The following is a 46,101-nucleotide window of genomic DNA, read 5'->3' as shown; positions in this document are numbered from 1 at the left end:
CTGCGCGCCGGACGCACCCTCGGCGCCACCGGCCTCAACGGCGCCCGCCACGTCCTGGTCCCCGCCGCCCTGCCCGGCTACCTCGCCGGCCTCAAGCAGGGCTGGGCCTTCTCCTGGCGCTCCCTGATGGCCGCCGAACTCGTCGCCTCCTCCCCCGACCTCGGCCGCGGCCTCGGCCGGTTCCTGGAGGACCAGCGCGAATTCTCCGACATGTCCGGCGTCCTCCTCGGCATCATCCTCATCCTCTTCGTCGGCATCGCCATCGAACTCCTCGTCTTCACCCCCGTCGAACGCCGCGTCCTGCGCAACCGCGGCCTCCTCACCACCACCAGGTGAGGCGGCACCGAGGTCCTCGACCGGGCGGACGGGCCACCGTCCCCCGGCCACTCGACCAAGGGTCCTCCCCCGGCAATCGCCGAGCGGGCCCGGCGGAGATTCCGCCGGGCCCGCTCCTTCGTTTCCTCGTCAGTTCTCCTCGGCGCCCTCAGAGTTCGTCGAGCGGCTCGTCGAGGACGCCCTGGCGGGCGATGATGTAGCCGAGGTGGCCGCGGCTGCGGCTGCCGAGGAGTTCGCTGGCCTTCTGGATGTGGCTGGAGACCGTCCGGGTGCTCATGCCGAGGCGGGAGGCGATGGCCTCGTCGGTGTAGCCGTTGACCATCAGGCGCAGGACGTTCTGCCGGGTGCGGGCGGTCAGCAGCCGGGGACGGTGGTGGCCCTGCTGGTAGGTGACGGGTTCGGCGCGCTCCCACATCAGCTCGAAGATCTTGAGCAGGTACTCGACCAGCGGCGGGAGCTGGATGAGCATCGCCGCGGCGGCGCGGTCGGCGCCGGCCGGGATGAAGGCGGTGGAGCGGTCGCAGATGATCACCCGGTCGAAGACCTCGTTCAGGGTGCGCACTTGGGCGCCCTGGGCGGTGACCTGCTCGATGTAGGCCAGCGTCGGGCCGTGCGAGCGCACGGTGTGCTGGTAGAGGGTGCGCTGGCGCACGCCGCGGCCGGCCAGGGCGAGGTCGCGCGGGAGCGCGTCGGCCAGTTGCTCGGTGGCGCGGCCGCCGCCCGGCTGGGCGGTGAGCAGTTCCTCGGAGCAGCCGGCGACGGCCTTCTCCAGCGCGGGGCGGATCTCGTCGCCCGCCAGCAGCCGGATCGGCAACTTGGCCCGCCGCATGACGTCCTTGTAGGCGTGCTCGGCGGCGTGGAAGGAGGTGTGCAGCTCGGCGAGCCGTTCCTGGTGGGCCAGTACGGCGAGTTCGAGCGGCCGGGTCAGCCCGGTGACGGCGATGTCGGGCGGGACGGGGGCCAGCCGCCGGCCGGAGCCGGGCAGCGGGCGCAGCAGACCCATCGCGAGCAGGCACTCGGGGACCTCGCCGGTGGCCTCGCCCTCGACCAGTGCCGTGCGGTAGAACTCGATGCCCCGGTCGCAGAGCTGGGGTGTTCCCCTTTCCATGCTCTTGTCCTGGGTTGGGCACATCTGGGCATCCTTCCGGCTTCGGCATTGCGGTTTCACGAATGCCCGAACCGGCTTCCACCAGGCATCAGAACCGGCAAGATGAGAAGTGACTGCCGTTCGGAAGCCGCCCCCCGGGCTCCGACAGCCGTGAGTGTACGCCCAAAGGGCGCGGAAATCATCGGCTGACGGTAGTCGGGCGTGCACGCAAGCGGGGGAGCCGCCGGGCACGAGGACGACCGCACCCGGCAGCGGTGACCGGGGGATTGCCGGCCCATCGCACCTGACGTCCCGTCGGGGCGTTCGGAGCGGGCGGTCGGTGAATGGAACGGCCTACAGACGGAAGGCACCCCCAGTTGCGAGCTGATTCCGATCCGGCGACACCGCCCGCCGCCCTCGCCGGCCTGGTGGACCAGCGCCTGGTGCGACAGTTGGCGGAGGCCGCCGCCGCACAGGTCGGCTCCGGCGCCGTCCGGCTGCTGGGCGACGGCGGGATCCTCCAGGCCTTCGCCAAGCAGTTGATCGAGGGCGCCCTGGAGCTCGAACTCCAGGAGCATCTGCGCGGGTCCGGCACCGGCACCGGCACCAACGGCCGCAACGGCGCCCGGGCCAGACGGCTGCTCACCGAGATCGGTCCGGTCGAGGTGCGGGTGCCCCGGGACCGCGAGGGCAGTTTCGCCCCCAAGTCCGTCCTCCCCCGGGCCCGGCGGCTGCCCGGGCTCGACCGGCTGGTGATCTCGCTGACCGCGCGCGGCCTCAGTTCGGGCGAACTGGTGGCGCACCTGGCCGAGGTGTACGGCGTGGAGCTCAGCCGGGAGACCGTCTCGGCCATCACCGACCAGGTGCTCGACGAGCTCGCCGAGCGGCGCGAGCGGCGGCTCGACCCGGTCTACCCGGTGGTCTTCGTGGACTCGGTGCGCAGCGGCCGCTCGGGCGGTCCGCTGGTGCACCTGGCGCTCGGGATCTCGGTCGAGGGCCGGCGCGAGGTGCTGGGCCTGTGGCCGGCCGCGGACGGGGAGCAGTGGCCCCAGGTGCTGGCCGGGCTGGCCGGGCGCGGGGTGCGGGAGGTCTGGGTGCTGGTCGGCGGCACCGGCGCGGTGCTGGCCGAGGCGGCGGCCGAGCAGTGGCCCCGTACCGTGGTGCACGGTTCGGTGGCCCACCTGCTGCACGGGGCGCTGCGGCACGCGCCCGGCGAGGACTGGAGTGCGCTCTCCCGGGCGCTGCGCGAGACCTGTACGGCGCCGACCGAGGCGGCCGCGCTGGAGCGGCTGTCCCTGGCCGAGCGGGAGTGGGGGCCGAGCCACCGCGAGGTGTTCCGGGCGTGGCGGGCGGCCTGGCCGCTGCTGGCGCCCGGCTTCCGTTTCGGGCCGGAGGCGCGGCGGCTGCTGACGGGCGGGGGCGCGCTGGAGCGGTTGCACGCGCGGCTGCGCCGGATCGAGCAGTCCGCGGGCCGGGTGCAGGACGAACGGGCCGCGCTCAAGCGCGCGTACCTGGCGACGCTCGCCCTGGAGTCGCCGGCCGGGACGGGCCGGCCGTGGGTCGAGGACTGGCCGGCCGTCCAGGAGGAACTGCGCCGGGGCTCGCTGCGGCGCGCCGGGGTGCCCGCCTCCGCGCTGCGATGTCCCCCGCGCCATCGGAGTTCCCACCACTGATCTGACAGTGCCGGGTGTGATTTGGATCATGTCTGTCTGTTTTTGACACGATCTGCCCGGGCTTCCGGTTCCCGCATTGCGTGTTCACGATCACAGTCAGAGCTTCCACGCACGTTTGGGCCTTCGGCAGGATGCGTTTCAGAGCGAAGAGGGCAGACCGCCCTCCTCAGGAAGAGGAATTCGCGATGCCAAGCCTTGCCGTCCGCGTCCACAAGATGCTCGGGACACTCGCCGTTCTGCTGGCCGCCGTGGTGGGCCTCCAACTCCACGCCCAGCCGCACCTGCCCGCCGTCTCCATCGCCGCCGTCGTCGGCCCCAGCGAGGACTCCGGCTGGGGTGCGTGAGCCGCGGCTCCGTTCGACCGCCCCGCTCCTCACCCTCCCGCACAGCTCCGCACCGTTCCGCACAGTTCCGAACAGCTCCAGACAGCTCCGAACAGAGAGGAACCGACGATGGCGAACCCGTTCGAGGATGCCGAGGCCAGCTACCTCGTCCTGGTGAACGACGAGGGCCAGCACTCGCTGTGGCCGGCCTTCAGCCCGGTGCCCGCCGGCTGGCAGCAGGCGTTCGGTGCCGCCGGACGGCAGGACTGCCTCGACTACGTCGAGCAGAACTGGCAGGATCTGCGGCCGAAGAGCCTGATCGCGCACCTGTCCGAGAACTGATCGCGGCCTTCGCGCACCGACCGTCGGACGGCTGAACGACCACACGGCCTCCGCACGGGGATCCACGCCGAGCAGCCGCTCCCCCGGCCGCACCGCCCCGGCGACGAGCACAGAGCACAGCGCGCACCAGCCGCTCACCCGGCGCGGTACCGCGCCCGAGCCGCCGCCCGTCCGGCCGCTCCCCCGGCCGTCGGCCCACCGCCCCGCCGGAACCCGCCGACACCGCCCCGCCCCACCACCGCAGCACCCCACCGCCGCGCGGCGCACCCTCACGCCGCCGGCGCGGTCCCGTGTCCGACGTCTACGCGCGTGCACCGAAACGGCCCCGGCACACTCCCACCCTCCGCACCGCCGCGCCGCACGGCCGTCACACCAAGCACACCGCAGCACCGCGAGACGACCGCAACATCGCTCCGCCGACCCCCGGGCCGACCGCCCCGGGGTCAACCCAGCTCGCCGCTCCCGCCACCGCGGGGGCCAGCCGCACAAGGGAGAGAGTCACATGTCCGGGGTCCAGCAGACGCACAGATCCGAGCAGCGGCCGGAAGCGGCCGAGGTCCTGTGCCGACTGTTCGCGGAGGTGCTCGGCCGGGAGTCGGTCGACCCCGCGGCGGGCTTCTACGACCTGGGCGGCGACCGGCCCGCCGCCGAGCGGCTGCTGGCCCGGGTGCACGCCGAGTTCGGCGTCCGCCTGGCGCTGCCCGTCCTGGCGGACGCCCCCACCCCCACCGCGCTGGCCGCCCGGCTGGCCGAAGGGGCACCCGCCCGCCCGACCCTCACCGAGCTGGTCGACGCCCAGGTCGCCCGCACCCCGGACGCCCCCGCCCTGTACGCCGAGGGCACCACCCTCACCTACGCCGAACTGGACGCCCGCGCCAACCGGCTGGCCCGGGTGCTGACCGCCCGCGGCCTGGGCACCGAGGACGTCGTCGCGCTGGCGCTGCCGAAGTCCCCCGAGGCGGTCGCCGCGATCCTCGCCGTCGCCAAGACCGGCGCCGCCTGGCTGCCCGCCGACCCGGCCTACCCGGCCGAGCGGCTGCGCCACATGCTGACCGACTCCCGCGCCGCCCTGGTGCTCACCACCGCCGGGGCCGCCGGGCAGCTGCCCGCGACCGACGCCCCCCGGCTGCTGCTCGACTCCGCCGAGCACCGGGCCGACCTCGACGCCCGGCCCGGCACTCCGTTCACCGCCGCCGAGCGGGTCCGGCCGGTGAGCGCCCTGAACACCGCGTACGTCATCTACACCTCCGGCTCCACCGGCGTGCCCAAGGGCGTGGCCGTCACCCACACCGGGCTGCCCAGCATGATCGGCACCCAGGTCGCCGCCACCGGGGTCGGCCCCGGCAGCCGGGTGCTCCAGGCGTCCTCGCTCAGCTTCGACGTCTCGGTCTCCGACCTGTCCGTGGCGCTCACCACCGGCGCCGCCCTGGTGCTGCCGCGCGAGCAGAGCCAGCTGGTCGGCGAGCCGCTGGCCGCCCTGATCGACCAGTACGGCGTCACCCACGCCGACATCGCCACCGCGATGATCTCCACCCTGCCCGACCTCCCGATGCCCTCGCTGCGCACCCTGATCGGCGGCGGCGAGGCGGTCTCCCGCGAGCTGGCCGCCCGCTGCGGCCGCGGCCGGCTGATGCTCAACAGCTACGGACCGACCGAGGCCACCGTCATCGTCAGCATGAGCGAGCCGCTGACCGGCGACGAGCTGCCCCCGATCGGCCGGCCCTGCCAGGACGTGCGCATCCACGTGCTGGACGAGCAGCTGCGCCGGGTCGAGCCGGGCACCGTGGGCGAGCTGTACCTCGCCGGCCCGCACCTGGCCCGCGGCTACCTGAACCGCCCCGGCCTGACCGCCGAGCGCTTCGTGGCCGACCCGTACGGCGGGCCCGGCGAGCGGATGTACCGCACCGGCGACCTCGGCAGCTACCGCCCGGACGGCCAGCTGGACTTCCTCGGCCGGGCCGACGACCAGGTGAAGATCCGCGGCTTCCGGGTGGAGCTCGGCGAGATCGAGCAGACCCTCTCCGCCCACCCCGAGGTCCGCCAGGCCGTGGTGCTGGTCCGCGAGGACCGCCCGGGCGAGCGCCGCCTGGTCGGCTACACCGTCGGCGCCGCCGACCCGGCCGAGCTGCGCGCGTACTGCGCCGAGCGGCTGCCCGACCACATGGTGCCCACCGTCGTGGTGCTCGACCGGCTGCCGCTCACGCCCAACGGCAAGGTCGACAAGCGCGCCCTGCCCGCGCCGGTGTTCGGCGCCGGCGAGGAGGAGGGCCGCGCCCCCGCCGGGGAGCTGGAGCACACCCTGGTCCGGCTGTTCGGCGAGGTGCTGGGACTGCCCCGGGTGGGCGTCACCGACTCCTTCTTCGAGCTCGGCGGCGACTCCATCGTGGCCATCCAGCTGGTCTCCCGGGCCCGGCACGCGGGCCTCCAGCTCACCCCGCGCGAGGTGTTCCTCGCCCCGACCGTCGAGGCGCTGGCGCGGATCGCCCGTCCGCTGGAGGGCCCGGTCGTCGTCGAGCCCGCCGGCGCCGGCCTCGGCGAGGTGCCGCCGACGCCCATCGTGCACTGGCTGGCCGCTCAGCACGGCGCGGTCGAGAGCTTCTACCAGTCCACCGTGCTCACCCTGCCCGCCGGCACCCCGCAGGAGCACCTGACCGCCGCCGTCCAGGCCCTGCTCGACCACCACGACCTGTTCCGCGCCCGCACCTCCCCGCTCGCCGAGCGCCCCTGGACCCTGCACGTGCCCGAGGCCGGCGCCGTCCCCGCCGACGCCGTGCTGCGCCGGGTCGAGGGCCCGGCCACCGCCGAGGCGCTGCGCGCCGAGACCGGGGCCGCCCGCGAGCGCCTGTCCCCCGAGGACGGGCGGATGGTCCAGGCCGTGCGCTTCGACGCCGGTCCGCAGGCGCCCTCGCAGCTGCTGCTGGTGATCCACCACCTGGTGGTGGACGGCGTCACCTGGCGCATCGTCGAGGAGGACCTGCTCGGCGCGCTCGCCGCGCTCCGCGAGGGCCGCGCCGTCGAGCTCGCGCCGGTGCCCACCTCCTTCCGCCGCTGGGCCCAGCGGCTCACCGCCGAGGCGAACACCGACCGCCGGGCCGCCGAACTCCCGCTCTGGCAGGCCGCGTTGGCCACCCCGGACCCGCTGCTCGGCGACCGCCCGCTGGACCCGGCCACGGACACCTACGCCACCGAGGGCCTGCTGCGGCTCGTGCTGCCCGCCGAGACCACCCGGGCGCTGCTCACCAAGGTCACCGCCGCCTACCACGCCCAGGTCAACGATGTGCTGCTGACCGGGCTGGCGCTGGCCCTCGGCCACTGGCGCGGCCGGGAGACCACCGGGCCCGACGGCGCCGTGCTGGTCACCGTGGAGGGCCACGGCCGCGAGGAGATCGTCGACGGCGTCGACCTGCACCGCACCGCCGGCTGGTTCACCTCCGTCTACCCCGTCCGGCTCGCCCCCGGGGCGCTGGACTGGTCCGAGGTCACCGCGGCCGGCCCCGGGCTCGGCCGGGCCCTCGGCCGGGTGAAGGAGCAGCTGCGCGCCGTACCGGACAACGGCATCGGCTTCGGCCTGCTGCGCCACCTCAACCCGGACACCGCCGCCGTCCTGGCCGGCTGCGCCGACCCGCAGATCGAGTTCAACTACCTGGGCCGCTTCGCGCCCGAGGGCGTCACCGCCGAGGACGTGCTCGCCGGCACCGAGGCGATGTCCGAGGGCGCCGCGACCGGCCTCGCGCTCGGCCGGGTGCTCGGCCTGGACGCCACCACCGTGGACACCCCGCAGGGACCGCTGCTGGTCGCCCAGTGGTCCTACGCCACCGGGCTGCTCTCCGAGGAGCGGGTGCGCGCCTTCGCCGAGGCCTGGTTCGCCGCGCTGGGCGCGCTCGCCGAGCACGCCGACCGGCCGGACGCGGGCGGGCACACCCCCTCCGACTTCCCGCTGGTCGCCGTCACCCAGAGCGAGGTCGACGAGCTCGCCGCCCACCACGCCCCCGCCCGCCTGGTCGACGTCTGGCCCACCTCGCCGCTCCAGCAGGGCATGGCCTTCCACTCGGCGTACGACGCCGACGGCGCGGACGTCTACACCTCGGTCGTGACCTTCGACCTCACCGGCCCGGTGGACGCCGACCGCCTGCGCACCGCCGCCGAGGCGCTGCTGACCCGCCAGCCGAACCTCAAGGCCGCGTTCCACCAGCGGCACGACGGCCCGCCCGTGCAGGTCGTCCCGGACGGCGTCGAGCTGCCCTTCACCGTCGTCGACCTGAGCGCCCACGCCGACCCGGCGGCGGAGGCCGCCCGGATCGCCGCCGCCGAGTACGGCCGCCGCTTCGACCTCGACCGCCCCCCGCTGCTGCGCTACACCCTGATCCGGCTCGCGCCCGGGCGCCACCAGCTGATCGCCTCCGCCCACCACATCCTGCTGGACGGCTGGTCCACCCCGCTGTTCGCCGAAGAGCTGTGGGCCCTGTACTTCGAGCAGCCGCTCGCCCCGGCCGCCCCGTACCGCGAGTACCTGCGCTGGATCACCCGGCGCGACGGCGCGGCCGCCCGCGCCGCCTGGGCCCAGGCCCTGGCCGGCGCCGACGAGCCCACCCTGCTCGCCCCCGGCCGCTCCGCCGCCACCCCGCAGCTGCCGCTGCGCCTGCACACCGGGCTCACCCCGGAGACCACCGAGGCCCTCGCCCGCACCGCCCGCCGTTACGGCGTCACCCTCAACACCCTGGTCCAGGCGGCCTGGGGCGTGCTGCTGGCCCGGCTCACCGGGCGCGAGGACGTGCTGTTCGGCACCACCGTCTCCGGCCGGCCGCACGACCTGCCGGGCGTGGAGCGGATGATGGGCCTGCTCATCAACACCGTGCCGGTACGGGTGCGCCTGGACCAGGCCGAGAGCTGGGGCCAGCTGCTGCTGCGCCTCCAGCACGAGCAGTCCGCCCTGCTGGACCACCAGCACCTCAGTCTCACCGAGATCCAGCAACTCGCGGGCATGGGCAGCTTGTTCGACACCGTCACGGTGTACGGCAACTACCCGGACCCGTCCGCCCTGGACGACGCCGACCCGAGCGGCGCCACCCGCGTCCACCTGGTCGAGGACGTCGACAGCGCCCACTACCCGCTGGCGCTCGCCCTCACCCCCGGCGACGGCCTGCAGCTGCGGCTGGACCACCAGCCCGACGCCTTCACCTCCGACGAGGCCCGCGCCCTGCTGGACCGCTTCCTCGCCCTGCTCGACCGGATCCTCGCCGACCCGGCCGAACTCGTCGGCACCGTCGAGGTGTTGACCGCGGCCGAGCGCGCCGAGCTGATCACCGGATGGAGTGGCACCAGCACCCCGCTGCCGGAGGGCTCGCTGCCCGAGCTGTTCGAGGCGCGGGTCGCCGCGACCCCGGACGCGATCGCGCTCACCGCCGAGGACGCCGAGCTGACCTACGCCCAGCTCAACGCCCGGGCCAACGGCCTGGCGCTGCGGCTGGTCGAGGCCGGGGTCGTCCGGGAGACGCCGGTCGCGCTGATGATCGACCGCTCGGCCGCCCAGGTGGTGGCGATCCTGGCGGTGCTCAAGGCCGGCGGCCTCTACGTGCCGCTGGACGACGCCCAGCCGACGGACCGGCTGCGGACCGTCCTCGCGGACGCCGGGGCCGGGCTGGTGCTGGCCGACGCCGCGCACCGCGAGCACCCCGCGCTGGCCGGGCTGACGGTGCTCGACCCGCACGCCGGGGAACACCCCGAGAACCTCGGACTGCCGCAGCACGCCGACCAGTTGGTGTACGTGATGCACACCTCCGGCTCGACCGGCGTGCCCAAGGGCATCGCCATCACCCACCGCGCGGTGGTGGACCTCGCGCTCGGCGGGCAGTTCACCGGCGGCGGCCACGAGCGGCTGCCGGTGCACGCCCCCTCCGCCTTCGACGCCTCCACCTACGAGATCTGGACCCCGCTGCTCGCCGGCGGCCAGCTGGTGATCGCCCCGGCCGGCCGGCTCGGCATCGCCGAGCTGGCGGCGGTGATCGGCCACGAGCGGACCACCTCCGCCTGGATCAGCGTCGGCCTGTTCAACGTGCTGGCCGCCGAGGCCCCGGAGACCTTCGCCGGGCTGCACGAGGTGTGGACGGGCGGGGACATCGCCTCGCCGGTCGCCATGCGGCGGGTCCTGGACACCTGCCCCGGGCTGCGGCTGGTCAACGTCTACGGGCCGACCGAGACGACCACCTTCGCGACGCACTTCCCGATGACCTCGGCCGCCGAGGTGCCCGCCGTCGTGCCGATCGGCCGGCCGCTGCCCAACAACCGGCTGTACGTGCTGGACGCCGGGCTGCGCCCGGTGCCGGTCGGCGTGGCCGGCGAGCTGTACATCGGCGGCACCGGTATGGCCCGCGGCTACGTCGGGCGCCCCGGCCTGACTTCCGAGCGCTTCACGGCCTGCCCGTTCGGCGAGCCCGGCAGCCGGATGTACCGCACCGGCGACGTGGTGCGCTGGACCCCCGCCGGCGAACTGGAGTTCGTCGGTCGAGCGGACGACCAGGTCAAGCTGCGCGGCTTCCGGATCGAACTCGGCGAGGTGGAGGCCGCGTTCACCGCCCACCCGGCCGTCGGCCAGGTCTGCGTGGCGGTCCGCCAGGACCAGCCGGGCGACAAGCGCCTGGTCGCCTACGTCACCGGCGAGGTGCGGGCCGACGAGCTGCGCGACTTCGTCACCGAGCGGCTGCCCGGCTACATGCTGCCCGCCGCGATCGTCGTCCTCGACGAGCTGCCGGTGAACCCCAACGGCAAGGTGGACCGCAAGGCCCTGCCCGCGCCCGACTACAACGGCGCCGACGGCGGGCGCGAGCCGCGCAACGCCACCGAGCAGGCCCTGTGCGGGCTGTTCGCCGAGGTCCTCGGGCTGGTCCGGATCAGCATCGACGACAACTTCTTCGACCGCGGCGGCCACTCGCTGCTCGCCACCAAGCTGGTCAGCCGCATCCGCGCCGGCCTCGGCGCCGAACTGCCGATCCGCACGCTCTTCGACAACCCGACGGTGGCCCTGCTGGCCGCCGCGCTGCCCGACGCCGCGACGGCCCGTCCGGCCCTGCGGCCGGCCGAGCGCCCCGAGCGCGTGCCGCTCTCCTCCGCCCAGCAACGCCTGTGGTTCATCGAGCAGTTCGAGGGACCGAGCGCGCTCTACAACACCCCCGTCGCGGTCCGGCTCACCGGCGCCGTCGACCTGCCCGCCCTGGAGCGGACGGTCCGGGACGTGGTGCGGCGGCACGAGATCATGCGCACCGTCCTCCCGACCGTCGACGGCCGCCCGCACCAGCTCGTCACCGAGGCCGCCGAACTCGCCCTGCGGCACGTCACGGTGGCCGACGAGGAGGAGCTGCGGGCCGCGCTGTCCGCGGCCGGCGAGGAGGTCTTCGACCTCGCCCGCGACCTGCCGGTGCGCGCCACCCTGCTGTCGCTGCCGCACGACGAGCACGTCCTGCTGGTGCTGATGCACCACATCGCCAGCGACGGCTGGTCGGTCGGCCCGCTCTTCCGCGACCTCGCCGAGGCGTACCGGGCCCGGCTGGCCGGCACCGAGCCGCAGTGGGAGCCGCTGCCGGTGCAGTACGCCGACTACACCCTCTGGCAGCGCGAACTGCTCGGCACCGACGAGCGGCCCAGTGCCCTGCTGACCGAGCAACTCGCCTACTGGCAGCGGGCCCTGGCCGACACCCCGGAGGAGCTGGCGCTCCCCTACGACCGTCCGCGCCCGGCCGTTCCGGGGCACCGCGGCGGCCTGGTGGAGGTCGCCGTCGACGCCGAACTGCACCGCGCTCTCGGCGAGTTGGCGGCGACGCAGCACGCCAGCCTGTTCATGGCGCTGCAGGCCGTGGTCGCCGTCCTCTACACCCGTCTCGGCGCGGGCACCGACCTGCCGATCGGCACCGTGGTGGCCGGGCGCACCGACGAGGCGCTCGACGACCTGGTCGGGTTCTTCGTCAACACCCTGCTGCTGCGCACCGACACCTCCGGCGACCCGAGCTTCCGGGAGCTGCTGGACCGGGTCCGCCGCACCGACCTGGACGCCTACGACCACCAGGACATCCCCTTCGAGCGGCTGGTCGAACAGCTCAACCCCACCCGCACCCCCGCCCGCCACCCGCTCTTCCAGACCCTGGTGGCGCTGGAGGGCCGGGTCACGGTGCCGGACGCCTTCGGCGACCTGGGCTGCGCGGAGCACCCCTTCGAGCTGGACGTGGCCAAGTTCGACCTGTCCTTCCGCTTCACCGAGCAGGGCCCGCAGGCGGGCCTGACGGTGGCGGTCGAGTACGCCGTCGACCTCTTCGACCACGCCACCGTGGCCGCCCTCGGCGAGCGGCTGCTGCGCGTCCTGCGCGCCGCCGTGGCCGCCCCGGACGCGCCGATCGGCGGCATCGAGATCCTCGACCCGGCCGAGCGCGAGCAGCTGCTCACCGGCTGGAACGACACCGCCGCGCCCGTCCCGGACGCGACCCTGCCGGAACTGTTCGAGGCCCGGGCCGCCGCCACCCCCGACGCTCCGGCCGTGGTCTCGCAGGACGGCACCCTCAGCTACGCCGAGCTGGACTCCCGGGCCGAGCACCTGGCGGCCCGCCTGGCCGACGCCGGGGTCGGCGCCGAGACGCCGGTGGTCCTGCTGATGGACCGCTCCGCCGACCTGCTGACGGCGATCCTCGCGGTGGCCAAGGCGGGCGGCACCTACGTCCCGCTGGACGACCGCCACCCGGCCGAGCGGCTGCGCGGGATCACCGCCGAGACGGCCGCGGCCCTCGTCCTGGTCGACCCGGCCCACCGCGACCACCCGCTCGCCGCCGACGCCCCCTGCCCCGTCCTGCCGCTCACCGCGGGCTGGTTCGACGGTCCGCGCGAGCGGCGCGCCCACCGGGCCGCGCCCCACCCGGAGCAGCTCGCGTACGTGATGTTCACCTCGGGCTCCACCGGGGAGCCCAAGGGCATCGCGATCAGCCACCGGGACGTGGTGCAGCTCGCCACCGACCCGTGCTGGCGGCACGACGAGGGCCTGCGGGTGCTGTTCCACGCGCCGCACGCCTTCGACGCCTCGACCTACGAGATCTGGGTGCCGCTGCTCTCCGGCGGCCAGGTGGTCGTCGCGCCGCAGGGCGACCTGGACGCGGCCGCCATCCGGGAGCTGGTCCGGGTCCACGCGCTCACCCACGTGCACGTCACCGCCGGTCTCTTCCGGGTCATCGCGGAGGAGGACCCGGACATCTTCGCCGGCGTGCGCGAGGTGCTGACCGGCGGGGACGTGGTCTCCGCCCCGGCCGTGCGCCGGGTGCTGGAGGCCGTCCCGGGCATCGCGGTGCGGGCCCTGTACGGGCCGACCGAGACCACCCTGTGCGCCACCCAGTACCCGATGCCCGACGCCGCCGCGGTGCCGAGCACGGTGCCGATCGGGCGTCCGCTGGCCAACACCCGGCTGTACGTGCTGGACGCCGGTCTGCAGCCGGTGCCGGCCGGCGTGGCGGGCGAGCTGTACATCGCCGGGGCCGGCCTGGCCCGCGGCTACGTCGGCCGTCCGGCGCTCAGCGCCGAGCGTTTCGTCGCCTGTCCCTTCGACGGGCCGGGCAGCCGCATGTACCGCACCGGCGACCTCGCCCGGTGGACCGCGGACGGCGTCCTGGAGTTCCTCGGCCGGGCCGACGACCAGGTCAAGATCCGCGGCTTCCGGATCGAACTCGGCGAGGTGGAGGCCGCGTTCACCGCCCACGAGGGCGTCGGCCAGGCGCTCGCGGTGGTCCGCGAGGACCAGCCGGGCGACAAGCGCCTGGTGGTGTACGCCACCGGCAAGGCCACCGACGGCGAACTGCGCGCCTTCGTCGCGGACCGCCTCGCCGGCTACATGCTCCCGGCCGCCGTGGTCGTCCTGGACAGCCTGCCGGTGACGGCCAACGGCAAGGTCGACCGCCGGGCCCTGCCCGCGCCCGAGTACGCCGGGGCGGCCGAGGGCCGCGCCCCGCGCACCGAGCGCGAGCGGGAGCTCTGCGCCCTGTTCGCCGAGGTGCTGGGCGTGCCGACGGTCAGCATCGACGACCGGTTCTTCGACCTCGGCGGCCACTCCCTGCTCGCCACCCGGCTGGTCAGCCGCATCCGCGCCACCCTCGGCGCGGAGCTGCCGATCCGCACGCTGTTCGACGCACCCACGGTGGCCGCCCTCGCCGCCGTCCTGCCCGGCGGCGAAGCGGCGCCGGCACCGAAGAAGGCCCGCCCGGCCCTGCGGCCGATGCGGCGCCCCGGAAGCCAGGCCTGACCGGCGGCGGGACGCGGGCCGCGCCAGTGGCGCGGCCCGCCCCGGCCGCACGACCGCTCCGCCCTACCGGACAGAGCAGCCCCACCAGCCACAACAGCCGTACGTCGCCAGTCGGAGGCAGACCTTGATCCCGTTGTCGTTCGCCCAGCAGCGGCTCTGGTTCATCGAACAGTTCGAGGGACCGAGCGCCCTCTACAACACTCCGTTCGCCCTCCGGCTGACCGGCGGGCTCGACGCCGCCGCCCTCGAAGGGGCGCTCGGCGACGTGGTGGACCGGCACGAGGTGCTGCGCACCGTCTTCCCCACCACCGACGGCCAGCCCCACCAGCACATCCTCACCGAGGGGCGCCCGCCGCTGCACCGGGTTCCGGTCGCCGACGAGGCCGAGCTGCACGCGCTGATGCACGAGGCCGCCGGGCAGGTCTTCGACCTCGCGGCCGACCTGCCCGTCCGGGCCTGGCTGTACGCCCTGCCCGCGCCGGACGAGCACGTCCTGCTGCTGCTGACGCACCACATCGCCAGCGACGGCTGGTCGGTCGGCCCGCTCTTCCGCGACCTCGCCGAGGCGTACCGGGCCCGGCTGGCCGGCACCGAGCCGCAGTGGGAGCCGCTGCCGGTGCAGTACGCCGACTACACCCTCTGGCAGCGCGAACTGCTCGGCGAGGAGGACGACCCGGAGAGCGTCGTCTCCCTGCAACTCGCCCACTGGCAGCAGGAGTTGTCCGGCCTGCCGGAGGAGCTGGCACTCCCGTACGACCGTCCGCGCCCGGGCCGGCCGAGCCGCCGCGGCGGCGCCGCCGACTTCGAGCTCGACGCCGAACTGCACGGCGCGCTCACCGAGTTGGCCTCGGGCCGGCACGCCAGCCTGTTCATGGCACTGCAGGCCGCGGTCGCCACCCTCTACACCCGCCTCGGCGCGGGCACCGACCTGCCGCTCGGCACCCCCGTCGCCGGCCGCACCGACGAAGCGCTCGACGACCTGGTCGGCTTCTTCGTCAACACCCTGCTGCTGCGCACCGACACGTCCGGAGACCCGAGCTTCCACGAGCTGCTGGACCGGGTCCGGCGCGCCAACCTCGACGCCTACGACCACCAGGACATCCCCTTCGAGCGGCTGGTCGAACACCTCAACCCCACCCGCACCCCCGCCCGCCACCCGCTCTTCCAGACCGTCGTCACCCTGAACGCGGAGCGGGCCGACGACCTCGCCTTCGGCGCCGCGACGGGCACCCCGGTCGAGGTCGGCGAGGCGCAGGCCCAGTTCGACCTCAACTTCAACTTCGTCGAGCGGCTCGCCCCCGACGGCACCTGCCTGGGCGTGCGCGCCGCCGTCGACTACGCCGCCGACCTCTTCGACCACGCCACCGCCGTCTCCCTCGCCGAACGGCTGGTGCGCGTCCTGCGCGCCGCCGCGGCCGCCCCGGACGCGCCGATCGGCGGCATCGAGATCCTCGACCCGGCCGAGCGCGAGCAGCTGCTCACCGGCTGGAACGGGCCGGCCGCGCCGGTCGACGAGCGGAGCCTGCCCCGGCTGTTCGAGGCCCGGGCCGCCGCCACCCCCGACGCCCTCGCCCTGGTCTCCGACACCGAGCGGCTCGACTACACCGAGCTGAACGACCGCGCCAACCGGCTCGCCGCCCTGCTGCTGGAGCGCGGCCTGACCACCGAACAGCCGGTCGCGGTCCTGATGGAGCGCTCCGCCGGACTGCTCACCGCCGTCCTCGCCATCGCCAAGGCCGGCGGCACCTACGTCCCGCTGGACGACCGCTACCCGCTGGACCGCCTCCAGCACATCCTCACCGACACCCGTACCGGCCTGCTGCTCGTCGACCCCGCCCACCAGGGCCATCCGGTGCTCGCCACCGAGGGCTTCGCCACCGTCGAGGTCACCGCGGCGCTGCTCGCCGAGGCCCCCGCGGCGGGCAACCCGGCCGTGCCGGTCCTGCCCGGCCAGCTGGTCTACGTGATGTACACCTCGGGCTCCACCGGGGTGCCCAAGGGCGTCGCCGTCACCCACCGCAACGTGGTGGACCTGCTGGGCAACCCGCACTTCCGGGCCGGGCACCACGAGCGCGTGCTGCTGCACTCGCCCACCGCCTTCGACGCCTCCACCACCGAGATCTGGGCGCCGCTGGTCACCGGCGGGGCGATCGTCCTCGCCGACCCCGGCGAGCTGGACATCCGCCGCCTCGCCGAGACCATCACCACCCACGAGGTGACCCTGGTCCAGGCCCCGTCCGGCCTGCTGCGGCTGATGGCCGACGAGAACCCGGCCGCCTTCCGCAACGTCCGGCAGGTGTGGACCGGCGGCGACGTCGTCCCGCCGGAGTCCGTGCGCCGGCTCCACCGGGCCTGCCCGGACACCGACGTGGTCGCGGTGTACGCGCCCACCGAGACCACCGCCATCAAGACCACCTTCACCATGAGCCCGGGCGGGCCCGTCCCCGCCGTGGTCCCGATCGGGAGCCCGCTGAACAACACCCGGCCGTACGTGCTGGACACCGCGCTGCGGCCGGTGCCGGCCGGCGTGGCCGGCGAGCTGTACCTCGCCGGGGCCGGCCTGGCCCGCGGCTACGTCGGGCGCCCCGGCCTGACCTCCGAGCGCTTCACGGCCTGCCCGTTCGGCGAGCCCGGCAGCCGGATGTACCGCAGCGGCGACCTGGTCCGCTGGACCGCCGACGGCGTCCTGGAGTTCCTCGGCCGGGCCGACGACCAGGTCAAGATCCGCGGCTTCCGGATCGAACTCGGCGAGGTGGAGGCCGCGTTCACCGCCCTCCCGGCCGTCGGCCAGGCCTTCGCCGTGGTCCGCGAGGACCAGCCGGGCGACAAGCGCCTGGTGGTGTACGCCACCGGCGAGGGCGATCCCGCCGAGCTGCGCGCCGCCGTCGCCGACAGCCTGCCCAGCTACATGCTCCCGGCCGCCGTGGTCGTCCTCGACGCCCTCCCGGTGACCGCCAACGGCAAGGTCGACCGCCGCGCCCTGCCCGCCCCCGACTGGACCGGGACCGGCGAGGGCCGCGCCCCGCGCACCGACGCCGAGCGGGCGCTGTGCGAACTGTTCACCGACGTCCTCGGGTTGGACCGGATCGGGATCGACGACAGCTTCTTCGACCTGGGCGGCCACTCACTGCTCGCCACCAAGCTGGTCAGCCGCGTCCGTACCGCGCTCGGCGCCGAACTGCCCGTCCGGGCCCTGTTCGACGCCCCCAGCGTGGCCGCGCTGGCCGCCGTCCTGCCCGCCCCGGGCGCCGCCCGTCCGGCCCTGCGGCCGGTCGAGCGGCCCGAGCGCGTCCCGCTCTCCCCGGCGCAGCGACGCCTCTGGTTCATCGACCAGTTCGAGGGCCCGAGCGCGCTCTACAACACCCCGTGCGCGGTCCGGCTGACCGGACCGGTCGACGCCGACGCGCTCCGCACGGCCCTGGCGGACGTGCTCGACCGCCACGAGGTGCTGCGCACCGTCTACCCGACCACCGACGGGCAGCCGCACCAGCTGCTCCTGGAGACCCCCGAACTCCCGCTGCACACCGTGCCGGTGGACAGCGAGGAGGAGCTCGCGCGGGCGCTGGCCGAGGCCGGGTCGCAGGTCTTCGACCTCGCCCGCGACCTGCCGGTGCGCGCCACCCTGCTCTCGCTGCCCGGCGAGGAGCACGTCCTGCTGGTGCTGATGCACCACATCGCCACCGACGGCTGGTCCGTGGTCCCGCTGCTGCGCGACCTCGCCGAGGCGTACGGGGCCCGCCTCGCCGGCGCCGCCCCCGACTGGCGGCCGCTCGCGGTCCAGTACGCCGACTACACCCTGTGGCAGCACGAGCTGCTCGGCACCGACGAGCGGCCCAGCGCCCTGCTGAGCGAGCAACTCGCCTACTGGCAGCGCACGCTGGCCGACCTCCCGGAGGAGCTGACGCTCCCCTTCGACCGCCACCGCCCCGCCGCCCCCAGCCGCCGGGGCGCCGCGGTGGAACTCCGGACGGACGCCGCACTGCACGCCTCCCTGGCCGAGTTGGCGCAGCGGAGCCGGGCCAGCGTGTTCATGGTGATGCAGGCCGCGCTGGCCACCACCCTGAGCCGGATCGGCGCGGGCACCGACCTGCCGATCGGCACCGTGGTGGCCGGGCGCACCGACGAGGCGCTGGAGGACCTGGTCGGGTTCTTCGTCAACACCCTGGTGCTGCGCACCGACACCTCCGGCGACCCGAGCTTCCGGGAACTGGTGGAGCGCGTCCGGGTCGGCACCCTGGACGCCTTCGAACACCAGGACGTGCCCTTCGAGCGGCTGGTCGAGCTGCTCAACCCGGTGCGCTCGACCGCCCGCCACCCGCTGTGCCAGGTGATGCTGACCTCCGGCGGCGAGGCCGGGGGGATCAGCCTCGGCGGCCTGCCCGGCCGGGTCGAGCAACTGGACTCCGACCTCGCCAAGTTCGACCTGACCTTCGCCTTCAGCGAGAGCTTCGACGCGGACGGCGCGCCCGCCGGGCTGGGCCTGACGGTGGAGTACGCCGTCGACCTGTTCGACCGGTCCACCGCCGAGGCGACGGCCGCCCGCTTCGAGCGCGTCCTGCGCGCGGTGCTGGCCGACCCGGACCAGTCCGTGGGCCGCGTCGAGGTGCTGGCGCCCGAGGAGCGCGAGCAGCTGCTCACCGGTTGGAACGACACCCGGGAGGACCTCCCGCCCGGCACCTTCCCGGCGCTCTTCGAGGCGCAGGCCGCCGCCCGCCCGGACGCCGTCGCGCTCTCCTTCGGCACCGAGCAGGTCACCTACGGCGAACTCAACGAGCGCGCCAACCGCTTCGCCCGGCTGCTGATCGAGCACGGCGCGGGCCCCGAGCGGTTCGTCGCGATCGCCCTGGAACGCTCGATCGAGCTGATCGTCGCCCAGCTCGCCGTGCTCAAGGCCGGCGCGGTCTTCCAGCCGCTGGACCCGCGCTACCCGGCCGACCGGATCGCCTACATGCTGGACGACGCCCGGCCCGCGCTGGTCCTCACCAGCAAGGCGCTGGCCGACGGCCTGCTCGCCGACAGCACCGTCCCGCGGCTGCTGATCGAGGACCTGGACGCCTCCGGCCACCCGGCGCACGACCTCACCGGCACCGCGATCACCCCGCACTCGGCCGCGTACGTCATCTACACCTCGGGCTCCACCGGCCGCCCCAAGGGCGTGGTGGTCACCCACACCGGCCTCGCCGCCATGGTGGAGGGCCAGCGCCGGGGCCTGGCCGTCACCCCCGACAGCCGGGTGCTGCTGTTCGCCTCGCCGTCCTTCGACGCGGCCGTCTGGGAGCTGGGCATGGCCCTGCTCACCGGCGCCCGGGCCGTCCTCGGCGACGCCGACCAACTGCTGCCCGGCCCCTCGCTGACCGACCTGATCGCCGAACAGGGCGTCACCCACCTGACCCTGCCGCCGACCGCGCTCGCCGTGCTGGCCCCGGACGCGCTGCCGCAGGGCGGCACCCTGGTGGTCGCCGGCGAGGCCTGCCCGCCCGACCTGGTCGAGCACTGGTCGGCCCGGCTGCGGATGGTCAACGCCTACGGCCCGACCGAGTCGACCGTCTGCGCCAGCATGAGCAGCCCGCTCAGCGGCCGGACCGCCCCGCCGATGGGCCGGCCCGTGCCGGACACCCGGCTCTACGTCCTGGACGCGGCGCTCCAGCCCGTCCCGGCCGGGGTCGAGGGCGAGCTGTACATCGCGGGCGCCGGCCTGGCCCGCGGCTACCTCAACCGGCCGGGCCAGAGCGCCGAGCGCTTCGTCGCCGACCCGTACGGCACCCCCGGCAGCCGGATGTACCGCTCGGGCGACCTGGTCCGCCGCCAGGCCGACGGCACCCTGGAGTACCTGGGCCGCACCGACCACCAGGTCAAGATCCGCGGCTTCCGGATCGAGCCCGGCGAGATCGAGGCCGTGCTCGCCCGGCACCCCTCCCTCGCCCAGGCGTTCGTGCTGGTCCGGGAGGACCGCCCGGGCGACCGCCGGCTGGTCGGCTACGCCGTCGCCCACCCCGGGCACACGGTCGACCCGGCCGCCCTGCGGGCCCACGTCGGCGCGACCCTGCCGGACTACATGGTGCCCTCGGCGATCGTCGCCCTGGACGCCCTGCCGCTGACCGCCAACGGCAAGGTCGACCGCAAGGCCCTGCCGGCCCCCGACACCGCCTGGCTCGGCTCCGGACGGGCGCCCGCGACGCCCCGGGAGGAACTGCTCTGCGGCCTGTTCGCCGATCTGCTCGGGCTGGAGAAGGTCGGCGTGGACGACAACTTCTTCGAGCTGGGCGGGCACTCGCTGCTGGCCAGCCGGCTGGTCGCGGGCCTGCGCGAACTGGTCGGCGAGGGCGAGGAGATCGGCGTCCGCACGCTGTTCGAGGCGCCGACCGTCGCCCGGCTGGCCGAGCGGCTCGCCCAGGGCCCGGCCGCCGAGAGCTTCCCCGTCCTGCTGCCGATCCGCACCCGCGGCTCGCGCCCGCCGCTGTTCTGCGTCCACCCGGCCGCCGGCATCAGCTGGGTCTACACCGGCCTGCTGCGCCACCTCGACGCCGAGCAGCCGATCTACGGACTCCAGGCCCCCGGCCTGGCCGACCCGACCGCGCACCCGGCCTCGGTCGAGGACCTGGCCCGCACCTACCTGGCGCAGATCCGCTCCGTGCGCCCCGAGGGCCCGTACGCCCTGCTCGGCTGGTCCTTCGGCGGGGCCGTCGCCCACGCGATCGCCGCGCTGCTGCGCGAACAGGGCGAGGAGGTCCGGCTGCTGGCCCTGCTGGACGCCTACCCGGGCACCGGCGAGCCGGGGCCCGAGCAGTGGCGGGACGACCCGGCGCAGCTCGCGGTGATCCTCGACTCGCTCGGCCACCCGGCCGGGGAGATCACCGCCTGGCCCGCGGACGAGGACGGCTACGCCGCGCTCGTCCGGGGCGACGAGGGCCCGCTCGCCGGCCTCAGCGGCGCCGGGGTGGCCCGGGTGGTCTCGGTCTTCCAGTCCAACGCCGAGCTGTCCCACGAACTCCCGCTGCCCGGCTACGACGGCGACGCGGTGTTCTTCACCGCCGCCAAGGACCGGCCGGCCGACGCCCCCGACCCGGAGAGCTGGCGCCCGCACCTGGGCGGTCGGCTCGACGTCCACGAGGTGCCGAGCACCCACGGCGCGATGACGGGCTCCGAAGCGCTCGCCGTCATCGGCCCGGTGCTCGCCGCCCACCTGACTCCCTGACCCGCCCGCACCACCGACTCGACACCCCTACCGACCGCAGGCGACCGACCTGCGCACACCACGCGGGCCGCACCCGGCCCGCCCACGGAGAAACGGACACCACCATGACCACTGCGGCCATCCCCGACACCTGGCGTGGCATCACCCCGTCGCCGATCACCTCGACCGACGCCTACAACGGCTTCATCGCCGCCAACGTGATCTTCGCGCTGGACCGGATCGGCCTGCTGGAGACGATCGGGCGCGGCGAGCCGCTCTCGGCCGCCGAGGCCACCGCCCGGGCCGGCGACACCGCCCGCACCGAGGCCGTGCTGCGCGCCGCCGCCGACTACGGCTACCTCAAGGCCGACGGCGACGCCTACCTGCCCACCGAGGCGGGCCTGGAGATCGCCGCCGCGCGCGGCTACTTCACCTGGGCCGTCGGCGGCTACCACGACGTGTTCGGCCGCGCCGGCCACCTGAGCGCCGGCACCCACCGCTACGACCAGGACGTCTTCCGCGACGAGGCGATGGTCGCCCTCGGCTCCGCCCAGTGCGACCAGTCGCTGTTCGCCGCGCAGCTGACCGACGTGCTCAACGGGATCGACTTCCGCACCATCGCCGACCTGGGCTCCGGCACCTCCGCCCGGGTGCGCCGCGTGGTCTCGCAGCGCGAGGGCACCCGGGGCCTGGGCATCGACATCAGCCGCCCGGCCACCGACATCGCCCGCCGCGACATCGTCGAGGCCGGCATGCAGGACCGGGTCACCGCCGTCCGCGCGGACGTCCTGGGCCTGCTCGGCACCCAGATCGACAACGATGCCGAGGCCGCCGAGGTGGCCGAGGTCGACACCGTGATGAGCTTCTTCCTGCTGCACGACCTGCTGGCCGACCCGGCCACCCGCTCCTCGATCTTCACCCGGATGCGGGAGGCCTTCCCGAAGGCCCGCACCTTCGTCCTCGGCGACACCATGCTGCGCGACCCGGGCACCTCCGACGGCGCCCAGCCGGTCTTCTCGGTCGGCTTCGAGCTGGCGCACGCGATGATGGGCGTCCCGCTGCACACCAAGGCCACCTACGAGACCCTCTTCACCGACGCCGGCCTGCGGATCGACCGCGTCGAGGCGCTGGCCACCCCGCACTCCTGGCTCTACGTCCTCCAGGCCGACTGATGGCCGCCCCGTCGACCGCCAGACACCTGCTGGCACAGAACGAGCACCCGTACCCGCCGCTGCCGTCGGTGCTGGCCGCGCTGGCCGGGGCCAGTGCCGACCTGCACCGCTACCCGGACTTCCGGCCGGAGCGGATCGCCGGGATCGTCGCCGACTGGCAGGGCGTCCCGGCCGGCCAGGTCGTGGTCGGCCACGGCTCGGCGGGCGTGGCGCTGGACCTCTTCCACACGGTGGTCGAGCCCGGCGACAACGTGGTGCACTCGGATCCCTGCTTCGACGCGTACCCGCTGTTCTGCGAGATCGCCCGGGCCGAGGCCCGGCCGGTCCCGCTCGGCCCCGACGCCCGGCACGACCTGGCGGCGATGGCCGAGCGGATGGACGAGCGCACCCGGATCGTCGTGCTGTGCAACCCGCACAACCCGACCGGCACGGTCTACTCCTGGGCCGAGCTGACGGAGTTCTTCCGCCGGGTGCCGTCCACCGCGCTGATCCTGCTCGACGAGGCCTACGTCGACTTCGCCCGGGACTGGCAGGCCCCGGACGTGCCGGCCCGGATCGCCGAGTGGCCGAACCTGGTGGTGCTGCGCACCCTGTCCAAGTCCCACGGCATCGCCGCGCTGCGGATCGGCTACGCGCTGGCGGAGGAGTCGGTGGCCCGGCGGGTGCGGGACCACCAGGTGCCGTACGCGGTGAACCGGCTCCAGGAGGCGGGCCTGCTCGCGGCCGTCGCCGCCGAGGACGAGATGGCGCGCCGGATCGCCGAGATCGCCGCGGAGCGGGAGCGCACCGAGGCCGAACTGCTGCGGCTCGGCTGGACGGTGGCGCCCAGCGTCACCAACTTCCTGTGGGTCGACGCCCCCGGCGACCAGCTCCCGCTGCGCGCGGAGCTGGAGCGCCTGGGCGTCGCCGTCCGGTACTACCCCGGCCGGGGCATCCGGGTCGCCATCGGCGAGAAGGACGCCAACGACGCGGTGATCGAGGGTTTCGCCGCCGTCGCACCGCTCGCCCCGGCCCACCCCGTCGCGCCCTGAACCGCCCGGCGCCCTGAGCACCCCGCGTGCGTCAGGGCGCACCCCGGGCACCCGGGGCGCCGGCGGGCGCCCCGGCACCGGCGCACCACCGCACGGCTCCGTTCCACCGCACGGCCCTGTTCCACCGCACCACCGCACGGCCCCCGCACCACCCCGTTCCACCGCACACCCCCGCACACCCCGAAGCGCCGTCGGCGCAGCGAAGGAACCGCCATGCACCCGCTGTTGGCCCGCCCGGAGTTCCGGCGCTACCTCGCCGGGCAGACCCTGTCCGTCCTCGGTGACAGCGCCCTCTCCATCGCCCTCGGCATCTGGGCCAAGGTGCTGACCGGCAGCAACTCCGCCGCCGGCCTGGTGCTGTTCTGCTTCTCCGCGCCCCTGCTGCTGCTGCCGCTCGGCGGCCTGCTCGCCGACCGGGTCCGGCGCAAGCCGCTGCTGGTCGGGGTCAACCTGGCGGTGGCGGTGTCGCTGCTGCCGCTGCTGCTGGTCGACGGCCGGGACACGGTCTGGATCATCTACTGCACCGCCACGGTCTGCGGTCTGGCCGGGGCCGTCCTGGCCCCGGCGCAGAGCGCGCTGCTGCGCAGCATCCTGACGGAGCGTCAGGACTTCGGCGCGGCGGCCGGACTGACCCAGAGCGCCCGGGCGGGCACCACGCTGGTGGCACCGCTGCTCGGCTCCGGGCTCTACGGCTGGTTCGGCGGGCACGTGGTGGCCGTGGCCGACCTCGCCGTGCTGCTGCTGGCGGCACTGAGCTTCCTCACCCTGCGGGTGGCGGAGGTCAAGCCGGAGCCCTCGGGCCTGCGTTGGCGCACCGAGGTGCTGGCGGGCTTCGTCCACCTGCGCGGTTCGGTCGGGCTGCGGCCGCTGGTGGTGGCCACCGCCGGCGCCGGCTTCGTGCTGAGCCTGCTCCAGCCGGTGCTGTTCGCGCTGACCCAGCACGGGCTGCACCGCTCGCCGCAGTTCCTCGGCGTCCTGGAGACCACCGAGGCGGTCGGCGCGCTGGTCGGCTCGGTGGTCGGCGGCCTGCTGATCGGCCGGCTCGGACCGCGACGGACGGTCATGGCGGGATCGGCGGTGTTCGGCCTCGGCATCGTCCTGCTGCTGGCCCCGTCGCTGTACATGGTGTCGGCCGGCCTGGTGATCGCGGGCGCGGGCATCCCGGCCGCCCTGGTCGGGCTCGCCACCGCCGCCCAGGCGTCCACCCCGCCGCAGCTGATGGGGCGCGCCCAGGCGGCCGTCAACCTCTCGCTCACCGCGCCGCAGGCGCTGGCCGTGGGTGTCGGCTCCGGTCTGGTGGCCGCCCTGGACTTCCGGGTGGTGCTGGGCGTGATGGTGGTCGGCGCGCTGCTCGCGGCCGCCCACCTGATCGGCAAGCCGGAGGCCCCGACGGAGCCGCCGGAGCCCGAGGACGCGTCCGAGGGCGACGGCCCGGCCGAGCCGGAGGACGCCAAGGACCTCCAGCCCACCTGACCGGCCCCGGCGGGCCCACCGGCCCGCCCGCCCGAACTCCGCACCACGTGAACGTCGCACCCCCCGAACGCCCGCACCCCCCGAACGCCCGCACCACCGCCGCGCGCACCCGCACCACCGAGCACGTCCGCCCGCCCGATCGCCCCTCAGCACCCTCCCGTTCCTCCTCACGAGAGAGCTCCTCAGATGACCGACCGTTCCTCGCCCGCCGTCACCCCGATCCCCGTCGAGCTGGACCACGTCGAGTTCTACGTGGCCGACCTGGGCGCCGAGACCGCCAAGCTGACCACGGAGTACGGTTTCGAGCTGCTCGTCCCGCCGACCGAGCGCGGCGACATCGCCGAGCGCTGCCTGTCCGCGCTGGTCGGCCAGTCCGGCATCCGGCTGCTGATCACCCAGCCGCTGGCCGCCGGCCACCCCGCCACCGACTACCTGGAGCGCCACGGCGACGGCGTGGGCGCCCTCGGCCTGCGGGTGCCGGACGCCACCGACGCGTTCCGCACGCTGACCGCCCGCGGCGCCGCCGCCCTGCGCGAGCCGCAGGCCGCGGACGGCTGCGTCACCGCGGTGGTCGACGCCTTCGGCGACGTGGTGCACACCCTGGTCGAGCGCGGCCCCGAGGTCCCCGCCGGCCGCATCCCCGGCCTGCCGGACCCGGCCGCGCTGACCGGCGAGGGCGAGGTCGGCCTGCACTCCGTCGACCACTTCGCGGTCCTGATCCCGTTCGGCGAGCTGCGCAAGACCGAGCACCGCTACCGCGAGGTCTTCGGCTTCCGGACGATCTTCGAGGAGCGGGTCGAGGTCGGCACGCTCGGCATGGACTCGGCCGTCGTGCAGAGCGCCGACCGCAGCGTCACCCTCACCCTGATCGAGCCGCTCACCGCGGACGCGGGCGGCCAGATCGCCTCCTTCCTGGCCGGCCACGGCGGCGCCGGGGTCCAGCACGTCGCCTTCGCCGCCGAGGACGCGGTGCACTCCGTCGCCACCATGGCCGAGCGCGGCGTGCCGTTCCTGCGCACCCCGCAGACCTACTACGACGCGCTGCCCGACCGCCTGACGCCGCTGCGGCACTCCTTCGAGCAGCTGCGCGAGCTGAACCTGCTGGTCGACCAGGACCACGACGGCCAGCTGTTCCAGATCTTCACCCGCTCCCAGCACCCGCGGAACACCTACTTCTTCGAGGTGATCGAGCGCATCCGGGCCCGCAACTTCGGCAGCAACAACATCCGCGCCCTCTACGAGGCCGTGGAGCTGCAGCGCAACGCCGGCGAAGTGGCCGGATGAGCGCGTCCGTCCGAAGCGTTCCACCGGCCGGCCCGGCCGCCGGGCGCCCGGTGCTGTCCGTCGCGGAGTACGCCGACCGGGCCCGGGCCGCGCTCGCGCCCGAGGTCTGGGAGTGGCTGGAGGGCGGCGCGGAACGCGAACTGACCCTCGCCGCCAACCGGGCCGCCTTCGACCGGGTGGGCCTGGTGCCCCGGGTGCTGACCGACGTCAGCACCCGGGACACCGCCGCCACCCTGGTGCGCAGCCGGGCGGCCCTGCCGGTGGCGGTGGCGCCCGTCGCCTACCACCGGCTGTTCCACCCGGAGGGCGAGCTGGCCTCGGCCCGCGCCTGCGCGGCCGCGGGCGTGCCGTTCACCGTCGGCACGCTCAGCAGCGTCGGCTTCGAGGAGCTGGCGGGGACCGGCGCCACGCTCTGGTTCCAGCTGTACTGGCTGCGCGACCGCGGCCGGCTGCTCGACCTGGTCAGGGCCGCCGAGGAGGCCGGCAGCGAGGCCCTGGTGGTCACCGCCGACGTCCCGTACATGGGCCGCCGGCTGCGCGACGCCAGGAACGCCTTCGCGCTGCCCGCCGACGTCCGCGCGGCGCTGCTGGAGGGCGGCGCGGCCGGGCGGGCGCACGAGTCCACCGCCGCCGTCTCGGCGGTGGCCGCGCACACCGCCGAACTGCTCTCCCCCGGCGTCACCTGGGCCGACCTCGAATGGCTGCGCGGGGAGACCGAACTGCCGCTGGTGGTCAAGGGCGTGCTCGACCCGGCCGACGCCCGGCGGGCCGCCGGGATCGGCGCCGCGGCCGTGGTGGTCTCCAACCACGGCGGCCGCCAGCTCGACCGGGCGGTGCCCGCGGTGACGGTCCTGCCGGCCGTCGCCGAGGCGCTGGCCGGCGAGGACTGCCAGGTGCTGATGGACAGCGGGGTGCGCGGCGGCTCGGACGTGCTCACCGCGCTGGCCCTCGGCGCCTCCGGGGTCCTGCTCGGGCGCCCGCTGATCTGGGGCCTGGCGGCCGGCGGCGAGGCGGGCTGCACCGAGGTCCTCGACCTGCTCGCCGCCGAGCTGCGGCACGCGCTCGGCCTCGCGGGCTGCGCCGACCTGCGGGCCGCCGCCGAACTGCGCACCACCACCCTGCCCGGCACCACCTGGAGCACCCCGTGACCACCATCGCCGCACCGCACGACCTGCTGCTGGCGGGCCTGCACACCTCCCTCGCCGACCCGGCGATGACCTCGATGAACCTGCTCAACGAGATCTCCATCCGCTACCCGGAGGCGGTCTCCTTCGCGGCCGGGCGCCCGGCCGAGCAGTTCTTCGAGCTGGACGCCGTCCACCGCCACCTGGACCGCTACCTCGACCACCTGCGCACCGAGCGCGGGCTGAGCCAGGAGGCGGCCCGCCGCCAGGTGCTCCAGTACGGGCGGACCAAGGGGATCATCCACGACCTGATCGCCACCCACCTCGCGACGGACGAGGGCATCGAGGTGCCCGCCGAGTCGATCGTGGTGACGGTGGGCTGCCAGGAGGCGATGTTCCTGGTGCTGCGGGCGCTGCGCCGCGGTCCCGAGGACGTGGTGCTGGCCGTCTCCCCCACCTACGTGGGCCTGACCGGCGCGGCGCTGCTCGCCGACCTGCCGGTGCGGGCGGTGGCCGACGGCCCGGACGGCGTGGACCTCGCCGACCTGCGCCGCCGGCTGGCCGCCGCCCGCGCCGAGGGCCTGCGTCCGCGGGCGCTGTACCTGGTGCCGGACGTGGCCAACCCGAGCGGGGCCAGCCTGCCGCTGGAGCTGCGCCGGGAGCTGCTGGCGCTGGCCGCCGAGGAGGACTTCCTGCTGCTGGAGGACAACCCGTACTGCGTCTTCGCCGGTGACGAGCGGCTGCCCTCGCTCAAGGCGCTGGACACCGAGCGGCGGGTGGTCCACCTCGGCTCCTTCGCCAAGACGGCCCTGCCCGGCGCCCGGGTCGGCTACGTGGTGGCGGACCAGCTGGTGGCGGACGGGCGGGGAGGCACCGAGCTGTTCGCCGACCTGCTCGGCATGATCAAGAGCATGACCACGGTGAACACCTCGCCGATCGCCCAGGCCGTGATCGGCGGCGCGCTGCTGGAGCACGGCCACAGCCTGCGGGCCGCCAACACCGAGGTGGCCGCGCTCTACCGGCGCAACCTCTCGCTGGTGCTGGAGGGCCTGGCCGAGCGCTTCCCGCCCGGCAGCGGGGTGACCTGGAACGAGCCGCGCGGCGGGTTCTTCCTGGTGCTCACGGTGCCGTGCGTGGTGGACGACGCGCTGCTGGAACGCTCGGCCTCGGAGTACGGGGTGATCTGGACCCCGATGTCGCACTTCTATCCGGGCGCGGGCGGGGAGCACCAGCTGCGGCTCTCCGTCAGCCAGGTCGACCCGGCCACCCTCGACCGGGGGCTGGACGGGCTGGCCGCGCTGCTCGCCGCGCAGTCCTGACCCACCCGGAGGGGCGCCCCGCCCGGGGCGCCCCTCCGGCGCGTCCGGCCCCGACGGCTCGTGCCACGACCGACCCGACACCTGACCTGTCGTCAATTTCCGGACGAATGCGCCCCACCGAGGCCATCCCAATGGCCCGACCCTGCTGCACGACCTCGGAGTTTCGGCTGTCGACCGGTCAGTTCCGGCCGGAACCCGACGGGTTGACCACATCGTTATTGAAAGACCTCTCGACGTCTGGGTATGGTCACGAACTGTCGTGATCAAGTCAGCCATGAGGGGACGATCATGGACGAGCCAAGGCAGCGCCCCGACACCGTGCAACCCGCGCAGGGCGGCGGCCGGGGGTGGTCGCTCGCCCCGGTCGCGATGCTGCGTCACGCGGGCTACCCGCTCTCGCTACTGGACCGCGTCGTCGACCGTCCGACCGCCCGGGCCGCCGACACCGTCCTCGCCCTGCGGGACGAAGCCGTCGAACTGGGGCGGGAGTTGAAGGCCGCCCTGCGCGCGGAACAGGCCGGCACCCGGGGCGACCTCGCCTCCGGCGTCGGCATGCTCCGCCCCTTCCCGCCCGCCGACCTCGCCCGGCTCGAAGCCGAACTCGGCCCCGCCGCCCTGGACTCGGCCAAGCGCTACCAGGACGCGGTGCAGACCCTGAACGGCCACTGGAAGGCCTTCGAACAGGAGCACGGTGCTGCCCTCGCCCGGGCCCGCCGGACCGTCGTGGACCTGTTCCGCGAGCCCTCCCTCCAGCAGGTCCTGCTGCTGTCCAACGACGCCCGCTTCGAGGAGTTCACCGCCTGGATCGCCGCCGGCGGCACCGGGTCGGACGGACACGTCAAGCGGATGACCGACCTGCTCGCCATGTACCTCCAGCGGGTCACCACCAAGAACGAGACCCACTCGCACTTCGGCCCCCTCGCCGTCGCCCGGGCGGCCGCCGAGGGCGCCGCCGCCACCGGCATCACCTGGTCCACCGGCCCGCTGCGCCGGATCGCCCTGCTCAGCCACTGGGCGGGCGAGGCGATGGCCGAGGTCTTCAGCGCCCGGCCGGAGGCCTTCGAGACGGTGCGCCCCCGCCGGCGCCCGCTCGCCTTCGCCGACGGCCCCCTGGTCCGGCTGTACGCGTTCGAGTCCACCACCGGCATGCCGGACGGCTGGCGCTTCGTCGCGGTGAAGTCCGACACCTTCGACACCCACCGCTCCTGGCTCTGGGAGCACTGCGACGGGGAACGCACGGTGGCGCGGCTGCGCGCCGCCTGGGCCGAACGCCCGGACCGCCCGGCCGACCTCGACTTCGACCACGTGCTCGCCGAACTCGTCGACCAGGACTGGCTGATCGGACGCTGGGAGATCCCGATCGGGTCCACCGACGTGCTGCGCTCGCTCGCCGGGCACCTCGCCGAGGACTCCCCCGACCTCGCCGTGGTGCGCCGCTTCGAGGACGGGCTGCGCCGCTTCGCCGAGGGCCCGACGGCGCGGCGCGCGGCCCTGCTCGGCGAGCTCAAGGAGGCCTTCGAGGAGGTCACCGGGTCGGCGGCCAACCGCTCAGAGGGCCGGCACTACGCCGACCGGAGCATCCTCTACGAGGAGGCGTACAGCCCGGTCGAGGACGTCGTCCTCGGCCCGGACGTCACCGGGCTGATCGGCCGCGAGCTGTCCGCGGTCTACGACCTGACCCTGCTCGTCCCCCGGCTGCGGATCCGCCGCGAACTGGAGGTCCTGCGGCACTGGACGGCACGGCGCTTCGGCCTCGGCACGCCCGTACCGCTGCCGGACTTCTACGCCGCCTTCTTCGCCGACAAGCCGCGCCTCGCCGCGCAGTGCGAGGAGGTGGACCGGGAGATCGAGGCGCTCGACCGCGAGGTCGTCGCCCTGCTGCTGGACGGCGCCGAGGACGGCCGGCCCGAGAGCGTCGTCGACCGGGCCCGGCTGGAGGAGCTCCTCGCCCGCCACCCGGACACCCCGCCCGCGCTGTGCAACCCGGACGTGATGCTCGCCGCGCCGGACGCCGCCGCGATCGCGCGCGGCGACTTCCTCGCCGTCGTCGGCGACTGCCACGCCGTGCGCGAGGCGCTCACCCACTCCAGCTTCGCCCCGATGCTCCAGGCCGAGGCGCCGGAGCTGCTGGACGAGATCCACACCCGGTACCGGGAACTGCTCGACGAGGACGAGGTGCTGGTCGACCTCTCCCGCTCGCACCCCGACAAGACCGGCGCCCAACTCACCTACCCCTGCCCGGACCTGGAGGTGTACGGGCTCTCCCCGAAGGCCCGCGGCGACGTCCTGCGGCCCGACCGGCTGTACCTGGTGGCCACCGCCGACCGGATGGATCTGCGCGCCCACGGCCTGGCGGGCCGGCTGAAGCTGCTCGCCCCGCTGGCCGGCGGCCCCAGCATCCGCCAGGACCCGCTCTCCCCGTTCGCCTTCCCCCGGCACTTCGGCGGGGTCGGCATCCGCGACCGGGACCGCGACCACGTGCCCCGCATCCGCTGCGGCCGGATCGTGCTGCACCGGGAACGCTGGCGCATCCCCGCCGCGGCGCTGCGCGGCTGGAGCCCCGGCGTCCACCGGTCCAAGGGCGACGCCCCCGAGTTCGCCGCCGCCCGCAGGCTCCGCCGCGACCTCGGCCTGCCGCGCCACGGCTTCCTGAAGATCCCCGGCGAGCCGAAACCGGTCTACGTCGACTGGGAGTCCCCCCTCATCGTCCGGCAGGTCCTCCGGCTCGCCCGGAGGACGGCCGCCCCTCTGGAGTTCAGCGAAATGCTCCCCGCCCCGGAGCACCTCTGGCTCGACATCGACGGAGAACGTCACACCAGCGAGCTGCGTTGTGCGGTCTTCTCGCGCCGGTCCCACTGAGTGCTCCGCGTCGAGGACCCCACGCCCTCACCGACCGAAGGCACCGCTCATGACCAAGAGCTGCATCGTCCAGTTGCCCTTCCCCTCCAGCCACGACCCCGACCCGAACCTGTCGCGCTACTACGACGACTACGACCGGCGCTTCCGGGCCCTGCTGCCCGAGTACTTCATCCCGACCGACGGCCTGTGGGAGATGCCGCTGTGGGTCGCCCACCTGACCGCCCTGCTGAACACCGCGGGGCTCGACTCCGTCTTCCGCGACCTGTCCAGGACCCCGGCCGAGCCGGAGGACTGCGCCGAACCGCTGCTGGACGCGACCGCCCCCGGTGACCTGGTCCTGATGTCCCCGCTCGCCCAGAACCTCCGCCTCGCCCTGGAGGTGGCCAAGCGGCTGGAGCACGCCGGCCGGCGCGTCGTCCTCGGCGGGAACATGGCCCCGCTCGCCCCGGACGGCGCCGTGCACGCCGTGCACCGCGGCCAGCTCGACGCCGGCTTCGTGCGCCGCCTCGTCGAACTCGCCTCCGGCTCCGGCGGCAGCCTGGAGAAGCCCCTGCTGCCCGGCCTGGTCTCCGACCGGATCACCTGGGCGCCGGACTACCGCCACCTCGGCGGTTACCAGGGCCGGGTGCCGCTGCTGCGGCTCAACGCCAGCCACGGCTGCCTGTACCAGTGCTCGTTCTGCGGCGACGCCTGGAGCAAGCAGCTCACCCTGGTCGCCAAGGACGCGCTCGCCCAGGAGGTGGACGAGCTGACCACCCGGTTCCCCGACACCCGGCTCTTCTACATCGGCGACAAGACCTTCGGCCAGTCCCGCGAAGCCGTCGGCAACCTGCTGGACGTCTTCCGCGACCGCCCCGGCTACCGCTTCATCGTGCAGACCCACGTGATGCAGGTGAAGGAGTGGATCGTCGAGGCCATGCTCGAACTCGGCGTCGTCGCCGTGGAGCTCGGCTTCGAGTCGGCCGACTCGCAGATGCTGAAGCGGCTCAACAAGCTCTCCCGCGGCCTGGACGACTACACTTCGAAGATCCGTCAACTCAGCGACGCCGGGCTGAAGATCGTCCTCAACATGATGGGCGGCCTCGACGAGGAGACGGAGGCCGCGCACGGCCAGACCGTCGCCTGGATGCGGGAGAACGAATCGGCGCTGTGGCTCTTCAACCTGTACAACTTCGTGCCGTACCCGCTCACCCCGGACTTCCCCAGGCTGCGCGAGCGCATCTTCAACTGGGACTTCGCCGACTGGCGGGAGGACGCCCCGGTCGTCTACCGGCCCCGGCACCTGTCCCCCGAGGCCAGCTGGGACCTGTTCCAGGAGAAGATCGCCGCCGCGCACGACGTCATCCGTGCCCCGCTGCCCGTCGCCGCGCCCACCCCGCCCGCCGCGCCCACCGCACCCACGGCGCCCGCCGCGTCCGCCGTGCAGGAGGACTGACATGACCGAGCTCCCCGACTTCGAAGCGCTCCGGAACAGCGTCAAGCCCGAGGACTTCGCGCAGGACCCGCTGCCGGGCTGGGCCGGCGTCGGCACCCTGTTCGGCGCCCCCACCACCACCGCCGACCAGGTGGACGTCGGCGAGACGGGCTGGGTGGTGTCCGGCGTGCCCTTCGACGCCACCGCCAGCTCCCGCCCGGGCGCCGCGGAGGGACCGCGGGCGATCCGCCAGGCCAGCCTGGTCTTCTCCAGCTACCTCACCAGCCTCGGCCAGTGGCGGATGCTGGACACCCGCACCGGGCAGACCTTCCGCTACCACGCGCCCAGCGTCGCGGACGCCGGAGACCTGCACATCTACCCGACCGACACGGTGAAGACCTTCCAGGCCGTCGCCGCCGAGAGCCGCCGCCTGAGCTGCAACGCCCCGCGCCTGATCTTCCTCAACGGCGACCACTCCTGCACCTTCCCCACCTTCGCCGGCTTCCGCGCCGGACGGCTCGACCGCGGCGCCGGCCGGGTGGGGTTCATCAACATCGACCACCACTTCGACTTCGGCAACTGGAGCACCCTGCACGGTCCGCTGTACCACGGCTCCAACTCCCGCCGGATCAGCGAGATCCCGCGGATGCGCCCGGAGGACATCGCCTTCGTCGGCGTCGGGGACGTCACCAAGTACGACCAGTTCCGCGGCCTGCTCGACAGCGGCTTCCACGTCGTACCCGGCTCCTCCATCACCCGGGACGGCGCCGCCGCGGCCCTGCGCCCGGTGATCGAGGACCTCGGCTCGCGCTGCGACACCGTCTACGTCTCCCTCGACATCGACGTGCTCGACAGCGCCGCGGCGACCGGCACCGGGCACGTCACCATGGGCGGCATCGGCATCGGCGACCTCCTCGACGTCTACGAGGAGCTGCGGGCGCTGCCCGTCGGCGCCGTCGACATCGCCGAGATCGCGCCCCGCTACGACCCGTCCGGCGGCACCGCGCAGATCGCCGCCCGACTGCTCTTCGAGTTCCTGTTCCGCACCGACGTGGCCCCGGCCGAACTCGCGCCCTGGGCCCCCGGCACCCCCTCCGCACCCCAGGAGCACCGGTGAGATTCACCCCCCACGAAGCGCGGTTCGACTGCACCCCGCTGCTCTCCGACGCCCCCGCCGAGCGCGAGCGGGCACTGGACGCCCTCGCCGCCGAGGCCGTCGAGGTCATCCACCGGACCGGCTGGGCGGTCTTCCGGATCGGCCGGCTGCGGCTCGGGGTCGAGGACAGCCGGCGGCTGTCCACCTCCATCGTCGAACGCGTCCGCACCACGCTGATCGCCCGCGGCGCCCCCGCGCGGATGCGGCTGGAGGTCGACCGGGCGCAGCAGACCTACGTGCCCGAGGGCTGCGCCACCCGGACCCTGCTGCCCCACCACGACGGCCAGCACTGCTCGTACCTGACGCCCAGTCTCCAGGACGCCCCCGACTGGGACCCGGCCCGGCGCACCTACGGCGACTCCGGGTACACCACCACCCCCGCGCACAAGATGTACCAGGGCATCTTCCTGCCCGAGGTCGGCGAGGGGCTGAGCGTCACCACGTACTACGACTGGCTCGGCGTGATCGACGACGTGCTGGAGCGGCGCGGCATCGACCGGGGGCCGGACGCCGCGGCCACCGCGGCGCGCTGGCTCGGCGACAACCTGGCCCGCGGCCTGGAGCGCCAGCCGGAGCACGGCTGCGCCTACCCCTCGGTCGGCGCCATGCTCGGACTGGAGGAGCCGCTCTGGCACGGCCTGTCCTTCCACCACGGCGAGGCCGTGCTGACCAAGGAGGAGCGCCGGCGCTTCCCCGCCGCCGTGCCGCTGGCCCACGGCTGTCCGTGCGGCGAGTGCCGGGGCGAGGCGGCCCGGCTCTTCTGCCACCAGGTACTCATGGCCACCGGCCTGACCTGGGCACGGTTCCGCCGCCGCTGGGAGGTGCTCGCCCCGGGCGAGCACTGCGACCTGCTGCTCGGCCACAACCTGACCATGCTGCACGGCGGCCTGGCCGGCGGCGCGGGGCGGATCATCGAGCCGCTCTGCCTGGTCGTGGACGACCCGTCCGGCCCCGAGTACGAGCGCTGGCTGGCCGCCTCCTGGCGGCGCACCCTGCCCGGAGCCCGCTGATGCGAGGGGCCTGCTGATGCGGATCCGGCTGATGCGGAGGACCTGCTGATGCGGGGCGCGCCCGCCACCCTGGCCACCCCGGTCGACCTGCACCTGCACACCCGGCACTCGGACGGCGACGAGGCGCCGGCCGAACTGGCCCGGCGGTGCGTCGAGGCCGGCCTGCGGGTGGCCGCCGTGACGGACCACGACACCCTCGCGGGCGTCGCCGCCTTCGAGCGGGCCGCCGGCGGGCGCCTCACCGTGGTACCGGCCTGCGAGATCACCACCAGCTGGCGCGGCGAGGAGACCCACTGCCTGGCCTACTTCGTCGACCCCGGCGACGAACCGTTCCGGCAGCGGATCGGGCGCGTCCACGACGCCGAACTGGCCTGGTGGCGCACCTGGACCGACCGGGCGCGGGCCCTCGGGGTGCCGCTCGCCCGGGCCGACGTCGAGCGGCGCCTCGGCGGCGACCGGGTCGCCTACGTCAACGACTACCTGGCCCTGCTGCTGGAGGCCGCCGAGGGCGACCCCCGGTTCGCCCCGTACCGCGAGGGCGACGACCGCTTCGCCCGCCTCGTCGCCGACTGGTGCCGGCCCGGCCGGCCGCTGCACGTCGAACACCCGGTCAACCCCGACCTGGTGGAGGTGCTGTCCTGGATCGAGCAGGCGGGCGGGGTCGCCGTCCTCGCCCACCCCGGCCCGCTCACCGCCGGCCTGGACGCCCCGCAGTGCGCGGCGCTGCTGGAACCGCTGCGCGCGGCCGGCCTGGCCGGGCTGGAGGTGTGGACCAGCTGGCACACCCCGGCCGACAGCGCCCGGCTCGCCGCGGCGGCCGGACGGCTCGGCCTGGTCGCCACCGCCGGGTCCGACTACCACGGGGTGCGGGTCAAGCCCTGGGCGCCCAGCCCCGGCCTGCTGCCCGCGCTCCCCACCGACCCGCTCGCCGTCCTGGACGCCCTGCACGACCGGCGTCCTCCCGTCCACTCAAGTCCCCAGGTGAGGCTGTGACCACCGTCAACGACCCCCGGACCACCACCACCGAGCCCGGTGCGCGCGTCGCCTGGCAGCTCGCGCCGGTCGTCGTGCTCCGCCAGGCCGGCTTCCCGATGGAGCTGCTCGCCCCCCTGGCGGACCCGGCCGCCGCCGAGGAGGCCCGCGAACTCGTCGCCCACGGGCAGCGGTTGAAGGCGCTGGCCGAGGAATTCAAGGCCGCCCTGCGCCGGCACCCGGTGCCCGGCGCCGCCCGGCTCTCCTCCCCGGCCGGCTTCCTGCTGCCCGTCCCCGAGCCCGCGCTCGCCGCCGCGGCCGCCGCCGTACCCGCCGAGGCGGCCGCCACCCTGCGCGGCTACCAGGACGCCGCCCGGCACTTCGCCGAGGAGCAGACCCGCTTCGCCGCCCGGCACCAGGACCGCCTCGACCGGGCCGGGGCCGCCGTGGTCGAGGCCTTCGGCGACGAACGCCTGCGGCAGGTCCTGCTGCTCTCCAACGACTCCGCCTACCCCACCTTCGCCGCCTGGCTCGACGGCCACGACGGCACGACCGGCCGGCGCACCCGCAAGATGACCGACCTGCTCACCATGTACCTCCAACGGGTCACCACCAAGAACGAGACCCACTCGCACTTCGGCCCCTTCACCCCCGGCCGCCTCGGCACCGCCCCCGGCATCACCTGGACCGGCGAGCGGGAGCTGGAACGGCACGCGCTGTTCAGCCACTGGGCCGCCGAGAAGCTCGCCCAGAGCGCCGCCGCCGTCCCCGGCCTGCTCGACCACGCCCGGCCCCGGCGCCGCCCACTGTCCTTCCTGCGCGACGGGCGGATCGACCTGTACGCCTTCACCACCCGCGACGGCCTCGACACCGACTGGGACTTCCAGCACCTCGGCGGGCGGCCGGTGGAACCGTACGAGGCCTGGCTGTGGCAGCACTGCGACGGCGAACGCACCCTGCGCGAACTGCGGCAGGCCTGGCAGGACGAGCTGCCCGGCCCCGTCCCCTTCGACACGGCCCTCGCCGAACTCGCCGACCGCGAATGGGTGGTCGTCGAGTTCGAGATCCCGATCGGCGACCACCGGCCGCTGGCCGCCCTGCGCGAGCAGCTGCTCGCCGCCCCCGCCGAACCGGCCGCCCCGTTGCTCGCCGCGATCGACGGCTTCGAGGCGGACCTGACCCGCTTCGCCCGGCTGCCGCTGCCCGACCGCGCGGCCGCCCTCGCCGCCGGCAAGGCCCGGTTCGAGCAGCTGACCGGCGGCCCCGCCAACCGCAACAGCGGCCTGCACTACGCCGACCGCAGCATCCTCTTCGAGGAGGCCCGCGGCCGGCCCGCCGACCTGACCGTCGGCCCGGACCTCGCCCGCTTCATCACCGACGAGCTGTCCATCGTGTACGAGACCGTGCTGGCCGGCCCGCGCCTGCGGATGCGGCGCGAACTGGTCATCCTCACCCGGTGGGTGGCCGAGCGCTTCGGCCCCGGGGTGGAGATCCCACTGGACGTGCTCTACGCCGAGTTCTTCCGCGACCGGGACGCCATCGCCCGCGAGTGCCTCGCCGTCGAGGCCGAACTCGCCGAACTGGACCGGGCGATCGGCGCCGCCCTGCTCGGCGGGGCCGCGACCGACCCGGACCGCTCCGAGGTCGTGGTGGACCGGGACCGGATGGCGGCCGTCCTCGCCGGCCGGCCCAGCAGCCCACCGGCCGTCTGCGACCCGGACGTCCTGTTCGCCGCCGCGAGCCGGGAGGACCTGGCCGAGGGCCGGTTCACCGCCGTCATCGGCGACTGCCACGCGGTTCGGGAGGTCATCACCCACACCAGCTTCGGCCCGCTGATCCAGGAGCACACCCCCGAACTGCTCTCCGAGGTGTACCGCGGCTACCAGTCCCTGCTCGCGGACGACGAGGTCCTCGCCAACCTGTCCCGCGGCCACCCCGACAAGTCCTCCACCCAACTCGTCTACCCCTGCCACGACCTGGAGGTCTACGGCCGCTCCGCGCAGACCCGCGACCGGGTCCTGCAGCCCTCCCAGCTGTACCTGGTGCTGCGCGGCGAACGGCTGGAACTGCGCGCCCGCGGCGTCGAGGGCCGGCTGCGGCTGATGGCGCCCCCGGCCGGCGGCCCGAGCATCCGGCAGGACCCGCTCTCCCCCTTCGCCTTCCCCCGCCACTTCGGCGGCGCCGGACTGAACGCCCCCCACCTCGCGCACATCCCGCGCATCCGCTGCGGCCGCGTCGTACTGCAGCGCGAGACCTGGCGCATCCCCGCCGAGCGGCTGCGCGACACCACCGCCCTCGGCCGGCCGACCGGCCGGGACGACGCCGCCCGGTTCGTCGCCGCCTGCCGGCTGCGCGCCGAACACCGGCTGCCCCGGCACGTCTTCGTCAAGGTCCCCGGCGAACCGAAGCCGGTCTACGTCGACTGGGAGTCCCCCCTGCTGGTACGGCAGTTGGGCCGGCTGGCCGCCAGGGCCGAAGGCACCCTGGAGATCTCCGAGATGCTGCCCGCCCCCGACCAGCGCTGGCTGGAGGTGGACGGCCACCGGTACACCAGCGAACTGCGCTGCGCCGTCTTCTCGGCGGGGGACGGCGCCGGCGCCTGGGACAGCGCGCCCGCCGGGCCGGAATCCCTCCCGGAGCCGCGCGGGTGAGCACCGACACCGCCGTCCGTCCCGCCTCCGGCTACCACCGGGTCATCGGCGCCGCGGCCTCCTCCGCGATCGGCGACGGCATGCGCTTCGCCGCGCTGCCGCTGCTGTCCACCGCGGTGCTGCACGACGCCTTCCAGGTGTCCGCCGTCACCGCCGCGACCACGCTGCCCTGGCTGCTGTTCGCCCTGCCCGCCGGGGCCTACGCCGACCGCTTCGAACGCCGCCTGCTGATGGTCCTCGCCGACCTGCTGCGCGCGGCGGTGCTGGTCCTCGCCGTCGTGCTGCTCGCCGCCGACCGGCTGACCTTCTGGCCCCTGCTCACCGCCGCCTTCCTGCTGGGCGTCGGCGAAGTGCTGTTCGACTGCGCGTCGTTCGCCCTGCTGCCGAGCGTCGTTCCCGAGGAGCGCCTGGAGTCGGCGAACGGCCGGCTCTTCGCCGTCCAGACGATCGGCCGCGACCTGCTCGGGCAGGTCGTCGGCGGCGTGCTGTTCACCGTGGGCCGGGCCGTTCCGCTGCTGATCGACGCGGTCTCCTTCCTGGTCTCCGCGGTGCTGCTGCGCGGCATCCGCGGACCCGCCCCGGACCCCGAACCCGAACCCGAGTCCGAACCCGGATCGCTTGCGGAGAAGCCCCGCCCCCGCCTGCCGGCGGACATCCGCGAGGGCGTCGCCTTCGTCCTGCGCGATCCGCTGCTGCGCGCCCTGACCGTCTCCGCCGGTGTCATCAACGCCGTCTACCTGGGCCAGATCGCCGTCTTCGTCATCCTGGTGCACGACGTGCTGGGGCTTCCGGACTCCGCGTACGGGGCGCTGCTGGCCGCCGGGGCGGTCGGCGGCGTGATCGGCAGCACGGTCGCGAGCCGGCTGTCCACGGCGATCGGCCGGGTCCCCGCGCTGGTCGGCGGCCTGGCCACGATGGGCGTCGCCGGCCTGGCGGTGGGGGCGACCGACCGGGTGTGGGTGGTGTCCGCCGCCTACTGCGCCACCGGCTTCGCCCTGATGGTCTGGAACGTCGTCGCCGTCTCGCTGCGCCAGACGATCATCCCGGACCGGATGCTCGGCCGGGCCACCGGCGTGTACCGGCTCTTCGCCTGGGGCACGATGCCCCTCGGCGCGCTGGTCTTCGGCCGGGTGAGCGCCTCCGCCGGGCCGCGCGCCGCCTTCGCCCTCGGCGGTGTGGTCACCCTGCTGACCTGCCTGCCGATCGCCTACGCCCTGCTGAAGGACAGCAGGGTGACCGACCGTCGCAAGACTCCCGAGGATGCGCAATGAGCGAGCGTTTCGCCGTACTGGACCGACTGGCCGAGCAGTGGGGCCTGAGCGGCCTCGAACTCGTCGGCAAGGGACTGGAGTTCACCGTCTTCCGGGCCCGGGGACGGGGCGGCGCGCCGGTCGCCGTACGGCTCGCGCACCGGCGGTTCGACTCCAACGCCAACGACCCGTACGTGGACACCCGCGCCCTGCTCGTCCAGGAGCACGCCATCGCCCGGCACCTCGCCGAGCACGGCCTGCCCGTCGCCCGGGCCCGGGAGCTGGTGCTCGCCGACGACCCGAACTCCCCCGACGTGCTGCTCTCCGACTACGTCGACGACGACGGCTCCCCGCTCGACTCCCACGCCCTCGGACAACTCCTCGCCCGGCTGCACCAGGTGGCGCCGCCGCGGCTGCACCCCGTCGCCGCCGAGGGCGGCAGCACGGTCGACGTCCTCACCACCCGGATAGGCCGCCGCTGGGCCGAACTCGCCCGCCGCGTCGACGACCTGCCCGAGCCCCCGGCCGCCGACCTCCTGGCCCGCCACCTCTCCTCCCTCACCGGGACCAGCCTGCTCCACCTCGACGTCCGCAGCTCCAACATCCGCCGCAGCCGGGGCCGCATCACCGCCCTCCTCGACTGGTCGAACGCCCTGCTCGGCACCCCCGCCCTGGAGTTCGGCCGCCTCGCCGAGTACGCCCGCTACCCGGAGAACGACCTCGACCTGGCCGTCCTGCGCGCCGGCTACGCCACCGTCGCCCCCGTCCCCGACGAGGACGACCCCTGCCTCCTCGCCTGCCGCCTGGACGCCGCCCTGATGCTCGCCCTGGTCTTCCTCTCCGAAGCCCCCGACCCCACCCGCGGCCCCACCGCCGCCACCCACGCCCGCGACCTGGCGCTGCGCCTCACCCGCCCGTAGCGGCCGAACGGGGCACCGAACACTCGGACCACCCGCTCGCACCCGCCTGTCGGGGTCGTCCACGACCACAGCCGCAGTGACGCCGAGAGGTCCTCGCCGACATGTGTCGGCGAGGACCTCTCGGCTTCGAGCGTCCGACGGGGGCGTGATGCGGGGAAGACGGTTCACCGCACCATACGGCCCATCACATGCTCATACCTCCCACGGCATCGGAAACCGCGGAGCACCCTCCGGCCGGCCCTCACCCGGGCTCATGTTCCTGACTCCCGAGTAGTCATACCCGTCGAGGAAGGTCACGGAGTCGACGGGAACCCATGTCTCGACGGAGCCCGCCTCGATCGACTCGGTGAACGGCGCAACCGGAAGAACGTGCCGGTACCAGACCTTCATGACGACCTGAAGCCATTCGAACCCTCCGGGCCGCTCTTCCCGAGCGGTCAACTCGCCGAGCACCTGCCCTCCGCCCTCGGGTAGAGCCACCATCACGGGCCGAGTGTTCCGCTTCCCGCTGTCGAAGGAGATCTCCAGGTTCATGGCGTCACCCTAGTCGCTAGCAGGGAGCGTCGCCGTTGATGAACGTGGTGATCCTACGAACCGCCGGGTTTCCGCAGATGTACCTCAACTCGTGCGACGTGTAACCGTTGCCGTAGTCCATCCCCTTGAGGATCCCCTCGACATCCTGAACGCCCTTCATGTTGAAACTGATCTTTCCACCGCCGGAGACGACCCGATCGATCATCTTGCTGAGATTCTCAGGAGTTGCCACGCCCCTGGGAATCAGGTCGCCGAAAGGCCCGTTCTTGTAGGTCACGGCTCCAAGGCCCTGCGCGAACCGGTCGAGCGTCCCGACTTCCTGTCCGCGGATGGATTCGAGGCCGAGGGCAAGGTGAGTCGCACAGGCCGGGTCCGTGTTGTGGACCAGGACCGGCAGGTCGCCTGCCAGCACGTAGTACGTGTGGAGGTCGTCGACGGTGAGGTTGTAGGCGCCCTGGAGGGTGTTCCAGTGCCGGACGCTCTCGATCGGCCGGGCCTGTCCGGCCGGGTCGCGCAGTTCGTCGCCGGGCTTGAGGTCGGCGGCGTCGGTCCACTGCTTCCGGTTCTCGGCCCAGAAGGGGTGGTGGTCGGTGCTGGTGAGTGACCGGCCCGCACCGAGGGAGATGTCGGTGAAGTCGCGGTCGTCCGGGGTGTAGATGGTGTTCGAGACCCGGCGGGGGCCGGTCGCTCCGGTGGTGGGGTCGGTGGCGAGGACCTCGTCGTCGACCCGGACGGTCTCGATGGCGCGGGTGGAGCCGTCGGCCATCAGGACGCGGGTACCGGCCGGGAAGCTGTTCAGCGGGCAGGACGGCGGAATGCGCGTGACGAGCTTCTTGATGAACTCGACGGCCTTCTCGCCCCAGGAGCCGAACTTCTTGGCCCACTGGGCGAGCTTGGCGACGGCGGCGCCGTCACCGATGAAGGGGATCGCGCCGATGCAGGAGGTGACCGCCTCGGTGGTGCGGCCCTCGACGGCGTAGTAGGCGCAGTTGACGAGGTCGGCGATGTCGGCGAGGCCGGGGGCGATGACGCCGCCCGCGCCGCCGATGACGTCGAGGGTGAGGTGGATGCTCTCGGAGAAGAGGCGGTAGAGGTAGCTGACGTTCTCGCTGTCCTCCTTCGCCTTCTTGATCTCCTCCTCGATCCCCGCGATCGCGTCCTGCTTCTGCTTCTCGGCCTGGGCCTGCTTCTCGGCTTCCTTGCGCTCGGCCTCCAGCTTGGCGAGCCGGGCCTTCTCCTCGGCGTCGTACTTGGTCTGGTAGTCCGCTTGGGCGTCCTCGTAAGCGGCCTGGGCGGCAGCTGCGTCCTGACCGGCCGCCTCGGCCGAGGCACGGGCTGCGCCGGCGGACTCCTTGGCATCGGCAGCGGCGAAGTACGCCTGCCGTGCGGAGCGTTCAGCCTGGTTGGCGGAGTAGACCGCCTTGGCGGCGTCGCGGTTGGCGGAGGCCTTGGCGGCGTTCGCGGTCTTCGCGGATGCGGCCGCCCTGGCGGCGTCGGCCTGGGCGGCGTCGGCGGCGGCCTGGGCCTTGGCGACCTGGTCGGCGGCGGTGTTGGCCGATGCCGTGGCCGCGGCGGCGTAGCCGTTCGCCTCGTTGGCGGCGTCGCGCGCGAGGGCGGCGGCGGCCTGGGCCGTGGCCGCGTTCTGCTGGGCGGTCGCGGCGGCGGCGGTGGCCTGGGCGATCAGGCCCTTGACGTCGGCGACGTGGACGGCGGTGAGCCGGTCGCGCTGCTGGGCGGTGTACTGGCCCCGGGCCACGAAGGTGCGCAGGTCCTGGACGGGGCCTTCGAGGGCGACCTTGGCCGCGGCCTTGAGCTCGGGCTCGGTGTCCGGGGCGTCCTCCAGCCGGACGGCGGTCAGGCGGTCGTCGGCGGCCTGGGCGTCGGTCAGTCCCTTGCCGAGGAAGTCCCGCAGCGCGGCGGGGGTGTTGACCCGCAGCGCGGCGTCGGCGGCGGCCTTGACGGCCGGGCCCGCGTTGTCGCTGATGCGGGTGATCGTCAGCCGGTTGTCGGGAGCGGCAGCCTCTGCCTGGCCGCTGGTCAGGAACAGGCCGACCTGGTCCGTGTTGCCCTGGAGCGCGGTGTAGGCGGCGGTACGGACCGCGTCGCTCTCCGAGTCCGTGTAGACCTGCGTGGCGCGGTCGCGGGCGTCGTGCTCCTCCGCCTGCTTGCGACCGGCCTTGAGGTAGGAGAAGACCGCGTTGTCGTTGCCGGTGAGGGCGGCCTCGGCCGCTGCTTCTCCCCAGGTGCCGGAGATCTTGCGGGAGACGAGGGCGAGCTTGCGGCCGTCGGTGGCGACCTGCGCGGGCGTGGCGCCGGGCTGGTTGGCCAGCAGGGCGAGGCGGTCGGCCTCGGCCTTCGCCTGCTGGACCTCCTGGGCCGCCTGGTCGGTCTGCGCCTGCTTGTCGGCCTGGTCGGCCTTGGCCTTGCGGGCCTTCTCCACGGCCGCCGCGGTGCGGTTGGTCAGGTCCTCGGCCTCGGTGCGACGGGTCAGGTCCTGGACGGCGTTGGCCTTGTCGACCGCGGTCTGGGCGTCCGTGGCGAAGCCGGAGGCGGCGTTCGCGTGGTCGGTCGCCTCCTGCGCGGCGTTGGCGCTCTGACCGGCGTGGTCGGCGGCGTCCCGCGCGGCCTGTGCCGCGGCCGCGGCGTGGGAGGCAGCGGACGCCAGCAGCGTCTTGGCGGCCTCGGCCTGTGCGGCGGCCTCGCCGGCCAGCTGCTGCGAGGCGGCGGCGGCACGGCCGGCCTCGGCGGCCGCGCGACGCGTCGCCGCCGCGGCCTGCTTGGCCTTCGCCGACTGCCCGCCGGCGCTGTCCGCGTAGGCACCGGCCTGCTCGGCCGAACCCGCCGCGGAATCCGCGTTGCCCTTGGCACTCAGCGCGGCACCCGCCGCGTCCTTGCTGCTCTTGGCGGCCTCGTTCGCCTTCACCAGCGTGGCGTTAGCGTCCGCGGCGATCTTCGCCGCGGCGTCGGCGGCGTCCGCCGCCACCCGCGCCTCGTGCGCCTTGGTCGCGTCACCGGCCGCGGCCGCGGCCGCCGTCCGCGCATTGGCCGCGGCCCGCTGGGCACCCGCCGCGGCCGCCGCCGCGTTCGACGCCGCGACGGCGGCGGCGCGCGCCGAGGCGTTGGCCGCACGCGCGGCGGTCAGCGCCGTCTGCGCCGCCGCACCCGCGCGGTCGGCCGCGCTGGCGGCCCGGTTCGCCGCCTCCGTGGCCTTGGCCGTGTCATTGCCGGCCTGCTGCGTCTCGATAGCCGCCCGCGCGGCATCCGCCTTGGCCAGCTCCGAGTTGTGGACCGCCTGGTCCTTGGCCTCGATCGCCGCGGCCGTCTCCTGGGCCGCCTGCGCGCTCGCGTCCTTCGCCTGCTGCGCCAGCTGCGCGATGCTCGCGCGCTCCTGGTCACGGCTCTGCGCGATGTACTGACCGGTCGCCAGGAAGTCGCGCACGTCCTGGATCGAACCGTTCAGCGCGATCCGCGCCGCCGCCTGGACGTTGGGGCCACCGGAGCTCAGGATCTGGACCAGCTTGACCCGGTCGTCGCTGTCCTTCGCGGTGAACTGGGTCTCCGTCAGGAACTTCTGCAGGTCGTCACCGGTGTTGCTGCGCAGCGCGGCATCACCCGCCGCCTGGAGATTCCGCCCGGCGCCCATCGCGGGGTCGGTGATCCGGGTGATCCACAGCCGCCGGTCCGCGTCGAGGGCCGCCTGCCAACCGCCCTCCAGGAAGGCGCGCCGATCCGCGGCCGTCCCGTCGATGGCCTTGTCCGCGGCCTCGCGGACCTTCGGCCCGCCCACGCTGGAGATCTGCGTGGCAGCGAGCAGGTCGTCCGCACTCTGCGCCCCGGCGAGCTCGTTCTCGACGAACCGCTTCACGTCCTGGTCGGAGCCCGCGAGCGCGGCCTCCGCGAGTGCGTGGAGCCGGGGACCGCCGTTGAGCCACGCCTGCACCGCACGCTCGCGGTCGCTCGGCTGGACCTGTCCGACGGCCGGCCCGGTGGCGGCGGCGCTCGGACCCGCGGCCCCCACCAGCCCCGCCGTGAGCGCGAGCGGCAACAGTCCCAGGGAGAGCCTGCCCAACAGCGGCGGCCTTCCCCTTCCTCGCCGTCGTGAGCGGGATATCGATTGGCGCACGGGAAACCTCCACTGTCGACGTCGGCCGTATCCCGGCCGCGGCGGAGCCACGATAAATGACGTCTCATCAGAGCGTCCACGAATTCTGGGAGTTGCCGGGCAAAGCGAGCGCAATGAAACACCCGACGGCGAGCATAGCCAAGCAAATACAACCGCATCGCCAACAAGCACCCAATGACCTTGAAAGCGTGACATCTTGCCTGGCCAGTCGCCGAAAGCGGTTGTCCGGGCACCGGCCCGTCTGGTTCGATGGGCCGGATTCCGCCTGCGGCTCCGACATCTGTGACGCAGTCAATTCATGTCATTCGCACCGACAATGACGTTGCGCCACGCCCGGCTTGTTCTCCCACCATTCAGGCCGGTCACCCGATTCCGAAGATCTGCCCATCAGGGCAACGCGAGATGAACGAAAAGGATTAGGCATGTCAAAGCGCATGTCCCGCTGGCTCGTTGGCGGCGCCGTCGCCGCGGCCGCCACGCTCGGCGTCACGGCGATCGCCTCCGCCGACGGCACCCCGGCGGACAACTCGGCCGCGCCGGTGGCCGTCGAGGACTTCGTCCACCCCGGCCCGGCCCCGTACCCCAACGTGAAGCTGCTGCGCGGCGACGG

General features: G+C 74.4%; 21 protein-coding genes and 3 pseudogenes. 21 read left to right on the top strand and 3 right to left on the bottom strand.

Annotated features, from left to right (window positions below):
* A partial coding sequence (locus tag ACZ6EM_RS36855; protein WP_465774334.1) for an ABC transporter permease occupies window positions 1-336 on the top strand: 336 nt, incomplete at its 5' end.
* A 148-nt stretch (window positions 337-484) separates the two neighbouring features.
* Here the strand turns inward: ACZ6EM_RS36855 and ACZ6EM_RS36850 are convergent.
* A complete protein-coding gene (locus ACZ6EM_RS36850; protein WP_401046660.1) occupies window positions 485-1,468 on the bottom strand; it encodes a helix-turn-helix transcriptional regulator in 984 nt (327 codons plus the stop codon).
* A 332-nt stretch (window positions 1,469-1,800) separates the two neighbouring features.
* Here ACZ6EM_RS36850 and ACZ6EM_RS36845 point away from each other — a divergent pair.
* From ACZ6EM_RS36845 to ACZ6EM_RS36755, 19 genes and pseudogenes are all read left to right on the top strand, one after another.
* Window positions 1,801-3,027: pseudogene (locus tag ACZ6EM_RS36845) on the top strand (IS256 family transposase); the annotation flags it as partial.
* 254 nt (window positions 3,028-3,281) lie between these two features.
* Window positions 3,282-3,440, top strand: a complete 159-nt coding sequence (locus tag ACZ6EM_RS36840; RefSeq protein WP_401046655.1) for a hypothetical protein — start codon at window positions 3,282-3,284, stop codon at window positions 3,438-3,440.
* 108 nt (window positions 3,441-3,548) lie between these two features.
* Window positions 3,549-3,761 (top strand): MbtH family protein, encoded by a 213-nt coding sequence (locus ACZ6EM_RS36835; RefSeq protein ID WP_359909576.1) that lies wholly within the window; start codon window positions 3,549-3,551, stop codon window positions 3,759-3,761.
* A gap of 502 nt (window positions 3,762-4,263) precedes the next feature.
* Complete coding sequence (locus ACZ6EM_RS36830; RefSeq protein WP_465774333.1) at window positions 4,264-14,025, top strand: amino acid adenylation domain-containing protein; 9,762 nt, start codon at window positions 4,264-4,266, stop codon at window positions 14,023-14,025.
* Window positions 14,026-14,152: 127 nt separating this feature from the next.
* Window positions 14,153-21,220: pseudogene (locus ACZ6EM_RS36825) on the top strand (amino acid adenylation domain-containing protein); the annotation flags it as partial.
* A gap of 104 nt (window positions 21,221-21,324) precedes the next feature.
* Entirely contained in the window at window positions 21,325-22,371 is a 1,047-nt protein-coding gene (locus tag ACZ6EM_RS36820) for an SAM-dependent methyltransferase (RefSeq protein WP_401045256.1), read from the top strand.
* On the top strand, window positions 22,371-23,402 hold the full coding sequence (locus ACZ6EM_RS36815; protein WP_465774332.1) for a pyridoxal phosphate-dependent aminotransferase: 1,032 nt from the start codon (window positions 22,371-22,373) through the stop codon (window positions 23,400-23,402). Before ACZ6EM_RS36820 ends, ACZ6EM_RS36815 begins: the two co-directional genes overlap by 1 nt.
* Before the next feature lie 213 nt (window positions 23,403-23,615).
* Entirely contained in the window at window positions 23,616-24,875 is a 1,260-nt protein-coding gene (locus ACZ6EM_RS36810) for an MFS transporter (RefSeq protein WP_465774331.1), read from the top strand.
* Window positions 24,876-25,061: 186 nt separating this feature from the next.
* Window positions 25,062-26,159 (top strand): 4-hydroxyphenylpyruvate dioxygenase, encoded by a 1,098-nt coding sequence (gene hppD, locus ACZ6EM_RS36805; protein ID WP_401045264.1) that lies wholly within the window; start codon window positions 25,062-25,064, stop codon window positions 26,157-26,159.
* Entirely contained in the window at window positions 26,156-27,307 is a 1,152-nt protein-coding gene (locus ACZ6EM_RS36800) for an alpha-hydroxy acid oxidase (protein WP_380548029.1), read from the top strand. The genes hppD and ACZ6EM_RS36800 overlap by 4 nt, the downstream gene beginning before the upstream one ends.
* Window positions 27,308-27,372: 65 nt before the next feature.
* Window positions 27,373-28,602, top strand: a complete 1,230-nt coding sequence (locus ACZ6EM_RS36795; RefSeq protein ID WP_401055362.1) for an aminotransferase class I/II-fold pyridoxal phosphate-dependent enzyme — start codon at window positions 27,373-27,375, stop codon at window positions 28,600-28,602.
* Between the two features lie 288 nt (window positions 28,603-28,890).
* A complete protein-coding gene (locus ACZ6EM_RS36790) occupies window positions 28,891-31,461 on the top strand; it encodes a lantibiotic dehydratase (RefSeq protein WP_465774330.1) in 2,571 nt (856 codons plus the stop codon).
* Window positions 31,462-31,510: 49 nt separating this feature from the next.
* Entirely contained in the window at window positions 31,511-32,896 is a 1,386-nt protein-coding gene (locus tag ACZ6EM_RS36785; RefSeq protein ID WP_401055025.1) for a B12-binding domain-containing radical SAM protein, read from the top strand.
* Between the two features lies 1 nt (window position 32,897).
* Window positions 32,898-33,992 carry an arginase family protein gene (locus ACZ6EM_RS36780; protein ID WP_452179968.1) on the top strand — a complete coding sequence of 365 codons (1,095 nt, stop codon included), beginning with the start codon at window positions 32,898-32,900 and terminating at the stop codon, window positions 33,990-33,992.
* Window positions 33,989-35,041: a hypothetical protein gene (locus ACZ6EM_RS36775; protein ID WP_452179967.1), complete on the top strand. Its 1,053-nt coding sequence runs from the start codon at window positions 33,989-33,991 to the stop codon at window positions 35,039-35,041. Before ACZ6EM_RS36780 ends, ACZ6EM_RS36775 begins: the two co-directional genes overlap by 4 nt.
* Window positions 35,042-35,089: 48 nt before the next feature.
* Window positions 35,090-36,034: a PHP domain-containing protein gene (locus ACZ6EM_RS36770; RefSeq protein WP_401048367.1), complete on the top strand. Its 945-nt coding sequence runs from the start codon at window positions 35,090-35,092 to the stop codon at window positions 36,032-36,034.
* Window positions 36,031-38,664 (top strand): lantibiotic dehydratase, encoded by a 2,634-nt coding sequence (locus ACZ6EM_RS36765; RefSeq protein ID WP_465774329.1) that lies wholly within the window; start codon window positions 36,031-36,033, stop codon window positions 38,662-38,664. Before ACZ6EM_RS36770 ends, ACZ6EM_RS36765 begins: the two co-directional genes overlap by 4 nt.
* On the top strand, window positions 38,661-39,935 hold the full coding sequence (locus tag ACZ6EM_RS36760; RefSeq protein ID WP_401048371.1) for an MFS transporter: 1,275 nt from the start codon (window positions 38,661-38,663) through the stop codon (window positions 39,933-39,935). Before ACZ6EM_RS36765 ends, ACZ6EM_RS36760 begins: the two co-directional genes overlap by 4 nt.
* Complete coding sequence (locus ACZ6EM_RS36755) at window positions 39,932-40,834, top strand: phosphotransferase family protein (RefSeq protein ID WP_452179963.1); 903 nt, start codon at window positions 39,932-39,934, stop codon at window positions 40,832-40,834. The genes ACZ6EM_RS36760 and ACZ6EM_RS36755 overlap by 4 nt, the downstream gene beginning before the upstream one ends.
* Window positions 40,835-41,026: 192 nt before the next feature.
* Here the strand turns inward: ACZ6EM_RS36755 and ACZ6EM_RS36750 are convergent, their stop codons facing one another.
* Entirely contained in the window at window positions 41,027-41,368 is a 342-nt protein-coding gene (locus ACZ6EM_RS36750) for a hypothetical protein (protein WP_401048374.1), read from the bottom strand.
* A 16-nt stretch (window positions 41,369-41,384) separates the two neighbouring features.
* On the bottom strand, window positions 41,385-45,437 hold the full coding sequence (locus ACZ6EM_RS36745) for a polymorphic toxin-type HINT domain-containing protein (protein ID WP_465774328.1): 4,053 nt from the start codon (window positions 45,435-45,437) through the stop codon (window positions 41,385-41,387).
* A gap of 476 nt (window positions 45,438-45,913) precedes the next feature.
* Between ACZ6EM_RS36745 and ACZ6EM_RS36740 the strand changes: the two are divergent.
* A pseudogene (locus tag ACZ6EM_RS36740) lies at window positions 45,914-46,101 on the top strand (hypothetical protein); the annotation flags it as partial.

This window comes from Kitasatospora sp. NPDC041917 (assembly GCF_055589745.1).
The sequence above is the reverse complement of the archived record's forward strand: the minus strand, read 5'-3'. Positions and strand labels throughout refer to the sequence as shown.

What these genes read in the sequence shown, in the direction of transcription:
- ACZ6EM_RS36850 (WP_401046660.1), bottom strand. Translation starts at nt 1,468, where the DNA reads ATGTGCCCAACCCAGGACAAGAGCATGGAAAGGGGAACACCCCAGCTC.
- ACZ6EM_RS36750 (WP_401048374.1), bottom strand. Translation starts at nt 41,368, where the DNA reads ATGAACCTGGAGATCTCCTTCGACAGCGGGAAGCGGAACACTCGGCCC.
- ACZ6EM_RS36835 (WP_359909576.1), top strand. Translation starts at nt 3,549, where the DNA reads ATGGCGAACCCGTTCGAGGATGCCGAGGCCAGCTACCTCGTCCTGGTG.
- ACZ6EM_RS36795 (WP_401055362.1), top strand. Translation starts at nt 27,373, where the DNA reads ATGACCTCGATGAACCTGCTCAACGAGATCTCCATCCGCTACCCGGAG.
- hppD (WP_401045264.1), top strand. Translation starts at nt 25,062, where the DNA reads ATGACCGACCGTTCCTCGCCCGCCGTCACCCCGATCCCCGTCGAGCTG.
- ACZ6EM_RS36815 (WP_465774332.1), top strand. Translation starts at nt 22,371, where the DNA reads ATGGCCGCCCCGTCGACCGCCAGACACCTGCTGGCACAGAACGAGCAC.
- ACZ6EM_RS36800 (WP_380548029.1), top strand. Translation starts at nt 26,156, where the DNA reads ATGAGCGCGTCCGTCCGAAGCGTTCCACCGGCCGGCCCGGCCGCCGGG.
- ACZ6EM_RS36830 (WP_465774333.1), top strand. Translation starts at nt 4,264, where the DNA reads ATGTCCGGGGTCCAGCAGACGCACAGATCCGAGCAGCGGCCGGAAGCG.
- ACZ6EM_RS36820 (WP_401045256.1), top strand. Translation starts at nt 21,325, where the DNA reads ATGACCACTGCGGCCATCCCCGACACCTGGCGTGGCATCACCCCGTCG.
- ACZ6EM_RS36840 (WP_401046655.1), top strand. Translation starts at nt 3,282, where the DNA reads ATGCCAAGCCTTGCCGTCCGCGTCCACAAGATGCTCGGGACACTCGCC.
- ACZ6EM_RS36755 (WP_452179963.1), top strand. Translation starts at nt 39,932, where the DNA reads ATGAGCGAGCGTTTCGCCGTACTGGACCGACTGGCCGAGCAGTGGGGC.
- ACZ6EM_RS36780 (WP_452179968.1), top strand. Translation starts at nt 32,898, where the DNA reads ATGACCGAGCTCCCCGACTTCGAAGCGCTCCGGAACAGCGTCAAGCCC.
- ACZ6EM_RS36810 (WP_465774331.1), top strand. Translation starts at nt 23,616, where the DNA reads ATGCACCCGCTGTTGGCCCGCCCGGAGTTCCGGCGCTACCTCGCCGGG.
- ACZ6EM_RS36790 (WP_465774330.1), top strand. Translation starts at nt 28,891, where the DNA reads ATGGACGAGCCAAGGCAGCGCCCCGACACCGTGCAACCCGCGCAGGGC.
- ACZ6EM_RS36785 (WP_401055025.1), top strand. Translation starts at nt 31,511, where the DNA reads ATGACCAAGAGCTGCATCGTCCAGTTGCCCTTCCCCTCCAGCCACGAC.
- ACZ6EM_RS36770 (WP_401048367.1), top strand. Translation starts at nt 35,090, where the DNA reads ATGCGGGGCGCGCCCGCCACCCTGGCCACCCCGGTCGACCTGCACCTG.